The organism is Actinoallomurus sp. NPDC052274 (assembly GCF_040679475.1).
Taxonomy (GTDB): Bacteria; Actinomycetota; Actinomycetes; order Streptosporangiales; family Streptosporangiaceae; genus Actinoallomurus; species Actinoallomurus liliacearum.
Window position 1 is genome coordinate 1 of sequence record NZ_JBFAUT010000039.1, and the last position, 56,746, is coordinate 56,746.

The 56,746-nt window shown below is 72.7% G+C and carries 50 protein-coding genes (1 of these 50 cut by a window edge); 26 read left to right on the plus strand and 24 right to left on the minus strand.

Features of this window, described 5'->3' with window-relative positions; all coding sequences use genetic code 11:
* The first annotated feature begins 101 nt into the window (after window positions 1-101).
* Both AB0K82_RS28435 and AB0K82_RS28440 read left to right on the plus strand, forming a co-directional pair.
* The gene (locus tag AB0K82_RS28435) at window positions 102-683 is read left to right on the plus strand and encodes a hypothetical protein (protein WP_364402691.1); all 582 of its coding nucleotides are present in this window, start codon (window positions 102-104) and stop codon (window positions 681-683) included.
* The gene (locus AB0K82_RS28440) at window positions 680-1,846 is read left to right on the plus strand and encodes a hypothetical protein (RefSeq protein WP_364402694.1); all 1,167 of its coding nucleotides are present in this window, start codon (window positions 680-682) and stop codon (window positions 1,844-1,846) included. The genes AB0K82_RS28435 and AB0K82_RS28440 overlap by 4 nt, the downstream gene beginning before the upstream one ends.
* Before the next feature lies 1 nt (window position 1,847).
* Here AB0K82_RS28440 and AB0K82_RS28445 read toward each other — a convergent pair whose 3' ends face one another.
* Window positions 1,848-3,800 (minus strand): potassium transporter Kup, encoded by a 1,953-nt coding sequence (locus AB0K82_RS28445; RefSeq protein ID WP_364402697.1) that lies wholly within the window; start codon window positions 3,798-3,800, stop codon window positions 1,848-1,850.
* A 217-nt stretch (window positions 3,801-4,017) separates the two neighbouring features.
* Window positions 4,018-5,091 (minus strand): alkene reductase, encoded by a 1,074-nt coding sequence (locus AB0K82_RS28450; protein ID WP_364402699.1) that lies wholly within the window; start codon window positions 5,089-5,091, stop codon window positions 4,018-4,020.
* A gap of 117 nt (window positions 5,092-5,208) precedes the next feature.
* Here AB0K82_RS28450 and AB0K82_RS28455 point away from each other — a divergent pair, with 117 nt between their 5' ends.
* Complete coding sequence (locus AB0K82_RS28455; RefSeq protein ID WP_364402702.1) at window positions 5,209-5,640, plus strand: MerR family transcriptional regulator; 432 nt, start codon at window positions 5,209-5,211, stop codon at window positions 5,638-5,640.
* A gap of 100 nt (window positions 5,641-5,740) precedes the next feature.
* Here the strand turns inward: AB0K82_RS28455 and AB0K82_RS28460 are convergent, their stop codons facing one another.
* Together AB0K82_RS28460 and AB0K82_RS28465 are read right to left on the minus strand one after the other, a co-directional pair.
* The gene (locus AB0K82_RS28460; protein ID WP_364402703.1) at window positions 5,741-6,505 is read right to left on the minus strand and encodes an HAD family hydrolase; all 765 of its coding nucleotides are present in this window, start codon (window positions 6,503-6,505) and stop codon (window positions 5,741-5,743) included.
* Window positions 6,506-6,540: 35 nt separating this feature from the next.
* Window positions 6,541-7,188 carry a TetR/AcrR family transcriptional regulator gene (locus AB0K82_RS28465; protein WP_364402706.1) on the minus strand — a complete coding sequence of 216 codons (648 nt, stop codon included), beginning with the start codon at window positions 7,186-7,188 and terminating at the stop codon, window positions 6,541-6,543.
* Between the two features lie 62 nt (window positions 7,189-7,250).
* Between AB0K82_RS28465 and paaZ the strand changes: the two genes are divergently transcribed.
* Genes paaZ through paaE form a run of 6 tightly spaced genes read left to right on the plus strand, consistent with a single transcriptional unit; the run spans window position 7,251 to window position 12,972 of the window.
* Entirely contained in the window at window positions 7,251-9,302 is a 2,052-nt protein-coding gene (gene paaZ / locus AB0K82_RS28470) for a phenylacetic acid degradation bifunctional protein PaaZ (protein WP_364402708.1), read from the plus strand.
* Window positions 9,299-10,237 carry a 1,2-phenylacetyl-CoA epoxidase subunit PaaA gene (gene paaA, locus AB0K82_RS28475; protein WP_364402710.1) on the plus strand — a complete coding sequence of 313 codons (939 nt, stop codon included), beginning with the start codon at window positions 9,299-9,301 and terminating at the stop codon, window positions 10,235-10,237. Before paaZ ends, paaA begins: the two co-directional genes overlap by 4 nt.
* Window positions 10,234-10,509 (plus strand): 1,2-phenylacetyl-CoA epoxidase subunit PaaB, encoded by a 276-nt coding sequence (gene paaB / locus AB0K82_RS28480; protein WP_345439886.1) that lies wholly within the window; start codon window positions 10,234-10,236, stop codon window positions 10,507-10,509. Before paaA ends, paaB begins: the two co-directional genes overlap by 4 nt.
* A gap of 10 nt (window positions 10,510-10,519) precedes the next feature.
* Entirely contained in the window at window positions 10,520-11,386 is an 867-nt protein-coding gene (gene paaC / locus AB0K82_RS28485; protein ID WP_364402714.1) for a 1,2-phenylacetyl-CoA epoxidase subunit PaaC, read from the plus strand.
* Window positions 11,380-11,883: a 1,2-phenylacetyl-CoA epoxidase subunit PaaD gene (paaD, locus tag AB0K82_RS28490; protein ID WP_364402716.1), complete on the plus strand. Its 504-nt coding sequence runs from the start codon at window positions 11,380-11,382 to the stop codon at window positions 11,881-11,883. Before paaC ends, paaD begins: the two co-directional genes overlap by 7 nt.
* Window positions 11,884-12,972, plus strand: coding sequence for a 1,2-phenylacetyl-CoA epoxidase subunit PaaE (gene paaE / locus AB0K82_RS28495; RefSeq protein WP_364402719.1), 1,089 nt, complete (start codon window positions 11,884-11,886; stop codon window positions 12,970-12,972).
* A 43-nt stretch (window positions 12,973-13,015) separates the two neighbouring features.
* On the opposite strand, the gene AB0K82_RS28500 is transcribed toward paaE, so the two are convergent.
* From AB0K82_RS28500 to AB0K82_RS28525, 6 genes are all read right to left on the minus strand, one after another.
* A complete protein-coding gene (locus tag AB0K82_RS28500; protein ID WP_364402722.1) occupies window positions 13,016-14,620 on the minus strand; it encodes an FAD-dependent monooxygenase in 1,605 nt (534 codons plus the stop codon).
* Window positions 14,621-14,714: 94 nt separating this feature from the next.
* Window positions 14,715-15,731: a cation diffusion facilitator family transporter gene (locus AB0K82_RS28505; protein WP_364402723.1), complete on the minus strand. Its 1,017-nt coding sequence runs from the start codon at window positions 15,729-15,731 to the stop codon at window positions 14,715-14,717.
* Window positions 15,728-16,159 carry a metalloregulator ArsR/SmtB family transcription factor gene (locus tag AB0K82_RS28510; RefSeq protein ID WP_364402726.1) on the minus strand — a complete coding sequence of 144 codons (432 nt, stop codon included), beginning with the start codon at window positions 16,157-16,159 and terminating at the stop codon, window positions 15,728-15,730. The genes AB0K82_RS28505 and AB0K82_RS28510 overlap by 4 nt, the downstream gene beginning before the upstream one ends.
* A gap of 40 nt (window positions 16,160-16,199) precedes the next feature.
* Complete coding sequence (locus tag AB0K82_RS28515; protein ID WP_364402729.1) at window positions 16,200-17,249, minus strand: PP2C family protein-serine/threonine phosphatase; 1,050 nt, start codon at window positions 17,247-17,249, stop codon at window positions 16,200-16,202.
* Window positions 17,250-17,440: 191 nt separating this feature from the next.
* The gene (locus AB0K82_RS28520; RefSeq protein WP_364402731.1) at window positions 17,441-18,538 is read right to left on the minus strand and encodes a PP2C family protein-serine/threonine phosphatase; all 1,098 of its coding nucleotides are present in this window, start codon (window positions 18,536-18,538) and stop codon (window positions 17,441-17,443) included.
* A gap of 54 nt (window positions 18,539-18,592) precedes the next feature.
* On the minus strand, window positions 18,593-19,876 hold the full coding sequence (locus tag AB0K82_RS28525) for an FAD-dependent oxidoreductase (protein ID WP_364402733.1): 1,284 nt from the start codon (window positions 19,874-19,876) through the stop codon (window positions 18,593-18,595).
* A 276-nt stretch (window positions 19,877-20,152) separates the two neighbouring features.
* On the opposite strand from AB0K82_RS28525, the gene AB0K82_RS28530 reads away from it, so the two are divergent.
* Window positions 20,153-20,395 (plus strand): hypothetical protein, encoded by a 243-nt coding sequence (locus AB0K82_RS28530; RefSeq protein WP_364402736.1) that lies wholly within the window; start codon window positions 20,153-20,155, stop codon window positions 20,393-20,395.
* Between the two features lie 119 nt (window positions 20,396-20,514).
* Here AB0K82_RS28530 and AB0K82_RS28535 read toward each other — a convergent pair whose 3' ends face one another.
* A complete protein-coding gene (locus tag AB0K82_RS28535) occupies window positions 20,515-20,718 on the minus strand; it encodes a hypothetical protein (RefSeq protein WP_364402739.1) in 204 nt (67 codons plus the stop codon).
* Between the two features lie 111 nt (window positions 20,719-20,829).
* On the opposite strand from AB0K82_RS28535, the gene AB0K82_RS28540 reads away from it, so the two are divergent.
* Window positions 20,830-21,768 carry a LysR family transcriptional regulator gene (locus tag AB0K82_RS28540; RefSeq protein WP_364402741.1) on the plus strand — a complete coding sequence of 313 codons (939 nt, stop codon included), beginning with the start codon at window positions 20,830-20,832 and terminating at the stop codon, window positions 21,766-21,768.
* 118 nt (window positions 21,769-21,886) lie between these two features.
* Here AB0K82_RS28540 and AB0K82_RS28545 read toward each other — a convergent pair whose 3' ends face one another.
* Window positions 21,887-22,444 carry a hypothetical protein gene (locus AB0K82_RS28545; protein WP_364402744.1) on the minus strand — a complete coding sequence of 186 codons (558 nt, stop codon included), beginning with the start codon at window positions 22,442-22,444 and terminating at the stop codon, window positions 21,887-21,889.
* Between the two features lie 207 nt (window positions 22,445-22,651).
* Here AB0K82_RS28545 and AB0K82_RS28550 point away from each other — a divergent pair, with 207 nt between their 5' ends.
* A complete protein-coding gene (locus tag AB0K82_RS28550; protein ID WP_364402746.1) occupies window positions 22,652-23,893 on the plus strand; it encodes a serine hydrolase domain-containing protein in 1,242 nt (413 codons plus the stop codon).
* Between the two features lie 8 nt (window positions 23,894-23,901).
* Here AB0K82_RS28550 and AB0K82_RS28555 read toward each other — a convergent pair whose 3' ends face one another.
* From AB0K82_RS28555 to AB0K82_RS28565, 3 genes are all read right to left on the minus strand, one after another.
* Entirely contained in the window at window positions 23,902-25,758 is a 1,857-nt protein-coding gene (locus AB0K82_RS28555) for a DEAD/DEAH box helicase (protein ID WP_364402749.1), read from the minus strand.
* A 178-nt stretch (window positions 25,759-25,936) separates the two neighbouring features.
* Window positions 25,937-26,776: an SAM-dependent methyltransferase gene (locus AB0K82_RS28560; protein ID WP_364402751.1), complete on the minus strand. Its 840-nt coding sequence runs from the start codon at window positions 26,774-26,776 to the stop codon at window positions 25,937-25,939.
* Window positions 26,777-26,829: 53 nt separating this feature from the next.
* Window positions 26,830-29,553, minus strand: a complete 2,724-nt coding sequence (locus tag AB0K82_RS28565) for a right-handed parallel beta-helix repeat-containing protein (RefSeq protein WP_364402864.1) — start codon at window positions 29,551-29,553, stop codon at window positions 26,830-26,832.
* A gap of 135 nt (window positions 29,554-29,688) precedes the next feature.
* Here AB0K82_RS28565 and AB0K82_RS28570 point away from each other — a divergent pair, with 135 nt between their 5' ends.
* Window positions 29,689-30,678, plus strand: coding sequence for a TAXI family TRAP transporter solute-binding subunit (locus AB0K82_RS28570; protein ID WP_364402754.1), 990 nt, complete (start codon window positions 29,689-29,691; stop codon window positions 30,676-30,678).
* 75 nt (window positions 30,679-30,753) lie between these two features.
* Here AB0K82_RS28570 and AB0K82_RS28575 read toward each other — a convergent pair whose 3' ends face one another.
* The 3 genes from AB0K82_RS28575 to AB0K82_RS28585 form a co-directional block, all read right to left on the minus strand.
* The gene (locus tag AB0K82_RS28575; protein ID WP_364402755.1) at window positions 30,754-32,124 is read right to left on the minus strand and encodes a HAMP domain-containing sensor histidine kinase; all 1,371 of its coding nucleotides are present in this window, start codon (window positions 32,122-32,124) and stop codon (window positions 30,754-30,756) included.
* A gap of 7 nt (window positions 32,125-32,131) precedes the next feature.
* Window positions 32,132-32,860: a response regulator transcription factor gene (locus tag AB0K82_RS28580; protein WP_364402758.1), complete on the minus strand. Its 729-nt coding sequence runs from the start codon at window positions 32,858-32,860 to the stop codon at window positions 32,132-32,134.
* A gap of 135 nt (window positions 32,861-32,995) precedes the next feature.
* Window positions 32,996-34,630 (minus strand): APC family permease, encoded by a 1,635-nt coding sequence (locus AB0K82_RS28585; protein ID WP_364402760.1) that lies wholly within the window; start codon window positions 34,628-34,630, stop codon window positions 32,996-32,998.
* Between the two features lie 277 nt (window positions 34,631-34,907).
* Between AB0K82_RS28585 and AB0K82_RS28590 the strand changes: the two genes are divergently transcribed.
* From AB0K82_RS28590 to AB0K82_RS28600, 3 genes are all read left to right on the plus strand, one after another.
* Entirely contained in the window at window positions 34,908-35,531 is a 624-nt protein-coding gene (locus tag AB0K82_RS28590) for a TetR/AcrR family transcriptional regulator C-terminal domain-containing protein (RefSeq protein WP_364402763.1), read from the plus strand.
* Window positions 35,532-35,752: 221 nt separating this feature from the next.
* Window positions 35,753-36,193 carry a type II toxin-antitoxin system PemK/MazF family toxin gene (locus tag AB0K82_RS28595; protein ID WP_364402766.1) on the plus strand — a complete coding sequence of 147 codons (441 nt, stop codon included), beginning with the start codon at window positions 35,753-35,755 and terminating at the stop codon, window positions 36,191-36,193.
* A 118-nt stretch (window positions 36,194-36,311) separates the two neighbouring features.
* Window positions 36,312-37,520 (plus strand): cellulose-binding domain-containing protein, encoded by a 1,209-nt coding sequence (locus AB0K82_RS28600; protein ID WP_364402768.1) that lies wholly within the window; start codon window positions 36,312-36,314, stop codon window positions 37,518-37,520.
* A gap of 870 nt (window positions 37,521-38,390) precedes the next feature.
* On the opposite strand, the gene AB0K82_RS28605 is transcribed toward AB0K82_RS28600, so the two are convergent.
* Window positions 38,391-39,029 (minus strand): NAD(P)H-binding protein, encoded by a 639-nt coding sequence (locus AB0K82_RS28605; protein WP_364402770.1) that lies wholly within the window; start codon window positions 39,027-39,029, stop codon window positions 38,391-38,393.
* Window positions 39,030-39,210: 181 nt separating this feature from the next.
* Entirely contained in the window at window positions 39,211-40,227 is a 1,017-nt protein-coding gene (locus AB0K82_RS28610; RefSeq protein WP_364402772.1) for an EamA family transporter, read from the minus strand.
* Window positions 40,228-40,335: 108 nt separating this feature from the next.
* Between AB0K82_RS28610 and AB0K82_RS28615 the strand changes: the two genes are divergently transcribed.
* The 3 genes from AB0K82_RS28615 (at window position 40,336) to AB0K82_RS28625 (ending at window position 42,079) form a co-directional block, all read left to right on the plus strand.
* On the plus strand, window positions 40,336-40,836 hold the full coding sequence (locus tag AB0K82_RS28615; RefSeq protein WP_364402775.1) for a MarR family transcriptional regulator: 501 nt from the start codon (window positions 40,336-40,338) through the stop codon (window positions 40,834-40,836).
* 131 nt (window positions 40,837-40,967) lie between these two features.
* Window positions 40,968-41,531 carry a hypothetical protein gene (locus AB0K82_RS28620; RefSeq protein WP_364402778.1) on the plus strand — a complete coding sequence of 188 codons (564 nt, stop codon included), beginning with the start codon at window positions 40,968-40,970 and terminating at the stop codon, window positions 41,529-41,531.
* A gap of 5 nt (window positions 41,532-41,536) precedes the next feature.
* Window positions 41,537-42,079, plus strand: a complete 543-nt coding sequence (locus AB0K82_RS28625; RefSeq protein WP_364402866.1) for an OmpA family protein — start codon at window positions 41,537-41,539, stop codon at window positions 42,077-42,079.
* Window positions 42,080-42,225: 146 nt separating this feature from the next.
* Here the strand turns inward: AB0K82_RS28625 and AB0K82_RS28630 are convergent, their stop codons facing one another.
* The 3 genes from AB0K82_RS28630 to AB0K82_RS28640 form a co-directional block, all read right to left on the minus strand.
* On the minus strand, window positions 42,226-44,121 hold the full coding sequence (locus AB0K82_RS28630; RefSeq protein WP_364402780.1) for a hypothetical protein: 1,896 nt from the start codon (window positions 44,119-44,121) through the stop codon (window positions 42,226-42,228).
* Between the two features lie 165 nt (window positions 44,122-44,286).
* A complete protein-coding gene (locus tag AB0K82_RS28635; protein ID WP_364402782.1) occupies window positions 44,287-44,880 on the minus strand; it encodes a hypothetical protein in 594 nt (197 codons plus the stop codon).
* A gap of 123 nt (window positions 44,881-45,003) precedes the next feature.
* The gene (locus AB0K82_RS28640; RefSeq protein WP_364402785.1) at window positions 45,004-46,752 is read right to left on the minus strand and encodes a hypothetical protein; all 1,749 of its coding nucleotides are present in this window, start codon (window positions 46,750-46,752) and stop codon (window positions 45,004-45,006) included.
* 232 nt (window positions 46,753-46,984) lie between these two features.
* On the opposite strand from AB0K82_RS28640, the gene AB0K82_RS28645 reads away from it, so the two are divergent.
* A complete protein-coding gene (locus AB0K82_RS28645; protein ID WP_364402788.1) occupies window positions 46,985-47,659 on the plus strand; it encodes a TetR/AcrR family transcriptional regulator in 675 nt (224 codons plus the stop codon).
* Here AB0K82_RS28645 and AB0K82_RS28650 read toward each other — a convergent pair.
* Complete coding sequence (locus AB0K82_RS28650; protein WP_364402790.1) at window positions 47,608-48,279, minus strand: TetR/AcrR family transcriptional regulator; 672 nt, start codon at window positions 48,277-48,279, stop codon at window positions 47,608-47,610. The two genes, AB0K82_RS28645 and AB0K82_RS28650, sit on opposite strands and share 52 nt — an antisense overlap.
* A gap of 876 nt (window positions 48,280-49,155) precedes the next feature.
* Here AB0K82_RS28650 and AB0K82_RS28655 point away from each other — a divergent pair.
* The 6 genes from AB0K82_RS28655 to AB0K82_RS28680 all read left to right on the plus strand — a co-directional run.
* Window positions 49,156-50,667 carry an MFS transporter gene (locus AB0K82_RS28655; protein WP_364402792.1) on the plus strand — a complete coding sequence of 504 codons (1,512 nt, stop codon included), beginning with the start codon at window positions 49,156-49,158 and terminating at the stop codon, window positions 50,665-50,667.
* Between the two features lie 29 nt (window positions 50,668-50,696).
* The gene (locus AB0K82_RS28660) at window positions 50,697-51,188 is read left to right on the plus strand and encodes a 2Fe-2S iron-sulfur cluster-binding protein (RefSeq protein ID WP_364402794.1); all 492 of its coding nucleotides are present in this window, start codon (window positions 50,697-50,699) and stop codon (window positions 51,186-51,188) included.
* Window positions 51,185-52,156: a xanthine dehydrogenase family protein subunit M gene (locus tag AB0K82_RS28665; RefSeq protein WP_364402797.1), complete on the plus strand. Its 972-nt coding sequence runs from the start codon at window positions 51,185-51,187 to the stop codon at window positions 52,154-52,156. The genes AB0K82_RS28660 and AB0K82_RS28665 overlap by 4 nt, the downstream gene beginning before the upstream one ends.
* Window positions 52,153-54,318 (plus strand): xanthine dehydrogenase family protein molybdopterin-binding subunit, encoded by a 2,166-nt coding sequence (locus AB0K82_RS28670; protein ID WP_364402800.1) that lies wholly within the window; start codon window positions 52,153-52,155, stop codon window positions 54,316-54,318. The genes AB0K82_RS28665 and AB0K82_RS28670 overlap by 4 nt, the downstream gene beginning before the upstream one ends.
* 132 nt (window positions 54,319-54,450) lie before the next feature.
* Complete coding sequence (locus AB0K82_RS28675; protein WP_364402803.1) at window positions 54,451-54,714, plus strand: hypothetical protein; 264 nt, start codon at window positions 54,451-54,453, stop codon at window positions 54,712-54,714.
* A 103-nt stretch (window positions 54,715-54,817) separates the two neighbouring features.
* Window positions 54,818-56,746, plus strand: partial view of an ATP-dependent Clp protease ATP-binding subunit gene (locus AB0K82_RS28680; protein WP_364402805.1) — the 5' portion only. Its footprint extends 612 nt past the window's final position; the window shows 1,929 of its 2,541 coding nt (coding positions 1-1,929); it begins with the start codon at window positions 54,818-54,820; the stop codon falls past the right edge of the window.

Genomic DNA, 56,746 nt, shown 5'->3' on the forward strand with positions numbered 1-56,746 from the left:
GAAGTAGGAGTCGCGGGCGTCCAAGCCCGCCGAGGGGAACAGTTGAACGTTGCGGCCATACAGCCCACGGATCTGCTCACTCGCACGCCGGATGGGCCGCGGTGCTCGACGACAGCTTCTCGGCGTACGGCTCGGGGCAGAAGCGCCGCCGGCCGCTGGCCGTGGCGCTGGCCTGCCACTTCCTGCTGGAGGCGCTGGCGGCGGAGTACACCCCGCTGTGGCTGTCGGGTCGCACCGACGCGCTGTCGGTCCGGCCGTACGGGCCGACGCCGCTCGGCGAGCGGATCCTCGACGCGCTGGAGCTCGGCACGGATCGCCTCGTCATCGTGTCCGACGGATGGGACAACGCGCCGCCGGGGCTGGCCGGTGAGGTGCTGCGGATCTGGCGCACCCGGCTCGACCCCTCCCACGCCTGTGCCGTCGTCCACCTCAACCCGGTGTACGACGCCGCCGACTTCGACGTACGGCGCCTCGCGCCGACCGTCCCGACCGCCGGCATCCGCGACGCCGAGAACCTCGTCGCGCTGGTCGAGCTGGCGCGGTTCGCGGAGGGACGCACGGGACTCCCGGAGCTGCGCGCCCACCTGGCCCGGCGCGTCGCGGAGTTCCTGGGTGCGGAGCACGCCGACGACCGCGTGCGGGGCGGGCACGACACCTTGGTCATGGGGCCGACGGCCCCATGACCAGGCTGACGCTGAACGGTCTCGCCACCCGGCCGTCACAGGTGTGGGGCGGGGTGCGGCTCGTGCCGCTCGTCCGCGAGGAGCCGATCGAGGACCTGCGGCTCGACGCCCGGCTCTACGACGCCGACGCCGGAGTCGTCGCGGTCGACCCGCGGACCGTCTACTGCTCCTACATCCCGCACGGTTACGTGGCGACCTGGGCGGACGACGGCGCGCCGGCCGCGGCGTACGGCACCCAGCTCCGGGACTCCGCCGAGCGCGACCGCGCGCCCGACCGGATGCGGCTGCGGTTCCACCGCCGGATGGCCCGGCGGCTCGACAAGAACCGGCTGCGCTTCCTTCCCCTGCACCTGGCGCTGGAGGGCTACCTGGCGCTGCACTTCGGCGGCCCCGAGCTCGCGTGGGAGGAGTGGTCGCAGCGGGCGATCCGCCGCGGGCTCTCCCCGCGGGCCGAGGAGGCGTACGCGGGTGGCGCGGTCCGGGGCCTGGCCGACGCCCTGCGGGTGTTCGAGATCCATCCGGGGCAGTGCGGCGTCCTCGTCCACGTCGCGGACGCGCTCGCCGCCGCGTTCGTGGTGCCGCATCCCGCCGACTACCGCGCTCTGCACTCGACGCTGGTCCACGACCTGTACGGCGAGCTGATCTACCACTACGCGATGCTGGGCGGGCCGGTGCCCGCCTTCGGCGCCCGCATCGACGACACGGCGGTGCGTTCGCTCGCCGACCTGCGGACCGCCGTCCGGACGCAGCGGGACGAGTGGGCGGCCTTTCACGACGGCGTCATGGCGGGCGGGCTGCTGGGCGGCGACTACACCTACGAGCACGTCCAGCGGGTGGGGCCGTACCGCCTGTCCCGGCTGCTGCCGTCCTTCGAGCGGCAGCGGGAGAACCACCTCGGTGAGCTCATCGCCGACGACGCCGGGCGGCCGGCGTACCTCAAGACCTTCCGGCTGTCGGAGAACCAGGTCCGGCGCGGTCACCTGCTCACCCGGCTCGCCGCCGGCGACTGGCGGCTGTCCACCACGGCGGCCGCCATGGGCGTCACCGAGGCCGAGCTGGTCCGGCGGATCGAGGCGGCCGGCTTCGGATACCTGCTCCGCCAGGACGTCCGCGACCACTACCGCGCCCGGGCCCGCCGCGGCGCGCCCGGGCGGGAACGGTAGCTCAGACGTCCACCTGGGTGCCCATGACGACGGTGCGCCCCTCCGGCAGGCGGAAGTACTCGGCGGGGCTCGCGGCGTTGTTGGCCAGGGTGAGGAACAGCCGCTTGCGCCACCGGCTCATGCCGGGCTCCCGGGTGAGGCGCAGGGTGCCCCGCGACAGGAAGTACGAGGCGTGGTCGGGGTCGATGCCGAGCAGTTCGCCGTCCTCGCCCTTCGCCTGCGACGCGGCGAGCCGCAGGGCCGCCGGGAGGTCCTGGTCGTCCTGGAACCCGTACTTGATCGTGACGTGCACGATCCCGTCGTCCCGGTAGCCCAGGTCGTCGACGGCGATCCGCTTGTCCCGGGGAACGTGCGGGATGGTGTCGTACGTCACCGAGACGATCACGACGTGCTCGTGCAGGACGTGGTTGTGGTCCAGGTTGGCCCGCAGCGCCAGCGGGGTGGTCTCCTTCCCCGGGTGGGGGAACACCGCGGTGCCCGGCACGCGCGGCACCTTCATCGTGCGCAGCTTCCGCACGAGGTCGGCCAGCGCGCCCTCCTTCTCATTCCGGCGAACCGTGACGATCTCGCGGCCCCGCTCCCACGTCTTCATCACGGTGAACACGGAGACCGCGATCAGCAGGGGCAGCCAGCCGCCGTGCGTGACCTTCGTCAGGTTGGCCGCGAAGTAGGTGATCTCGGCGCCGCCGATCACGACGCCGATCAGCACGAGCCGCCACACCGGCCACCGCCACTGCGCCCGCGCGATCACCAGGAACAGGATCGTCGTGATGATGAGCGTCCCGGTGACCGCCACGCCGTACGCCGTCGCCAGGTGCTCGGAGGACTTGAAGCCGAACATCAGCGCCAGCACGCCGATGAACAGGATCCAGTTGACCGCGGGGACGTAAACCTGCCCGATCTCCCGCGGCGAGGTGTGCCGGATCCGCAGGTAGGGCAGGAAACCGAGCCGTACGGCCTGCCGGGAGACCGAGAAGGCCCCGGTGATCACCGCCTGGGAGGCGATCACCGTGGCCGCGGTCGCGAGGATCACCATGGGCAGCCGCGCCCACCCCGGCAGCAGCAGGAAGAACGGGTTGGCGACGCTCTTGGGGTCGCGCAGGATCAGCGCGCCCTGGCCCAGGTAGTTGAGCGTGAGGGCCGGGAACACCACGCCGAACCAGGCGCGCCGGATGGGCCGGCGGCCGAAGTGCCCCATGTCGGCGTACAGCGCCTCGGCGCCGGTGATCGCCAGGACGACCGCGCCCATCGCGATGAACGCGATGTAGGGGTGGTCCAGCACGAAGGCGCCGGCGTACGTCGGCGACAGGCCGAGCACGATGCGCGGCTTGCGCAGCACCTCCGCGAGACCCGCGAGGGCGATCGCCGCGAACCAGACCACCATGACCGGCCCGAACAGTTTGCCGACGCGGTGCGTGCCCCAGCGTTGCGCGAGGAAGAGCAGGGTGAGGATCGCCGCCGCGATCGGCAGGACGAGGTGGGCGACGGCGGGCGTGGAGACCTTGAGGCCCTCCACCGCCGACAACACCGAGACCGCCGGCGTGATCACGCTGTCGCCATAGAACAGCGAGGCGCCGAACACGCCGAGGGCCATCGCGACCACGGCCTTGCCGCGCACACCGCCCAACACCCGGCGCACCAGGGCGGCCAGCGCCATCACTCCGCCCTCACCCTCGTTGTCGGCGCGCAGGATGAAGATCACGTACTTCACCGACACGATCAGCGTGACCGACCAGAACACCATGGAGATCACGCCGTAGACGTCGCCGCTCGTCGGGCGGACCGCCCCGTTGTCGATGCGGAACACCGTCTGAAGGGAGTACAGCGGGCTGGTGCCGATGTCGCCGTAGACGACCCCGAGGGCACCCAGCATCAAGGCCAACAGCCCGGACCGGTGCTCGGACGCGCCCGGCCCGGACTTAGATGCGGTGTCCCGCACCACTGAATCGGTCATGGGGCCTCCTTCGTCGGCCTCATGACCAAGGTGCTCTGCTCATCGATTCCCTCGCTGCGCTCGGTCATGGGGCCTCCTCCGTCGGCCTCATGACCAAGGTGCTCTGCTCATCGATTCCCTCGCTGCGCTCGGTCATGTGCCCATACCTACCTGAAGGTGGTCCGGCCACACACGACCGGGTCGGCGATATGCCGGGCGTCCCTGACCGCGGAGGGCGTCAGGCCGTGTGCTGGTAGGCCGGATAGGTCAGGTAGCCGGCGTCGCCGCCCTGGTAGGCCGTGGCCTCGTCGACGGGGGCGATCGGCACTCCGAGGCGCAGCCGCTCGACCAGGTCGGGGTTGGCGATGAAGGCGCGGCCGAAGCTGATCAGCTCGGCGCCGAGCCCGAGCCAGTGGTCGGCGTCCGCCCGGCCGGTCTGCTTCGGTCCCAGCGGGAGCACCGGGTTCATGATCAGGGTGCCCGGCCACGCGCGGCGCAGGCCGACCAGCACGTCCTCGTCGGCGGTGGCCTCAAGGTGGACGTAGGCGATTTCGAAGCGGGCCAATTCGGTCAGCAGCGCGCTGTAGAGCTCGGGCACGTCGGTCTCCTCGATTCCCCAGAACGTCCCGCCCGGGGAGAGGCGGATGCCGGTTCTCGCCGCGCCGACGGCCTCGACGGTCGCGGCCACCGCCTCAACGGCGAACCGGATCCGATTGGCCACCGAGCCTCCGTAGCGGTCCGTGCGCAGGTTCGCGTTGGACGAGAGGAACTGCGAGATCAGGTACCCGTTGGCGCCGTGCAGTTCAACGCCGTCGAAGCCGGCGTCGACGGCCCGGCGGGCCGCCTCGGCGTACGACCGGGCGTGCTCGGGCACCTCGGCGGTCTCCAGGGCGCGCGGGACCGGCGCGGGCTGCGGCCCGGTCGGGGTGAACACGTCACCGGCGGCGGGGACGGCCGAGGGTCCCACCGGATGCAGGCCGGTGGTGTCGGGATGCGAGACCCGCCCGCCGTGCATGATCTGGGCGAAGATCCGCCCGCCGTTGGCGTGCACGGCACCGGTCACGGGTCGCCAGGACGCGACCTGCTCATCGGTGTGCAGCCCCGGTGTGCCGGGATTGGACTGCCCGATCAGGCTCGGCTGCACACCCTCGCTCACGATCAGCCCGGCCGTCGCCCGCTGGGCGTAGTACGTCGCCATCGACGGCGTCGCCAGACCGCCGGCGGCGGCCCGTACCCGCGTCATCGGCGCCATCACCACCCGGTTGGGCAGCGCCAGGTCGCCGAGCCGGTAAGGGTCGAAAAGGGTCGTCATCTCAGGTCTCCTCGCTGTGCGGTGCCCGGACCTCGAGCACCGCGGCTACGCTAAAACCTGACATTGACGTCAGAGGCAAGGGTTGTGCCGAGAGTCACAATCCGGAAGGACGACGACATGCGCATCGGGGATCTCGCCGCGCGGACCGGGGTCAGCGTCCGGTCGCTGCGCTACTACGAGGAGCAGGGCCTGCTCGCCAGCACCCGCAGCGCCAGCGGACAGCGGCATTACGCGGAGGACGACGTCGACCGGGTGAAGTTCCTCCAGCGGCTGTACGCCGCGGGCCTGTCCAGCCGCACCATCCTGGAGCTGCTGCCGTGCGTCGACTCGCCCAGCGAGAAGCACGCCGACCTCGCGCTGGAGCGGATGGCTCAGGAGCGCGACCGGCTCTCCCAGCACATCGCCGACCTCGTACGCACCCGGGAGTCCCTGGACGGACTGATGGCGACCGCACGAGCCCACCGCGAGCGCCTGGACGATCGCGGCCGACCGGTCACCCCGCCCTCGGGCGTTCCGGGCTCGGATGCGTGCCGAACGCCTACGGGGTGAAGGCGGCTGCCCGCCACCGGTCCCCGGGTCGGCGGGAAGCTCGGCGAACGCGGCTTGGTTCCGGTGGTCCGAGGTGATTCGTAGCTGTTCGCGACCGCGTTCACCGAGACTTCGGTACGTCCTGCGCCCTTCGGTCGACCAGCGTCAGCAGCTCGCGCAGTGACGCGACCTCATGGCCCGGAGACGGGTCGCCGGTCCGGCGTGTCAGACCGTTCCGATTGAGCCAGATGTCAGCGCCCAACCGCGCGTTCTGGGCGCCTAGGACATCGGTGGCGAGGCTGTCCCCGACGTGCCACACCGATTCCGGTTCGACGCCCAACCGGCGGATGGCCAGGTCGAAGATCGCCTTCTCCGGTTTGGCTACACCGACCTCGGCGGACACGACGATCTCGTCGAAGCGTCGGCCGAGTCCCGTCGCCGCCATCTTGTCCCGCTGCGCGTCACCGGGGCCGTTGGTGACGACGGCCAGGGCATCGACGCGCTCTCGGAGAGCGACGAGCACCTCCGTGACGTCGTCGAACAGCCGATAGCTGGCGTGTCGATCGCGCGTATAGAGGTCGAGCGCGCGGCCGGCGAGGCTCTCGCTCTCGTACCCGCACGCCGACAGCGCTCGCTGCCAGAGTTCTCCCCAGATGGCGCGGGCGTCTGGAGATCCGGCGGCCGAGCGCGCGATGACGCCCTCAGCCCCTCCCAGATGGGCGGCGTAGGCGCCGGTGTAAGCGTCGAACACGCGATCGGGGTGGATGTGCGGGGCATCCGCCGTCAGCGCCGCGCACACCCGGCGTACGGTCGCGTGCCACGCGGCCCGGTCGTAGTCGACGAGCGTCGCGTCGAGGTCGAAGAACACCGCCCGGATCGGCCGCATCCCGGCATCCTAGTGAGCCCGTCCGTGGGGATGCCTCAGGAGGCGCGGGTGCGGAGGCCGTCGAAGGCGACCTTCGCGACGGCCTCCGCGAGGTCGGGGCCGCCGATGTGGCCCTGGGGGCGGTACCACTCGATCAGCGAGTTGACCAGCCCGAAGAGCAGGCGGGCGGTGGTGGCCGGGTCGACGTCGCTCCGCAGGTCGCCGTCGGCGACGGCGTCGGCGACGAGCCCGGCGACGATGCGGTCGAACTCCCGCCGCCGCTCGAGCGCGTCCCGCTCGACCTGGGTGTTGCCGCGCACCCGCAGCAGCAGCGTGACGAACGGCAGCCGGTCGACCAGGACCGTCACACTGCCCCGGACGAGGTGCTCGAGGCGGTCGACGGCGCGCCCGGGCACGGAGTCGAGCTCCTCGACCAGCGCGAACAGCCCGTCGAGGGCGCGGCCCGTGGCCAGCCGCAGCAGCTCCTGCTTGCTCGACACGTGGTGGTAGATCGCGGCCTTGGTGACGCCGAGCTCGCGGGCGAGGTCGTCCATGCTCGTGCCGTCGAAACCGCGCTCGTTGAACAGGCCGACCGCGACCAGCAGCAGGGACTCCCGGTCGTAACCGGGCCGGCCGCGCCTGGTCTGCCGCGCTCCGGGCGACGTGGCCGCGCGGTCACCCGGTCGGCCCCTTCCCTCCGCCATGAGAGAACGGTAGCATGAATTACCTACCGTTCGGTCAGTAAATCGATCTGGAGGCCGGCTCCATGACCGCACTGCACAGTTACGTCGGCGGCCGGTGGCAGGCGCCGACGGGCGAGGGCATCCCGCTGCACGACGCGGCGACCGGCGAGGAGATCGCCCGCGTCTCCACGGCGGGGATCGACCTGGCCGCCGCCCTGGATCACGGCCGCCGCGTCGGCGGGCCGGCGCTGCGCGAGCTCACCTTCCACCAGCGCGCGGCCCTGCTGAAGGCGCTCGCATCGCACCTACGCGAGCACCGCGAGGAGCTCTACGCGCTGTCCGCCCGCACCGGCGCCACGCTGAACGACTCGCGCTTCGACGTGGACGGCGGCATCGGCGTGCTGTTCGCTTACGCGAGCCGGGGCCGCCGCGAGCTGCCGAACGACACGGTCTACGTCGACGGGCCCGTCGAGCCGCTGGGCAAGGGCGGCACGTTCGTCGGGCAGCACGTCTGCACCCCGCTGCGCGGCGTCGCCGTCCAGATCAACGCGTTCAACTTCCCCGTGTGGGGGCCGCTGGAGAAGCTCGCCCCGGCGTTCCTGGCCGGGATGCCGAGTCTGATCAAGCCGGCGGAGCAGACCGCCTACCTCACCGAGCGGCTGGTCCGGCTGATCGTCGACTCCGGCCTGCTGCCGGAGGGCGCCGTGCAGCTCGTCTGCGGCCCGCCCGGCGACCTGCTCGACCACGTGACCGGCCAGGACCTGGTCGCGTTCACCGGCTCGGCCGCCACCGCGCGCAAGCTCCGCGCGCACCCGGCGATCGTCGCCGAGGCGACGCGGTTCACCGCCGAGGCCGACTCGCTGAACTGCTCGATCCTCGGGCCGGACGCCCGGCCCGGCACGCCGGAGTTCGACCTGTACGTCAAGCAGCTCGTCACCGAGATGACGGTGAAGGCGGGGCAGAAGTGCACCGCGATCCGGCGGGCCCTCGTCCCGGCCGAGCTGATGGACGACGTCGCGGCGGCGGTGCGCGAGCGGCTGGCCAAGATCACCGTCGGTGACCCGTCCCGCGAGGACGTACGGATGGGGGCCCTCGCCAGCCTCGACCAGCGGGAGGAGGTCCGCCGGGCGGTCAAGGCGCTGCGCGGCGCCGCGCACCTGATCTTCGGCGACCCGGACCACGTCGACGTGGTCGGCGCCGACGCCGACCGGGGCGCCTTCGTCTCCCCCATGCTGCTGCGCTGCGACGACCCCGACCGCGCCGAGCCGCATGAGGTGGAGGCGTTCGGACCGGTGTCGACGCTGCTGCCGTACGACTCGGCCGAGCAGGCGATCGAGCTGGCCGCGCGCGGCCGGGGCAGTCTCGCCGGTTCCGTCGTCACCGCCGACACCGACTTCGCCCGGCGGATCGTGCTCGGCCTCGCGCCGTGGCACGGCCGGCTGCTCGTCCTCGACCGGGACGACGCGAAGGAGTCGACCGGGCACGGCTCGCCGCTGCCCGGTCTCGTGCACGGCGGGCCTGGCCGCGCGGGCGGCGGCGAGGAGATGGGCGGGCTGCGCGGCGTGCTGCACCACATGCAGCGCACCGCCGTCCAGGGCGACCCGAAGACGCTGAGCGCGGTGACCGGCCGCTGGGTCGCGGGCGCCCCGCGGCGTACGCACGTGTCCGGCACCGGCGAGGGCGTGCACCCGTTCCGCAAGTCCCTCGCGGAGCTGCGGGTCGGCGACGCGGTGACCGCCGGGCCCCGCACGGTCACGCTCGAGGACATCGACCACTTCGCCGAGTTCACCGGCGACACGTTCTACGCGCACACCGACGAGGAGGCGGCCCGGGCGAACCCGCTGTTCGGCGGGATCGTCGCCCACGGCTACCTGGTCGTGTCGCTGGCCGCCGGGCTGTTCGTCTCCCCGGAGCCCGGGCCCGTCCTGGCCAACTACGGCCTGGAGAACCTCCGGTTCCTCACGCCGGTGAAGCCCGGCGACGAGCTGACCGTGACTCTGACCGCCAAGCAGATCACCCCGCGCGCGAACGCCGACTACGGCGAGGTGCGCTGGGACGCCGACGTGACCAACCAGACCGGGGAGTCGGTGGCCAAGTACGACGTGCTGACCCTCGTCGCGAAGGAGAAGTCATGACGGCCGTCGCCGAGGAGAGCCTGGAGCGGCACTTCGAGCACACGATCGAGCGCGACCAGCGGATCGAGCCGCGCGACTGGATGCCGGACGCCTACCGCGCCACGATGATCCGCCAGATCGCGCAGCACGCGCACTCGGAGATCATCGGCATGCAGCCGGAGGGCGACTGGATCACCCGCGCGCCCTCGCTGCGGCGCAAGGCGATCCTCCTCGCCAAGGTGCAGGACGAGGCGGGCCACGGCCTGTACCTCTACTCCGCCGCCGAGACGCTGGGCGTCGACCGGGCCGACCTGACGACCCGGCTGATCGAGCGGCGGCAGAAGTACTCCTCGATCTTCAACTATCCGACGCTGACGTACGCCGACGTCGGGGTGATCGGCTGGCTCGTCGACGGGGCCGCGATCTGCAACCAGGTGCCGCTGTGCCGCAGCTCGTACGGTCCGTACGCCCGGGCGATGATCCGCATCTGCAAGGAGGAGTCGTTCCACCAGCGGCAGGGCTACGAGCTGCTGATGACGATGATGCGCGGCACCGACGCGCAGCGGGCCATGGTGCAGGACGCGGTGGACCGCTGGTGGTGGCCGAGCCTGATGATGTTCGGCCCGCCCGACGCGCACTCGCCGAACACCGCGCAGTCGATGGCCTGGAAGGTCAAGCGGCACACCAACGACGAGCTGCGCCAGCGGTTCGTCGACATGACGGTGCCGCAGGCCGACGCGCTGGGCGTCACGCTCCCCGATCCCGACCTGGCGTGGAACCTCGAGCGCGGCCACCACGACTTCGGCCCGATCGACTGGGACGAGTTCAAGCGGGTGCTGCGCGGCGACGGCCCGTGCAACGCCGAACGGCTGGACCGGCGCCGCCGCGCCCACGAGGACGGCGCGTGGGTGCGCGAGGCCGCCGCCGCCCACGCCGCGAAACGGAGGAGCTCATGAGCGATCTGTACGAGGTGTTCGTGCGGGGGAAGCGCGGGCTGAACCACGTGCACGTCGGCTCGCTGCACGCGCCCGACGACGAGATGGCGCTGCGCAACGCGCGGGACCTGTACACCCGTCGCAACGAGGGCGTGAGCATCTGGGTCGTGAAGGCGTCGCACATCGCGGCCTCCAGCCCGGACGAGAAGGACCCGTTCTTCGCGCCGTCGGCGGACAAGGTCTATCGGCACCCGACCTTCTACGACATCCCCGACGACGTGCCGCACATGTGATCGGAGCGCCATGTCCTTCGACAACGTCTACGAGGCCCTGACCGGGGACGGCGACGCCCGGTGGGCGTTCGGCACCGGCTTCGCCGACCCCCTGGCCGGGGTCGACACCACCGTCCCGCCGGACGTCGACCGCGCCGACCTGGCCGCCTACTGCCTGATGCTCGGCGACGACGCCCTGATCATGTCGCACCGGCTTCAGGAGTGGTGCACGAACGCGCCGGACCTCGAGGAGGAGGTCGCGCTGGCCAACATCGGGCTCGACCTGCTCGGCCAGACGCGCCTGCTCTACGCCCGCGCGGGCCACGCCGACGGCACCGGCCGCGGCGAGGACGACTACGCCTACTTCCGGGATCCGGAGGAGTTCGGCAACGTACGACTCGTCGAGCTCCCGCGCGGCGACTTCGGCGACCTGGTCGCCCGGCTGCTGGTGTTCGCCACCTGGCGGCTCGCCCTGCTGCAGCGCCTGATCCCCTCCCGCGACCCGGTCCTCGCCGCGATCGCCGCCAAGGGTGTCAAGGAGGTCGCCTACCACCGCGACCACGCCGCCCAGTGGGCGGTGCGGCTCGGCGACGGCACCGACGAGTCGCACCGCCGGACGCAGGCCGGGCTCGACCGGGTCTGGCCGCTGGTCGAGGAGCTCTTCGCACCGCACGAGGTCGAGGAGCGCCTGGCCGGCTCGGGCGTCGGAGTGGACCCGGCCACCCTGCGCGCGGAGTTCGACGCCGTCCTCGACCAGGTCCTCAAGGCGGCGACCCTGCGCCGCCCCGACGTGCCGCCGGCCCCGGGCGGACGGCGGGGTTCGCACACCGAGGCCCTCGCGCCGCTGCTCGCCGAGCTGCAGAGCGTGGCCCGCGCGCACCCGGAGGCGACATGGTGACAGCGACGACGGACGCGCGGTCGGTGGCCGAGACGGTCACCGACCCGGAGCTGCCCATGCTGACGCTCGCCGACCTCGGCGTGCTGCGCGACGTCGCCGAGGAGGACGGCCGGGTCGTCGTGACCATCACCCCGACCTACTCCGGCTGTCCCGCGATGGACGCCATGCGCGTCGACCTGATCCGCGCGCTGCGGGCGGCGGGCCACGAGGAGGTCGAGGTGCGCACCGTCCTGCACCCGCCGTGGAGCACCGACTGGATCAGCGCGGCGGGCCGCCGCAGGCTCGCCGAGGCCGGCATCGCGCCGCCCGGCGCCGCCCCGCGCCGCGCGGAGGGGCCGATTCCCCTCAGCCTCGGTCCGACCGTGCGCACCGTCCGGTGCCCGCGCTGCGGGTCCGGGGACACCGAGGAGACCTCGGCGTTCGGCGCGACCGCCTGCCGGGCGCTGCGCCGGTGCCGTGCCTGTCTCGAACCGTTCGAGCACGTCAAGGAGATCTAGGTGACCGTCAGCACACCGGCGCCCGCGCGGGCGCGCGGAGGGTTCCACCGCCTCCGGGTCGCCTCGGTGGAGCGGCTGTGCGCCGACGCGGTGGCGGTGACGTTCGACGTCCCGCCGGAGCTCGGCGACGGGTACGCCTTCCGCGCCGGCCAGTCGCTGACGCTGCGCCGCGAGGTCGGCGGCCGGCAGGAACGACGGTCGTACTCCATCTGCGCGGCCGAGGGCGCGCCCCTTCGCATCGGGGTCCGGGAGGTCCCGGACGGGCTGTTCTCCTCCTGGCTCGTACGGGAGGTCCGCCCCGGCGACGAGCTCGAGGTCGGGCCGCCCACCGGCGGGTTCACTCCCGGCGACGACACGGCGGGCCACCACGTCTTCGTCGCGGCGGGGTCCGGCGTCACGCCCATCCTGTCGATCGCCGCCACCGTCCTGCGCGACCCCGCGGCCACCGCGACCCTGCTGTACGCGAACCGGCGCGCGGACACCGTGATGTTCGCCGACGAGCTGGCCGACCTGAAGGACCGCCACCTCGACCGCCTCGAACTCGTCCACATCCTGTCCCGCGAGCCGCTGGAGACCGAGCTGTTCACCGGACGGCTGGACGCGGCCAAGTTCACCGCGCTGCGCGCGCTGCTCCCCCCGCTCGCGGACGTGGCGCACTGGTGGCTGTGCGGGCCGTACGCCATGGTCGAGGACCTGCGGGCCGTGCTCGACCGGGCGGGCGTCCCGGCGGGCCGGGTGCACCGGGAGCTGTTCTTCGTCGACGACGTGCCGCCCGCGCCGGTCCGCCACGAGGACGCCGCTCCCGACGGGGCCACCAGCGAGGTGACGATCCTCCTGGACGGCCGCACGACGACGGCCGCCGTGCCGCGTGACACTCCGCTGCTGGACGCGATGCAGCGGGTCCGGCCCGACCTGCCGTTCGCCTGCAAGGGCGGCGTCTGCGGCACCTGCCGGGCCAGGGTCACCGACGGCAAGGTCCACATGCGGCGCAACTTCGCCCTCGAGGAGGCGGAGGTCGACGCCGGGTTCGTGCTGACCTGCCAGTCGACGCCCCTGTCCGAGCGCGTCGGCCTGGACTATGACGCCTAGAGCGTGTCCGACCTCCTCCCTGTCTAGCGCCGCCGGTGCCCGATCACGCCGGCACGTGCCGGTGCCGGAGGGCCCGGCGCGTGGCCTCCGCCAAGGCCGCGGCGGGGTCCGGAGCGGCCTGGACGGCGCGCCAGGCGATCACGTGATCGGGGCGAACCAGCAGGGCGCCGTGGTCGCCGATGCCACAGGTTCCGGCCGGCCGTGCCGTTCCAGTACCCGCCTCGCGGGGCAGCAGTGCCGTGTCCAGAAAGGCGCCTGCGGGATCCAGCTCGCGCGCGGCCCGCATCCACGGACGTCCTTCGGGACCGGCCAGCAGCAGGTGGCGGCCGTCGCGGACGAGGTCCAGCGTGGACAGGCCGTCGTCTCGGCCGGTGAGGGGCACGTGCGGCAGCCGGGTGCCGGGCTCGCCATGCCAGCGGGCCGGCTCGTCGGCCTCCGGCAGGGCGGCGTCCCGGTCGTCACCGGGCACGCGGTAGCGGTAGCCGACCGCCACGGCGGCCTCGCTGAGCGGCGGACCGCTCGCGGCCGGCGCCGTCGCTCGGTCACGGACACGGAGCAGTGCCTGTTCCACGGTCAGGGCACCCACGGCTCGGCGCTCGGGGTCGTAGTCGTCCAGCAGGCGCGGATCGGCGTCACCGCGCAGGACGGAGACCAGTTTGGCGGTGAGATTCCAGGCGTCCTGAATCCCGGCGTTGGCCCCGAATCCCCCGGTCGGCGGGGTGACGTGCGCGGCGTCTCCGAGCAGGAAGACCCGGTGCGCGCGGTAGGAGTCGGCCACCCAGGCGCCCATGTGCCACGGCCGGGCGCCCGTGGTCGTGAAGCTCGCCGCGGGCAGCCCGAGCGCGCGCGAGACGATGTCACGGCACCGCTCGGTGCCGAACGCGGTCGCCGGCTCGGTGATCGCGGGATCGTAGGGCACCGAGATCGTCCCGCGGTCGTGAGCCGTGTTCCAGGAGATGAAGGCCCGCTCGGGCGAGTCGGTCCAGGCCAGGGCGAGCCGGCGGCCGTCGAGGACCTGGCGTAGGTCGGCCGTGAAGCCGATCTCCATGACGTGGGAGACCGCCTCGCTGCCGCTGCGGCCGATGCCGAGCTCCTGGCGGATGGCGCTGCCGTTCCCGTCCGCGGCCAGCAGGTAGTCGGCCTCTACGGTGTACGACCCGCCCTCGGCGTCCAGGACGCGCGCGACAACGTGGTCGTCGTGCTGGCGCAGACCGAGGAACCGATGACCGAAACGCAGGTCGGCGCCGGCGGCGCGGGCGTGCTCGCGGACGACCTCCTCCAGGTCGGACTGCTTGACAAAGGCGCTGGGACACGGGGAGACGTCGCTGAAGTCCTCCGCGGCCGGCAGACGCCAGCGCCGCAGCTCCGGCCCGGCGAGGGAGGTGACCACCGCGGCGTGATCCGCCGGTGGGAGACCGTGCTGGACGGCGTAGATCTCCTGGTCGGCTCCGACGGAGCGGTACGCCTCCATGGTGCGCGGGTAGAACAGCTTGGCTCGCAGCCTGGTCGACACCGCGACGTGCTTCTCGACGAGGACGGGGACGATGCCGCGGGCCGCGAGGAACAGCGCGGCCGAGGCCCCCACGACACTGCCGCCCACGATCAGGACGGCGGCGCGCTCCGCCGGTGCCTGGTGATCAAGGTTCATGACCCCATCGTGGTCGCCGTGCGGAAAAAGATCCGCTCGCCGGCCGCCGACTGCGCGAATCCGACACGCTCCGCGAAGTTCTGACGAGATCCGACTAAGAGATGTGGTCGGGGCCGGGCCGGTGGACCGGGCCGTGGGAGTCGCCGCAGTGCTCCTCCGGCCGCGGGCCGATCGACAGCAGCGGATCGGGGTTGTGGTCGACCTGAAGCGTCGTGTGGGTGATCCCGTACGACTCCGCCAGCACCGCCTCGAGATCGGCGCGTACCGCGTGGCAGTCCTCCCCCGGGGCGACGAGGACGTGCGCGGACGCCGCGGTCATCCCCGCCGTGATCTGCCAGATGTGCAGGTCGTGCACCTCGGTGACGTAGGGACGCGCGGCGAGGGCCCTGCCGACCTGCTCCGGGGAGACGCCGGCGGGGGCCGCCTCGAGGAAGATCCGTCCCGACTCGCGCACCAGCCCCAGCCCCGCCTTGACCATCAGCACCACCACGACGAGCGAGGCGATCGCGTCCGCGCGGGCGAACCCGGTCACCATCATGACCAGGCCGGCGACCGCCGTGGCGATGAAGGCGTACGCGTCGGTGAGGATGTGCCGGAAGGCGCCCTCGACGTTGAGGCTGGTGCGGTCGGCCCGGGAGATCAGCCAGGTGGCGCCGACGTTGACGACGATGCCGACCAGCGCGGTGGCCAGCACGAGGCCGCCGGTCACCTGCGGCGGGCTGATCAGCCGCCGGATCGCCTCATAGGTGAGCCACGCCGACAACAGCAGCAGGGAGAGCCCGTTGGCCTGCGCGGACAGGATCTCGGCGCGCTTCAGGCCGTACGTGTAACCGCCCCGTGGCGGCTTGGCCGCCAGCCGCATCGCCACCAGCGCCAGGACGATGGACGCGGCGTCGGTCAGCATGTGCGCCGCGTCGGAGATCAGTGCCAGGGAGCCCGCCACCACACCGACGGCGACCTCCCCGGCCATGAACGCGACGATCAGGCCGAGCGCCCCGCTCAGCAGGCGCGAGTCGGCGTTCTCGCTGACGCCGTGGGTGTGGTGGCCCGCGTGGCCGTCGGCGGGCCGGGAGTGGTCGTGACCGTCGGGGTGCGCGTCGTGGGCCCTCATGTCACGTCTCCCTGGCTCTCCTGGCGTTCGGGGTGGGCGGCGGCCGGGGCGTGGCCGATGTGGGTGAGCGCGACGTCCAGCAGCATGCGCACGTGCGCGTCGGCGAGCCGGTAGTACGCCATCCGCCCGGACCGGCGCGCCTGGACGACCCGGTGGGCGCGGAGCAACCGCAGGTGGTGGGAGACGGCCGACTCGCTGGCGCCGGCGACCGCGGCCAGGTCGCAGACGCACATCTCGCCCTCCAGCAGCGCGACCAGGACCTTCAGCCGGCCCGGATCGGCGAGCAGCCCGAACACGTCGGCGACCTCGGCGACGTTGTTCGCCGGCGGCATCGACGCGCACACGGTCGCGACGCGGCCGGGGTCGACCACGCGTACCGCGCACGACTCGAGACCGACGACCACCTGATCATCTGAACGATTGCTCATATGTCGTTACCTTAATGACGGACTCCGGTGCCGCCAACCCCTATCCGAGCATCCGCTTGACGGCGATCACGGCGACGTCGTCATCCAGGCTGTCCCCCGCGTACGCGCACAGGTCCTCGTGCAGGCGCTCGACGAGCCGCACCGGATCGTCCTCCTCCCACGCGAGCAGGCGCTCCCGGAGGGGGTAGAACGCGCCACCTGCGTCGCGGCTCTCGATCACACCGTCGGTGTACAGGAACAGCAGGTCGCCGCGCCGGAAGGGGAACGTGTCGACGTGGGCGTCGGCCACGGCCAGCTCTCCCAGGCCGAGCGGCGGAGCGGGGCTGGTCGCCCCGAGCTCCCTGACCTGACCGCCCGCCAGCAGCAGGGGCGGCGGATGCCCGCGGTTCACGACGTGCACGCACGGCTCCTCGTCGGGGATGTCCAGCACAGCGGCGGTCACGAAGTTCTCCCCCGACCACTGCTCGCCGTCGCGCAGCGCGGTGAGCTCGACGGACGCGGCGCCGTCCAGGAAGGTGAGCAGATCACGGAGGGGCGACCGTTGGTGGGCGGCCGCGCAGAACGCCCCGATGACCAGGGCGGCGGTGTCGACGGCGGTCAGGCCCTTGCCCCGGACGTCACCGATGATCAATCGGGTGCCCCCGACGATGCGCGCCGCCCCGAAGAGGTCGCCACCGATCCTGGCCTCCTGCTCGGCGGTCAGGTACAGCGACGCGATGCGCAGCGGACCGACCCGCTCGGGCAGGGGGCGCATCAGCGCCCGCTGGGCCGTCTCGGCGACCGAGCGCACGATCGCCAGCTCCCGCTGATGTCGCTGCCGGGCGGCGGAGAAGAACACGATCAGGACCGAGACGAAGACGAGCGAGAACAGGTGGCTCTCGTACTCCAGGATTCCGCGCCAGCGATCGATCGTTCCGATGATCAGCTCGGCGCCGATGGCCACCACTCCGATCAGCGCGACCTCCACCGGACCGGCGAAGGACGCCGTGAGCGCCGGCGCCACGATGAGCAACGGGCCCAGGCGGATCTGCGGTCCGCTCGCGATGTCGGCCACCATGATCAGCGCGACCAGCGTCAGCGGCAGCAGCACCAGCGCATGGCCCTGCCACCATGTCCGCGGACGGACCGAACGGCCTTTCCTGAACCGTCGCACCATTCCTGCGTACCCCCTGGTAGGCGCCGACACCGGGACGGACGCCCCGTCCGGGCGGCGCTGCCGGCGGGCGCTCGTGGTCCGGCGCAGGACGTAAGCCGTGATCCGACGGGTGCGGCGCTGGTCGCCTACGCGGGTGCCCGCCTGACCGCGATGATGGCGACGTCGTCGTCCAGGCGTTCGTCGGTGTACGCGCACAGGTCCTCGTGCAGGCGCTCGACGAGCCGTTCGGGATCGTCCTCGCGCCAGCGCCGCAGCCGCTCCTGGAGCGGGTAGAACTCGCCGCCGGCGTCGCGGGCCTCGATCACGCCGTCGGTGTAGAGGAACAGGACGTCGCCGGGGCCGAAAGGGAAGGTGTCGACCTCCGCCTCGATCGGGGCCAGGTCCCCCAGGCCGAGCGGCGGCGCGGGCCGGCCGGCGGCCAGTTCCGTGATCTTTCCCCGGGTCAGGAGCAGGGGCGGCGGATGCCCGCGGTTCACGACGTGCACGCACGGCGCCTCGTCGGGGATGTCCAGCACGGCGGCGGTGACGAACCGTTCCGCCCGGCCGGGGTCATCACGCGAGGTCGACTCGACGGCGGCGGCGCCGTCCAGGAAGGTGAGCAGCTCGCAGAGCGACGGCCGCTGGTGGGCGGCCGCCCAGAACGCCCCGACCACCAGGGCGGCGGTGTCGACGGCTGCCAGGCCCTTGCCCCGGACGTCCCCGATGATCAACCGGGTTCCCCCGACGATGCGCGCCGCCCCGAAGAGGTCGCCGCCGATCCTCGACTCCTGCTCGGCGGTCAGGTACAGCGACGCGATGCGCAACGGACCGACCCGTACGGGCAGGGGGCGCATCAGCACCCGCTGGGCCGTCTCGGCGACCGAGCGCACGATCGTCAGCTCTCGCCGGTTCCGCTGCCGCAGCGCGGACACGAACATCATCACGCCCGTGATCATGACCAGGCAGGACAGCTGCATCTCGTACTCCGCGACCCCGCGCCATGTCTCCGAGACGCCCACGACCACGTACGACGTGATCGCCACCGTGCCGATGATCGCGACCTCACCCGGGCCGGCGAAGCAGGCCGTCGTCGCCGTCGCCACGCTGAACAGCGGGCCCAGGTGGACCAGAGGTCCGTTGAGGACGTCGGCCACTCCGATCACCAGGATCAGCGCGAACGCCGGCAGCAGCGGTGCGTGGCCCCGCCACCACGACCGTGAGCGGACCGGACCGTCAGCCCTCAACCGTCGCACCCTCCCTGCTTACCCCCTGGTCAGAGGCCAATCGCAGGGCTCCCCCTAGCGCCGGAGAGCGGTGCCGTCGACCGGTCTCCCCGGCCGCCGCTCAGGGGTGCGGACGTGCTCCGGCAGCAGACCGTAGACCATGATCCGGGCCATCACCTGAGACAGCAGCCGCCTGCCGTTCGGAGTCTCGAGGATCGCGGGCAGGCGCGGTTCCCCGTCGCCCAGGGCCTGGTCGACGACGCGCCGCTGGATGATCCGCTGCACGGTCTGCGTGCCGATCGTGGGAACGGACCGGCGGCGCTGGACGCGACGCACCAGGCCGGGGTTGAGCGTGCGGTCGAACCGCGCCGGGTCGGCCTGCGCGCGGTACAGCGGGTCGGCCAGCAGGTTGGCGGTCGCGACCGCGTCCTGGACGGCGAGGTTGATGCCGACGCCGCCGATCGGCGACATCGTGTGGGCGGCGTCACCGATGGCGAGCAGGCCCGGCCGGTCCCAGCGCGAGAGCCGGTCCAGGCCGACTTCGAGGAAGGCGACCTTGTCCCAGTCGTCGACCTCCCCCACCCGGTCGGCCAGGAACGGAACCAGCGCGGCCAGCCGGTTCCGCAGCGCCTCGAGCCCTTGGGCGCGGACCCGCCCGTACGACCCTTTGGGGATGAGGAAGGCGATCTGCCAGTAATCCCCGCGGTCGATCGTCGCGGCCATCTGGCCCCGGCCGATGTGGCCGCCGAGGCCCGTCGGGTCGCCCGGTCGCCGGGAGACCCGCAGCCACAGGACGTCCATCGGCGCGCCGAGTTCGGTGGGGACCATGCCGGCGGCGCCGCGCAGATCGGACCGGCGGCCGTCCGCGGCCACGGTGAGCACCGCCCGTAGCTCGTGTTCGCCGGAGGCGTCCCGGTAGCGCAGTCCGCGCACCCCGCCGTCCTGTTCGAGCGGGCCGAGGACCTCGGCCTCCATGCGCAGCCGGAAGGTCGGGTACCGCTGCGCGTGCTCGGCCAGCAGGGTCAGGAAGTCCCACTGCGGGATCATCGCGATGTGGCGGTACCGCCACCGGGTGAACCGCGTGAGGTCCGCGTCGATCAGCGGCCGGGTGTCCGTCCCGATCCGCAGCGTCGTCAGTTTCCGGTGCGGAAGGCCCTCCAACTCGTCCAGCAGTCCGAGCTCGTCGATCACTCGCAGCGTGGACGGGTGGACCGTGTCGCCGCGGAAGTCGCGAAGGAAGTCGCCGTGCTTCTCCAGCACCGTGGTCCGCACCCCGGCGCGGGCCAGGAGCAGGCCGAGCATGATCCCGGCGGGGCCGCCGCCCGAGATCGCACACGTCGTGGTCCGATCCTCCGGCATCACCGACCCCCGCCCTCGATCGCGGCTGTTCGCGTACGGAGACGCGTCTGGCCCATACCCCGAGCCGTGCGCTCGGAATCCGGCGATCACCGACCGGAGAGGCCGTCTGGAAGCAGGACGAACGCGGGCCCAGGACGGTTGCCGCGAACGCTTCGACCCCCCGCGGCGGGCGATGTCCGTTTCCGGCCACGCACGACACGCGCCGGACGGGGACGACCTGACGAAACGCCCTCTGGCCGCGAGTCCGGCGCGGTCCTCCTCGACGGCGGAAGACCGATGTACGGCCGGCTCACGGCCTTCAACGCGCGGACCGGTGACCACCTCGGCCGGTATCGGGTCGCCGACGGCTCCTACTCGGCCTCGCCGCTCGTCGGCCGGCAGGTCAAGCTGCGCGTCGTCCCCGACGACGGCGGCGCGTTCCGGTACCGGAACGCGACCATGTTCACCGACGGCGACCCCGTCACCGTCCGATCGGACGGAGGCACCCACCTGGACTTCACCGCCCCGGCCCAGCGCTGAAGACCTCCCGGGTCAGTGCCGAGGGTTTTCGTCGTCAGAGCGACGGAGACCCTCGGCGTAGCGGGCGCGTCTTCGCCGCGCGGAGGGCGCGGCGGGCGCCGACGATCAGGGGGCCGGCGTCAGCGGGCGGCGGGGACGGTGCGGTGCTCGCGAACGCGCGGGTGGCTCGTGGGCTCCGGGGTGCGAACGGCGACCGCCTTGAGGGCCGGGCGGCGCCGCATCCAGAAGTTGTTCCGGGCCCAGTCGAGGCCGTCGCGGCTGTCCGCGCCCACGAGGGGGCCGAGCACGGCCAGGGCGATGAACATCGCGAACACGATCCACATGGGGGTTCTCCTCCGTCATCAGTCTTCTTCGCTGTTGGTACTTACATTGTCGGCTCCGCAACTATGAAGGTCCAGCGAGCATTACTGCATGGAATCTGTAAGCTCTCCTGAATGATCGACTTGACCCGGTTGCGGGTGCTTCGCGAGCTTCAGCTGCGTGGCACGGTCGGCGCGGTCGCCGACGCGCTCGGCTACAGCCCCTCCGCGGTCTCCCAGCAGCTCGCCCAACTCCAGAAGGACGTCGGGGTGCGGCTCACCGAACGGGTGGGACGCCGCCTGCGGCTGACCGAGGCCGGGGAGACCCTGGCCCGCGCCGCCGACGGCCTGCTCTCCCAGGCGCGGCAGGCCGAGGAGGCCGCGCGGGCCGCGTCCGGGGTCGTGGCCGGGACCGTCCGGGTCGTCGCCTTCCAGACCGCGCTGCTCAACGTGGTCGCGCCCGCGCTGGACGCCCTGTCCAGCCGCTACCCGGACCTCGTCGTCGAGGTGCTCGACGACGAGTTCGAGCGCGCCCTGCAGGCCCTCGTCCTGCAGGAGGTCGATCTGGTGATCAGCAACCAGTACGACGCCGTCCGGCGCCCGCGTACGGCCGGGCTGGCCGACGAGCTGCTGCTCACCGAGCCGATCCGGCTGATCCTGCCGGCCCGGCACCGCCTGGCCGCCTCGGAGTCGGCGGTGCGGGTGGCCGACCTGGCGGGTGAGGTCTGGGCGTCCGGGTACCCGGGGACCGCGCACGCGGAGCTCATCGAGCGGATCTGCGTGGAGCACGGCGATTTCCGGCCCGAGATCCGGTACCGCTCCAACGACCTCCTCGTGACCCTCGCGCTCGCCGCGCACGGCCAGGCGGTCGTGCTGCTCCCCGAGCTGGTCCGGTTCACCGACCAGTCCGGGATCGCGGTGCGCGACCTGGCCGACGCCGACGTACGACGCCGCGTGATCGTCTGGACCCGCCGGGACGGCGACGTACGGCCGTCGGTGCGCGCGGTGCTCGACGCGCTGCGCGCCGCCGCCGACGGGCTGGCCGCCGTACGCCCAGGCGTGACCCGCGGCTGACCTCGCTCGACGGCATGTGTCGCGGTGAACGCCGGGATCGCATGAGCGGCCTTCGACGTAGGGGCGGCACCACGGCCGTCCCGGCCGCCCGCGGCTCCGAGCCGGCGCACCGCCTGGTTCAGGCTCCCCGGTCCGGCCAGATCCGGATCACGTATCGTTCTCGCCCCTCCAGTTCCTCGCACGCCGCCTCGAAGGCAGGGTCGGAGACGTCCTCGAATCGCGCGAACAGCTCCGCGACCGCCTGCTCCGTGCGGGCGCGACCATAAGCGTCGACGCGGACTCGATACGTGCCGGGCTCAGGCAACTCGAGGACATCGCTCTGCCAGCCGCCGGTGATCTCGTTCACGCTGATCCGCCCGCTGGGCATACGAAGCCGAGCGCTCCCGCTCGACTCGGCCGGGTCCAGATCATCAGGCGGCTCAGCGGCCCAGGACTCCATCCGGACGGCGACTTCGACGATGTCCTGCCCCGTTCCGACGAGAACCTCCGAGTCTCCGATTCCGAGCCAGCCCCCGGCGCTCGACGGGACCGGCGTGGACACATCGCTTCCCACGGCGCTGTCGGCGATCCCGAACATCTTCCGATCGGGACTGACCGACAGATCGACCGCGAAGATCGGTGCTGCCATCTGTTCCTCACCCTCAGCCGCAACGGCCGTCGTGGCCGCCGCGGCCACCGTAGCGCTCGACCACGGGCGACATGGCGCGTGATCCGCTCGGTAGGAGGTGTCCGCGTCCCCCGACCGCGAACCTCCACGAAGACGTGGGCTGGTCCGAAGGCTCGTCCTGGTGCCCGCTCCAGGGGAAGGGTGTATTCAGCGTTACCCCGGAGACGGAAGACCGCACCATGGGCGTCGCGTCGGCCCGTCGGTTGAATCGAGCCCATGAACAACGCACGCACACGAAGATCACTGGTGCTCGTCGGGGCCGTGCTGGCCGCCTCCATGGCGGGCGGCGCCGCGACCGCCTCGGCCGCTCCCCCGGCCACGGGCACGCTGCCGCCGCTGGACCCCACGGCGCTGCGCGCCGCGATCGCCGGGCTGCCGAACGCGACGGTGACGGGCGCGATGGTGAAGGTCACCGGGCCCGCCGGTCAGTGGAGCGGCACCTCCGGCGTCGGGGACGTCCGGACCGGGACGCCCGTTCCCGCGAACGGCCGGTTCCGGGCCGGCAGCATCTCCAAGGTGTTCACCGCCGTGATCGTCCTTCAGCTCGCCGCCGAGCACAAGGTCGACCTCGACCAGTCCGTCCAGCACTACCTGCCGGGCCTGCTACCCGCCGCGTACCCGAAGGTCACCGTCCGGCAGCTCCTCGACCACACCAGCGGACTGCCGACCGGCGGCGGCCTCGGCGAGTCGCAGGGCGACCCGAACCAGTGGTTCGTGGACCACCGCTTCGACAGCTGGACGCCCCAGGAGATCGTCGCCGACGGGATGCGGTACCCGATGGACTTCCCGCCCGGCACCCGGCAGCGCTACAACGGGATCAACTACTTCGTCGCCGGACTGCTCATCGAGAAGGTGACCGGCCGGTCCTACGCCCAGGAGGTGCAGCGGCGGATCCTGCGGCCGCTGCACCTGAACGCCACGTACGTCCTGGACCGGCGGGACCCGCGCCTGCCCGGCCCGCACTCCCACGGCTACGTCGCGGTGACCACGAACGGCACCACCGTGCTGCACGACGTGTCCGAACAGAGCCCCTACCCGTGGGCCGAGGGCGGAGTGATCTCCAGCGCGGACGACCTCACCCGCTTCATCCGCGCCATCTTCCAGGGCCGTTTGGTGCCCCGGTCCGTGCTCGGCGCGATGTTCACCGTGCCGGACGTGGAGTACGCCGACCAGAACAACTGCAACATCGGGCCGGGCGCCGGCCGTGCCTGTTACAGCGCGGGCCTGATGCGGACGACGCTGCCGAACGGCCTGACCGGCTGGGGCAAGACCGGCTCCCGCCCCGGCTACACCAGCGGCGTGTTCGCCACCCGCGACCTCCGCCGCGTCCTCGTCTACTCGATCAACCCGACGGGCAACAAGGACGGCTCGGAGCAGCCCTACGTCATGAAGATCGCCGCCGCGACCTTCGACCCGTCACTCGGCGCTCCCCAGAAGTCCGCGCCCGGCCCGCGCTGACGCCGTCCTCAGCGGGGACGGCGCGAGCCGGCGTCGCGCTCGCGGCGGACGGTCGGCTTACGGCCCTTGATCGTGGTCCTGCGGAGGGCCTTGATCACGTCGTCGGCCGCACCCTCGGGGATCTCGACCAGGGAGAACCGGTCGGCGATCTCGATCGTGCCGATGTCGCGTCCGGCCAGGCGGGACTCGCCGGCGATCGCGCCGACCAGGTCCTGCGGCCGGATGCCCGCGCTGCGGCCGGCGCCGACGAACAACCGGGTCATGCCCTCCGCGGGGCCGCGGTCCCGGCGATCGCGGCGGCCGCCGTCCCGGCGATCGCGGCCGTCCCGCCGGTCGCGACCGTCCCGGCCGGGCTTGTAGGTGACCTCCGGGATCTCCTCCTCGTCGACCGTCGCCCCACTGGAGTCGTAGGCGAGCTTGACCGCGGCGAGGGCGACCTCCATGACGTCGAACTCCTCGGCGAGCGGCTCGACGACGGCGAGGAACTGCTGCAGGTCGTCCTCGAGCAGGCTCTCCTGCAGCGCCGCGCGGGTCAGCTCCATGCGCCGGGCCCGCAGGTCGGCGACGGTGGGGACCTTCTGCACGGCGATCCGCTGCTTCGTCTGGCGTTCGATCGCCTTGAGCATCCGGTGCTCGCGCGGCTCGGCGAGGGTGATCGCGACGCCCTCGCGGCCCGCGCGGCCGACCCGGCCGATGCGGTGCACGTACGTCTCGGGCGCGGAGGGCACGTTGTAGTTGACGACGTGGGTGAGCAGCTCGATGTCGAGCCCGCGCGCGGCCACGTCGGTGGCGATGAGCAGCTCAGCGGTCCCGTTGCGCAGCCGGCCCATGACCCGGTCCCGCTGCTCCTGGCTCATTCCGCCGTGCAGCGCCTCGGCGCGGTAGCCGGAGCCGTTCAGGCTCTCGGTGAGCTGGTCGACCTCCTCGCGCGTACGGCAGAAGACGATCGCGGCGGTGGGCGACTCGACGTCGAGGAGCCGGCCGAGCGCCGCCGGCTTGTGGGCCCGGCCGACGACGTACGCGTCCTGCCGCACCTTCGGCGCCTCGCCCGGGGCGGGGGCCTCGCGGCCCATCTGGATCCGGACGGGCTCACGCAGGTAGCGCCCGGTGATGTTCTCGATGCGCGGTGGCAGCGTCGCCGAGAACAGCACGGTCTGGCGTTCTTCCGGCGTCTCCTGGAGGATCGCCTCGATGTCCTCGGCGAAGCCCATGTCGAGCATCTCGTCGGCCTCGTCGAGCACGACGGCGCGGACGGTGTCCAGCTTCAGGGTGCCGCGGCCGATGTGGTCGAGGGCCCGGCCCGGCGTGGCCACCACGACGTCGACCCCGCGCTCGATCGACTTGATCTGCCATCCGATCGGCTGGCCGCCGTAGATCGGCAGCGCCCGCACGCCCATCTCCCGGCCGTACCGGTGGAACGCCTGGGAGACCTGGACGGCCAGCTCCCGGGTCGGCACGAGGACGAGGGCGACCGGTCCGCCGCCCCGGCGGTCCTCGGCGGACGTCCGCTGCAAAATCGGCAGCGCGAACGCGGCGGTCTTGCCCGTCCCCGTCGCGGCCTGGCCGACGAGGTCGCTGCCATCGATCAGCGGCGGGATCGCCTCCCGCTGGATGGGCGTGGGCTCCTCGTAGCCCAGCCCGGTCAGCGCGTTCAGCAACTCCGGCCGGAGCCGCAGATCCGCGAAGCTGGTCACGCCGTCTTCCGCACCTTCGGCCACGCCATCGCCCAGGCCTTCGGCCGCGCGGGCTTCCGTGCCTTCGGCCGCACGGGCGTCCGTGCCTTCGGCCGCGCAGGCGTCCGTACCGCCGGTCGGGGCGGCGGCCGTGCCTTCCGTTACGCCGTCGGACTCGTTCGGGGTCATCATTGACTGGTCCTTCCCAAAGCTCACCTCTACGCCTACACCGTCCCGATCGGCGCCGTTCGACCGCACCCCAGGTTGGAGCGTTCCCCATGGGCGGGACCGATGGGACGGGCGCGCGGGAGGGCACGGCCGGAGGGGGCCGGAACGCTCGAGGTGGGTGGGTGCCGGGACGACGCGCCGATCAGGGCTTGCGCCCCACGCCCGCGATCGCCCAGAAGGTCTCAGGGTCGACGGCGGGTACGCCGGAGTCCGGACGCCAGGCCGGGACCTTGACGATACCGGGCTCGGCGATCTGAAGTCCCTCGAAGTAGGGCTCGACCTCCGCCAGGGTGCGGACGTTGCGCCGCCGGCTGCCGCGGACGATCAGTTCGTCCTGGTAGAGCGCGGCGAGCTTCTCGGTGACCTCGGGCCGGGTGTCGGAGATGGGGTGGGTGATGGCCATGTGACTGCCGGAGGCGATCGCCCGGCGGAACCCCTCGACCACGCGCAGCGCGACATCGTCCTCCGGGATGACGGTGAGCACGCCGATGAGCAGGATCCCGACCGGCCGCGTCAGGTCGACCAGCTCCGTCAGCCGCGGATGGGCGAGCAGGTCGTCGGGGTCGCGCATGTCGGCGCGGATGACGGCGGTACGGGAGGAGTCGGGGAGCAGCGCCTGAGCGTGGTTGACGACGAGCGGGTCGTGGTCTACGTACACGACCCGCGCGTCGGGAGCCGTGGCGCGCGCGGCCTCGTGCACGCTTCCCCGGGTCGGCAGCCCGCAGCCGACGTCGACGAACTGCCGGATTCCGGCCTCCGCCATGAAGCGCACCGCGCGCTTCAGAAAGCCCCGGGACTCCCGTGCCATCATCGGCAGTTCGGGCGCCAGAGTGAGGGCACGTTCGGCGGCCGCCCGGTCGGCGGCGAAATTGTCCTTGCCGCCGAGCATGTAATCCATTATCCGGGCCTCGTTGGGCATGGTCGGGTCGAAGCCGGATGACCTCGCACCAGACTGCACCTTCGCCCCCTCACCGACCACCACGGGTCGAATGATCCCAGAAACCGACGCCTACCGCTGAACTACGCGGCAACGCCTCAAAGCGGCGCATCCGGGAGATCTTCCGGCCGTACGATCGTCAGGTCCTCCTTCATCGGCGTGCGCAGCTCGGCGACCCGCTGCGCGTGGTGCTCGGTGATCCGCTGGAACACCTGCCGGGCCGCGCGGCCGTTGCCGAACCGCGCCCCGCGCGGGTAGCGCTCGAAGAACTCCAGCAGCCGGGCGAGGGTCTCGTCCGGCAGGTGGTAGTCGTGCTGCCGGGCCTGGTGCTGCACGATCCGGACGAGCTCGTCGGAGGAGTAGTCCTCGAAGGTCAGCGTGCGGGTGAACCGCGACGCCAGCCCCGGGTTCGAGTCGATGAACCGCTCCATGTCGCCGGGATAGCCGGCGGCGATCACCACGACCTCGTCGCGGTGGTCCTCCATCAGCTTGACCAGCGTGGCGACGGCCTCCTGCCCGAAGTCGTTGCTCTGCCCGTACGGCACCAGGGCGTACGCCTCGTCGACGAACAGCACGCCGCCCAGCGCCCGCTTGAAGACCGCCTGCGTCTTCGGCGCGGTGTGGCCGACGTACTCGCCGACCAGGTCACCGCGGTCGGTCTCGACCAGGTGACCGCTGGACAGCAGCCCGAGCGCGGCGAGGATCCGCCCGTAGAGCCGGGCGACCGTGGTCTTGCCGGTACCGGGGTTGCCCGCGAAGACCAGGTGCCGCGACAGCGGCGGCGGCGAGAGCCCCACCTCCTCCCGGCGCTTGACCATCTGCATCAGCTTGGCCAGCGAGGCGACCTCCTGCTTGACGCGGCTCAGGCCGACCAGCCGGTCGAGCTCGGCGAGCAGGTCGGCCAGGTCCTCCTTGCCGTCGCCCTCGGCGAAGGCGCCACGAGCGGCGCCGGCGGGTGACGCCCCGGGCCGCAGCACGGCGGGCCGGCTGCGCTCGGCGGACGGAATGGCGCTGGTCGCGACGTTGCCGGTCCGGCAGTCCTGGAAGACCGGCTCGGCGCCGTCCGCGACGGTGAGGTCCTCCTTGGTGTCGTGAACCAGGCAGCGGCGCACGGTCGGCGTGGCGTGCGGGCCGACGTACAGCGCGGGAAAGCCCGTCTCGGAGATGTCGCAGTCCTCGAGCACCCCGGCGGCGCCCTCGTTGAGGTACACGCCGTTCTTCCCGGACCGGGCGATCGTCACCGACCGGACGCGCGGGCGCGCGCCCGTCCAGATCACCAGCGCGCTGCCCTCGGTGTCGCAGATCTCGGCGTCCTCGATCCAGGCATCGCTGCCCTCGTCGAGGAAGATCCCGGCCGAGCCGGTCCCCGAGACCTTGCCGCCGCGAATCAGCACGCCCGTGTCGGGCCCGACCTCGATCCCGGTACGCGCCACGTCGGAGACCTCGCAGTCGTCCAGGAGAGGCCGGTGCCGGGTGGTGATCTGGGCGCCCATCTCGACGTCGCTGATCCGGCACTCGCGCAGCACGGCGTCGGCCCCCTCGACCGACACCCCGGCCAGCCGGGCGCGTTCGATCCGGGTCCGCTCGGCGAACAGGTCGGCGCGCTCGTCGACCCGGACGCCGTGCTCGGGCGTCTCGCGGACGTGACAGTCCTGCAGCGTGGCCCGCGCGCCGCCGCCCAGGTGGACGGCGGTGAACGCCGTCCTGGCGATCTCGCACTCCCGCAGCGAGACGACCGCGTCGCCCTTGCAGTGCACCCCGTTGGCCCCCGACCGGGCGAACACCGACCGGCGGGCGCGCACGGCGGCCGCGCCGGTGACGACCAGCGCCGTTCCGGAGACGTCGACCGCCCGCACGTCCTCCAGGTCCAGCCGGCACGACCCCGTCGCGACGATCGCCACGGCGTCCGTCTCGCGGACCTGGCAGTCCTTCAGGCGGGCGGCGGCCTCACCGCGGACGAGCACGCCCTCCGCCTTGGTGCGCACGATCTCGCAGCCCTCGAGCCGGACCCGGCGGTCCTCCAGCCCTGCGGAGGCGCCCTCGGCCTCGTCCCCCCGGTGCGCCGCGGCCGGCGCCTGCTCCGCCGCCCCCGCGGAGTCCTCCAGGCGCACGCCCTGCGCCGCGGAGTCGTGCAGCTCGCACCCACGGAGGGAGGCGTACGCCGCCGCGCTGATGACCAGCGCCGCGTCCCCCGACCCGCCGATCTGGCAGTCGGTGAAGATGCCGTGGGCGGCGCCGCTCAGCTGCAGGCCGGGACCGCGCGCCCGGTCGACGACGGTGCGGACGCACTCGACCTGGACGGAGCCGTCGAGCCGCACGCCCGCGCCGGCCACGGACCGTACGGTGCAGTCCGCGATGATCCCCTTGCTGGTGCCCGTCACCCGCACGCCCGCCTGCCCGGCGTCGCGCACGCCGCAGCCGCGCAGCGTGAAGGTGGCGTCGGTGAAGGTGATGCCGCCACCGCTGATCTCACAGCGTTCGAGGACCGGCGCTCCGTCGCGGCCGAGCACGGCCACGTCCGCCGACCCGGCCGCCTCCAGCGTCAGGTCGCGCACGGTCGCCGAGCAGCCGTGCAGGCTCAGCGCGGGCCCGTGCGGCGAGACGACGCGCACCGTGCCCGCTCCCTTGGCGGCGACGATCGTGACGTTCCGGTCGACGATCAGCGCCTCGTTGTAGACGCCGGGCTGGACGGAGACCACCGCGCCGTCGGCCGCGGCCCGCACGGCGGCGCCGATCGTACGATGCCCGCCCCAGGCGCCGGGCGCGACGCGCTGCCAGCCCGCCTTGACACGGAACTCCTCACGATCCGTGTTCCCTGGCATACCCACGCGATCAAGCTTGCCAGGCTCACCTGCCGCACGCGAGTGCCCGGCCCCACCATTCCCGCCGGCCCGCATCGCTTGGATCACGATGCGCCAACCGTTACCACACGGAACCGGCGAGTGAGATCATGACGCATGCCCTACCGTGCGCGACCGTTCGGCTACCCGAGCCGGACGAGCATGCCGGACCGGAGGACCGCCCTACTGGCGGCCCTGGGACTGGCCGCCACGGCGGTCGGCGGCTGCGCCCTGACCGCCTCCGCGAACGACTACCGGAAGGGGACCCTGCCGATCGCGACCGGGCTCGCGGACGGGGTCTACTACCAGTACGGACGCCGGCTCGCCCGGCTCATCGGCGACCGTCTCCCGGGCGTGCGCGCCTCGGCGGAGGTCACGAGCGGATCCCTGGACAACCTCCGGTGGCTCCGATGGGGCGGCGACCGGCTCGCGTTCACGGCGGCCGACGCCGCCGGCACGGCCGTGACCGCGCCCGGCGAACCGATCCGGGCGCTGGCCCGCCTGTACGACGACTACCTCCACCTGGTGGTCCTGGAGTCGTCGAACTTCCGCACGATCGACGACCTGCGCGGGCACCCCGTCGGGGTCGGCGCGAAAGGTTCGGGCGTGGAGCTCGTGGCCCGGAGGGTGCTGGCCGCCGCCGGTCTGACGGAGCTCGTCACCCCGATGCGGATCGGCCTGGACTACTCGGCCGCCGCGCTGCGGTCGGGCCTGGTCGACGCGTTCTTCTGGTCCGGTGGCCTGCCGACCGCCGGGATCGCCGAGCTGGCCGGGCGGGTGCCGCTCCGCCTGATCCCGTTGGGCGGGCTGGCGCCGGAGGTCCGCCGGCACTACGGGCCGTACTACCGCACCGCGACGATCCCGAGCGGCACGTACGTGAACGTCGACGAGACCCAGACGATCGCCCTCGCCAACTTCCTGGTCGCGCCCGCCTCACTGGACGACGGGCTCGCCTACCGCGTCACCGAGATCCTGTTCCGGAACCGGGACGCCCTCGCGGCGGCCGTGCCCTCGGCGGAGCTGCTGGACGTGGGCAGCGCCGTCCAGACCGATCCGGTGCCGCTGCACCCGGGGGCGCTGCGGTACTACCGGTCCGTCAAACGCTGACGGCGGCACCGCCGTCGTGGGGCACCGGCCCGTCGAACGCCGACGGCGGCACCGCCGTCGTGGGGCACCGGCCGGTCAGGCGCCGACGGCGGGCACCGCCATCGTCACGCGCAGGCCCGCGCCGTCGGCGGCGGCGATCTCCAGCCGGCCGCCGCTCGCCTCGAGGAGCGTACGGGCGACCGACAGGCCGAGCCCGGAGCCGTCGACGTTCTGGTGACCCGGACTGCGCCAGAACCGGTCGCCGATGCGGGCGAGCTCCTCGGGCGGCAGGCCGGAGCCCTCGTCGGTGACGCTGATCTCGACGTCGTCCCCGACCTCGGCGAGCTCGACGGTGACGGCCGATCCCTCGGGGGAGAACTTCAGCGCGTTGTCGATCACCGCGTCGAAGGCGCTGCCGAGGCCGGTGGGGTCGGCGGCGCCGAGCACCGGCCCCGCCCACCTCCGGCGCACCTCGATGGCCCGCGCGTCCGCGACGACCTGCCAGGCCGTGACGCGTTCGTCGACCAGGACGGCCAGGTCGATGGTCTCCACCGTGGCGCCGCCCTCCTCGGCGAGGGCGAGCTCCAGCAGGTCATCCAGGACCCGTGTGAGACGCTCGGCCTCGTGCCGGAGGTCCTTGATCTCCTCCTCCGACCCGGGCGGCAGGGACAGCGCCAGGCCCTCCAGCCGCAGCATGACGGCCGACAGCGGGTTGCGCAGCTGGTGCGACGCGTCGGCCACGAAGGCGCGCTGGCGTTCCATCGTGGCCTCCACCTTCTGCACCATCTCGTTGAACGACGTCGTGAGGCGGCGCAGCTCCGGCGGGCCGCTGGCGCCCGCCACCCGCGCGTCGAGGCGTCCCGTGGCGATCGTGTGGGTCACCGCGTCGAGCGCGCGGACCGGGCGCAGGATCCAGGTGGCCAGCAGGTGGGCGAGCGCGAGGAAGAGCAGCACCGCGACGGCCTCCACGGCGGCGAGCACCGACCAGTCCCCGGTGACGGCGGCCCGCATCCGGCCCGTCGGCGAGACCGTGACCACGGCGCCGACGACGTCGCCGTTCCGCGTGACCGGCACGGTCACGACGAGCGGGCCGTGCTCCCACGGCCAGATGGTGTCGCTGTTGGCGCTGTGCCGGCCGGCGAACGCCTGGCGCAGCCCGGCGCGGACGTCGTCCGCGTCGTCGCCGGGATAGCCGGCCGTGGCGACCAGCGTCGAATGCTGGCGGTCGACGACCGCCGCGGCCACCCCGTAGACGTCGTGGTAGCGGGTGAGCTCGGCGCCGATGTCAGAGGACGCGCCGAGGGGCGCCCCGGCCGCGATGGACGCGAACCGCGTCGTGTCGTCGAGCCGGTCCTGGAACAGGGCGTCCTGGTGCTGCCGGACGATGCTCGTGGCCAGCGGGACGCCGAGCGCGAGCAGGCTGCAGATGACCAGGGTGTTGAGGACGAGGATCAGGCGGGCGCGCACGGTCGGGTCAGGGGTGCGGGGGCGCGGGCCGGGGGCTCGCGGCCGGGGGGCGGACGTCCGCGGTGACGCGATAGCCCACGCCCCGTACGGTCTGGATGGCGCCGGGCACCTTCAGCTTGGCGCGCAGCGAGGCGACGTGGACCTCCAGCGTCCGCTGGTTGCCCTGCCAGTTCGTCTGCCACACCTCGCTGATCAGCTGGTCGCGCGGGCAGACCACGCCGGGCCGGCGGGCGAGGACCGCCAGCAGGTCGAACTCCTTGCGGGTCAGGCTCACCGGCACCCCGTCGACGCTGACCACCCGGCGCAGCCGGTCGAGATCGATCCGCCCGGCGATCAGCGCCTCGTCCTCGGGCGGGTCGGCGGGCCGGGCGCCGTCGTGCCGCGCGGTGCGGCGGCTGACGACGTGGATCCGCGCGATCAGCTCGCCGACGTCGTACGGCTTCACCACGTAGTCGTCGGCGCCGAGGTGGAGACCGTGGATCCGGGAGCGCACGTCCGCCCGCGCGGTCACCATGATGATCGGCACGTCGCGGACCGCGCGGATGCGGCCGCACAGCTCGAACCCGTCGCGGTCGGGCAGGCCGAGGTCCAGCAGGATGACGTCCGGCTCGCTCGCGAGGCGTTCGAGCGCCTCGGCCGCGGTGCGCGCCGGTTCGACCTCGAAGCCGTGCCTGCGGAGCACCGAGCACAGCGCCGCGGCGACGCGCACATCATCCTCGACGACGAGTAGCCGCACCACCGCTCCTTCCATCGGACGACACAGGTGATCTTTCGTTTCATCGCACAACGTACCGGGCCGATCACGCGAACGGGACCGGGCCCTCCCCGGCGCCGGAAGGGGGAGGGCCCGGAGCCGATGCTCCCGGCGGTGTCAGCCCACCGGGGCGAGGTCCGGTTCTTCGCCCACCGAGGCCTCGCCGGCGACCTCACGCGACGGGCCGGCCCAGCCGCTGCGGACGCCCCAGAAGTAGAAGGCCAGCGAGGTGACCGCGACGACCGCCATGTCCACGCCGTACGGGAGGACGCCGTGGCCGCCGAACTTCGCGCTGCCGAGCGCGGACAGCATCGCCATCCACGCGAGGTAGACGACGAGCCAGATCCCGGCCCGCAGGTGCGGGGCCCACCCGGCGAAGCGCGCCCGCCAGCCGTAGTAGACGTAGATCGGCAGGCCGAGCGCCATGATCCCGATCACCTCGCCGGTCAGCGGCCACTTCGACCAGAACAGCAGCAGGGAGGCGAACATGAACCCGGCCGGGGCGACGATCTTCAGCGCGGGCGCCGGGGCGGGCCTCGGCAGGTCCGGGCAGGTGCGCCGCAGGACCGTGGCCGACACCGGCCCGGTCACGTACGAGATGACGGTGGCGACCGAGATGACGTCGGCCAGCGAGCCCCAGCCCCGGAAGGTGAACAGGAAGACGAAGGAGACGGCGAGGTTCAGCCACATCGCCGGCTGCGGAATGCCGTACTTCGGGTGGACGCGACCGAAGATCTTCGGGAAGGTGCCGTTCTCCTTCATGCCCTGGATCATCCGCGCCGTGGACGCGGTGTAGGTCATGCCCGTGCCGGACGGGGAGACGAACGCGTCGGCGTACAGCGTGATGGCGAGCCAGTTGAGGTTCCAGGCGATCGCGAGGTCGGCGAACGGGGAGTTGAAGTCGATGCCGGACCAGCCGTGGCCGAGCAGGTGGCCGGGGACCGCGCCGACGAACGCCGTCTGCAGCCCCACGTACACCAGCGCCGCGACGACCAGCGCGCCGATCAGCGCGAGCGGCACCGAGCGGCCGGGGTTGCGCGCCTCACCGGCCAGGTTGATCGGGCTCTGGAAGCCGTTGTAGGCGAACACCACGCCCGAGGTCGCGATCGCGCTGAGCACCGCCGCCCAGCCGTACGGGGCGAAGCCGCCGTGGTGGGAGAAGTTCCCGCCGTGGAAGCCGGAGGCGATCAGGCCGATGATCGTCAGCGCCGGGACGGTGAACTTCACGATCATGATGAAGTTGTTCGCCATCGCGTACAGCCGGACGGTCCAGTAGTTCAGCAGGAAGTAGACGACGACGAGGACCCCGGCGAGGGCCAGGCCCAGGGGATGGAGTTCCTTGCCGTCGTACAGTCCCTTGGCCCAGTGCCACTTCCAGGAGCTCATGTACTGGATCGAGGCCTCGGCCTCGATGGGGATGACCGAGACGATGGCCACCCAGTTCGACCAGCCGCCCATGAAGCCGACCATCGAGCCGTGGGAGTACTGCGCGTAGCGCACCATGCCGCCGGACTTGGGGAAGGTGGAGCCGAGCTCCATGTACGACAGCCCGATGAGGATCATGATGCCCGCGCCGAGGACCCACGCGAGGATGGCCGCGGGGCCGGCGACCTTCGCCGCCTTCCACGCGCCGAACAGCCAGCCGGAACCGATGATCGAGCTGAGCCCGACCATGAGAAGCGAGAACGTTCCGAGTCGCCGCCGGTAGTCACCGGTCGACGCCGACCCGGATACGGGTGACGCGGTCGCCATGGATCACTCCATCTCAGTGCGCGAGGTCGCGGGGAGGGGGGATGTCTCGCGAGATTTGGTCGAGGATCCCCCCACGCGGCGACGCGGCCCAAGACGTTTGAGGGAAACCTGAGGTTCCAGGCATCGGCGGATATCCCGGTCATCCTCGGTGCGGTCCGCCGTCGCGCCCGCCGGGGTCGTGTCAGCCCGGCGCCACCGGACGCGCTGCACCATCGGCTACTGGTCTTTGGAGCGTTCTCGTTGACGGGGCCGGTCTCCCGCAAGATCCTTGATCGCCATGGGAACCGATGATCAGTCGGCGTGGTCCTCGTCGGCGAGCGGACACGGCGACGCCGTACGACATCAGGTGCTCGGGGCGGCCGCCGACATCCTGCGGCCGGCCCCCGCCCCGGCCGACGGGGCCGGCGGCCGGCCGGTCGTGGACGGATCCGCCCCGTCCGCGGTGACGCTCTACCTCGCCCTTCTGCAGGACCGCCTTCCCGTCTTCGCGCGCGTCATGAAGGACCTGTCCACGCGGGTGGGCCGGGGCGAGGTCGCCGACAACCTGTTCCTCGCCGCGCAGGCGACCATCGGCTTCTACCGGGAGATCCTGGCGGCGAAGGTGTCGATCCTCGCCAGCTCCGACCAGATCGTGCGGCTCCGGCAGGTGTTCCAGAGCCACGACCTGGGCCCTCAGGCGGCGTACGCCGAAGTCGCGGGCTACCTCGCCGGCGAACGCGACCTCGGGCGGATCGCCGCGGACGTGGACTGCGTGGCGGCCGCCCGGCTCCTCATCGGTGCCTGCTTCAACCACGCGTTCATGAAGATGCTGCTCGGCGACGGCCCCGCGGACGACGAGTTCGTCTCCCAGATGATCGGCGGCCTCCGACCCGGCCACCATCCGGCCCCCGCCGCCGACTGAGCCCCTTCTGACCGAGCCCCCACCCGACCGAGCCACTGTCGACCCGCCGCCGACTGAGCCGCTGCCGACCCGACGCCAACCGGCCCGACACCGACCGAGCCGCCGACCGACTGAGCCGCTGTCGACCCGCCGTCGACCGGCCGTCGACCGGCCCGCCGTCGACCGAGCCGTCGCCGGCTGAGCGGCACGGAGTCGGCCGGATGGCCGGATAGGCTGCCCGGATGTTCGATCAAGGCGAAGACCCGCGGCCCGCGCGCGGCGCGGTGCGCGAGATCTACACCCCCGAGCGGGCGGCGACCCTCGAGTACTCCCCGGACCTCGACGGCCTCGCGGATCCCGGCGAGATCGTGTGGGCGTGGGTGCCCTACGAGGAGGACCCGGCGCGCGGGAAGGACCGGCCGCTGCTGGTCGTCGGCCGGGACCGCCGCCAGTTGCTCGCGCTGATGCTGTCCAGCCACGACCACGGCGACGACCGGGACTGGCTGGAGCTCGGCTCGGGCGCCTGGGACCACGACGGCCGCGCGTCGTACGTGCGCCTGGACCGCGTGTTCGCGCTCGACGAGGACGACATCCGCCGGGAGGGCGCGATCCTCGACGGCGAGCGGTTCGCCCGCGTCGCCGCCGTCCTGATGCGCCTGCACGGCTGGACGCCCACGCGCTGACCGGCCGCCGCCCCGGGCGTGAAAGGAAAATGGAAGATCCTTGCCGGGTGGGTGGGCCCGACTCACTCTGGTGCGTACGCGCTCCGGCGCGTACGCGCCGTCCCGGTGAGGAGCAGTCATGCCCGGCCCAGCGAAGACCCGACCCGTGATCTCCCGGCCGCGCACGTGGCCGTACGGGGCCGCCTCGGCGGTGGTGGGAGCGATCACCCTGGTGGTCTCGCTCGTGCTGCCCGGCGCCGGGCCGGCGTCGGCCACGCCGCCCTGCGCGGTCACGTACACCGTCAACCAGTGGACCGGCGGCTTCACCGCCCAGGTCACCGTCACCAACAACGCGGCCCCGGTCACGAGCTGGACGCTGACCTGGACGTTCGCCGGCGACCAGAAGGTCACCTCCGCGTGGAACGCCCAGGTCACCCAGTCCGGCCAGGCCGTCGCCGCCCGCGACAGCGGGTACAACGGCGCGCTGGCGACCGGAGCCTCGACGAGCTTCGGGTTCCAGGGAACGTTCAGCGGCCAGAACACGGTCCCGGCCGACTTCGCGGTGAACGGCGCGAGCTGTGCGGGAGACGGCAGCCCCACTCCGACGCCGACTCCGACGCCGACCCCCACGCCGACGCCGACGCCGACGCCGCCGACGTCGTGCGGCCAGGCGGCCTTCTGTGACGGGTTCGAGAACCAGACCGGCTCGACGCCGTCCGGCGCCTGGCAGCCGTCCTACCCCGACTGCCAGGGCACCGGAACGGTCGCCGTCGACCACACCCAGGCGCACGGCGGCACGATGTCGCTCCGGGTGGACGGCGGCGCGACCTACTGCGACCACGCCTTCGCGGTCAACACGACGGGAGTGGCCGCGGCCGGCTCGGTGATCTACGTGCGCTACTACGTCCGGCACGCCCAGGCGCTGCCCGTCGACCACGTCGCCTTCACCACGCTGACCGACGCGGCCGACGGCAACCGGCACCTGCGGCTCGGCGGCCAGAACCAGGCGCTGCAGTGGAACCGCGAGTCCGACGACGCGACCCTGCCCGAGCAGAGCCCGACCGGCGTCGCGATGAGCGTGCCGCTCCCCGTGAACCGGTGGTCCTGCGTGGAGTTCGCGATCAACGGGACGGACGGCACCATGAGCACCTGGCTGGACGGGACCGAGGTGGCCGGCCTGCACCTGGACGGCACCCCGACACCGAACGTCGACCGCCAGTGGCTGAGCCGGGCGAACTGGCGGCCGCACCCCATCGACCTGCGGCTCGGCTGGGAAAGCTACGGCGGCGCGCGGGACACCCTCTGGTTCGACGACGTCGCCATCGGGCCGTCCCGCATCGGCTGCTGACCGCCGAACGGCCCACCCGACCGACCTACGAGCCCCCGGGCCCCAAGGCCCGACATACGAACCACCGGCCACCGGGGTCCGGGGTCCGGGGTCCGGGCACCAGGGGTCCGGGGTCCGGGGTCGGGGCACCAGGGGTCCGGCGTACGGCGTACGCGCCACCCGGGTCCGGGATTCGGAGCCCGCCGTACGCGCCACCGGGCACCAGGCACTGGCGTCCGGGATCCGGGATCCGGGATCCGGGATCCGGGATCCGGGCACCAGGGCTCCGGGGTCCGGGCACCAGGGGTCTGGCGTACGGCGTACGCGCCACCGGGGTCCGGGGCCCGGGCTACGAGCCACCGGCACCGAGGTCCGGCATACGAACCGCCGGACACCGGCGTACGAACCGTCGGGCACCGAGGTCCGGTATGCGAACCGCCGGACACCGGCGTACGAACCGTCGGGCACCGAGGTCCGGTATGCGAACCGCCGGACACCGGCGTACGAACCGTCGGGCAGCGCCGGGCGGGCGGGACGGCCCGCGCAGACGACGGCGGATCTGCCGAGTTTGTCCAGACTCGGCTCAGCATCGTCGTGGGGGGCCGGACGTACCGGATGCTCGGAAAAAGCCCCGCCGCGCTGCCAATATGCGGCCTTTGCTCCCCTGCTGGACCACGGTCGCCGAGCATTCGGTACGCCTTGGCCAGCGGCCCGGGGGTCAGTGGGCGACAGTGAAACGTCTCCGGTGGCACCGGAGCCGCTCGATGTCGGCGTGCGGAGGCGTACCGAATGCTCGGAAAAAGCCCCGCCGCGCTGCCAATATGCGGCCTTTGCCCCCCTCCTGGGCCGCGATCGCCGAGCATTCGGTACGCCTTGAGCAGCGGCACCGGGTCAGTGGGCGACGGTGAAACGCCTCCGGTGGTGCCGGGGCCGCTCGGCCTCGTCCAGCAGGGCGACGGCGAGGTCCTCCATCGAGATCCAGGATCGTCCCTCGGCGTCGGTCAACAGCTCGTCGGTTCCCAGGCGGTACGCGCCGGTGCGTTCGCCTGGTTCCAGGAGTGCCGGCGGGCTCAGGTAGGTCCAGTCGACGCCCGTCTCGGCCTGGCAGGCCGCGAGCTGGTCGGCGCACGCCAGCGCGATGTCCCGCCAGGCGGCGGGGAACCCCGGCTCATCGACCACGGCCAGGCCTCCGGTGCCGGGCACGGTCAGCGTGGCGGCGCCCCCGACGACGAGCAGCCGGACCCCTGTCCCCGCGAGGCCGGCCAGCAGCGCCTTCACCGCCGTGACGAGCTCGTGCTCGCTGCCGGGCGCCGGACGGGTCGCCGTGATCACGACATCCTGTCCGGCGGCGAGGCGGGCCACGTCCTCAGGGTTCCGAGCGTCCGCCGTACGAACGCGGGCGCCGGCGGGCGGCTCCGCGAACCGGGCCGGGTCGCGGACGACGGCGGTGACCTCGTGGCCCCGGGACAGCGCCTCGGCGACCACACGGCGCCCGACTCCGCCCGCCGCTCCGAACACGGTGATACGCATGATCATGAACTCCTTCTCGCGATGGCGGCGGACGGTGCCGCCGGGCTTGTCGGCGCGCTCGCCGGACTGCACAGCACTGCCGGGCCTGTCGGCGTGCCCTCCTGCCGAGGCGACGCGGCCCCTGGCCGGCCGGCGCCGCCGCCGGGACTGTCGGTGCCGCCGCCGAACGGGTCGGCGCGGCCTACTGGCCGATCGGTGCCGCCGGGACTGTCGGCGCGCTCGCCGAACTCCTCGGCACTGCCGGGCCTGTCGGCGCGCCCTCCTGCCGAGCCGATGCGGCCGCCTGGCCGGTCGGTGTGGTCGCGGGGCGTGGTGCGCCGGGGCGCTGGCCGACCAGTGTGCCGCCGAAGGCCAGCGCCATGCCGAGCAGTTGCAGCGGGGTCAGCGCCTGGCCGAGCGCGGCCCAGCCGATGACCGCTGCGGACAGCGGGCTGAGCAGCGCGAGGAAGGCCACCGAGGTCGCGGGCAGGCGGGAGATGCCGCGGAACCATACCCAGTACGCGGCGGCCGTGCCGACCGCTCCGAGGTAGAGGTAGCCGCCTACGGCGCGCCCGTCGAGGGCCGGCGGCGGGCCCTCGATCAGCAGGGTGACCGGCACGAGCAGCAGGCCGCCCACGGTGAGCTGCCAGGCGGTGAGGCCGAGCGGGCCGACGCCCTCGGGGCGCCCCCAGCGCTTGGTGAGCACCGTGCCCGCCGACATCGACGCGGCCCCGGCGAGTCCGGCGAGCACTCCGAGGACGTCCATCCGGGCGTCGGCGCGCAGGACGACGAGCCCGACGCCGACGAGTCCCGTCAGGGCGGCCAGCAGCTTGCGGGCGGTGGGCCGTTCGGCCAGCAGCAGGGCCGCGAACGCGAGGGCGAACAGCGGGCCCACCGCGCCGAGCACCGCCGCGACGCCTCCGGGCAGCCGGTAGGCGGCCAGGAACAGCAGCGGGAAGAACGCTCCGATGTTGAGCAGGCCGAGGATCGCCGCCCGCCACACCCAGACGCCGCGCGGCAGGACGCGGGTGGCGGCGAGGAGGACCAGGCCGGCGGGCAGCGCCCGCATCGTCGCGGTGAACAGCGGCCGGCCGGGCGGCAGGTACTCGGTCGTCACGGCGTAGGTCGACCCCCATACGAGGGGGGTGAGCGCGGTGAGGGCCAGATCGCGGACGTTCGGTGCGGAGGAGACGTCCCGCCGGGCGGTGAGGACGGTCATCGAAAATCCCTCCAGATTGATAATCTCAACGTTGAGATAACAGCACGCGCAGCCGTTCAACGTCAAGTAGATGAACGTTGAGATGGTTTGCGTTGAGAGGAGTCCCAGGTGAGCGACGCGGTGGACCAGATCCTCGGCCAGTGGGCCCGCGAACGACCGGACGTCGACGCGTGGCCGATGGGGATCGTCGGCCGGATCACCCGGCTGTCGCGGCTCCTGGACCGCGAGCTGAAGGACTTCTTCGCCGGTTACGGCCTCGAGCACTGGGAGTTCGACGTGCTCGCCACCCTGCGCCGGTCCGGCCCGCCGTACGAGCTGACCGCGGGCGCCCTCAACCGCGCCGCGATGGTGACCTCCGGGGCGATCACCAACCGGATCGACCGGCTGGCGGCGAAGGGCCTCGTGGAGCGGGTGCCCGACGAGGAGGACCGGCGGTCCGTCCGGGTCCGCCTGACCGAACGAGGCCGGACGACGGTCGACGAGATCGTCGGACCGCACGTGGCGAACGAGGTGCGGCTGCTCGCGTCGCTGGGTCCGGACGAGCGGGAGGGGCTGGCGGTCCTGCTCCGCGGCCTGCTCAAGTCCCTCGGCGACACGTCCATCCGGTGAACGCGAGCGTTTGTCGATCTTGCTCCCGGCCGAGCTGGTACGTTCAAGCGAGAGTAAAGCCTCCCGCCGCCGCGAGCCGATCGAGTGCCGCGGGCCGGACGGGCGACGTCTCCGTCTTCCCTGGGGGATCGGTGAGAGCTGTTCGGCGGACCGCGCCGGCCGTCGCGGCGACGGCGCTGATCGTCGCCGGACTGTCCGGCTGTCTCGGCAAGGACGACTCCGGGAGCAAAGGCGGCGCGGCGACCGGCGGCGGCGCCGTCCGGGGCGGTGTGACGGTCGCGTCCGGGGACAAGCCCGTCGCGAAGGCGACGTTCCCCTCCCCGATCGCCGCCGGCGCGACCGTGGACATCGCCATCCTCGAGCTCAAGGCCGGTGGCCGGCTCGCCGACCTCACGGTCAGCATGACCCCGCACGTGCCGGCGAACGGCGCCACGCAGCGGATCACGCCCTACCGTCTCAACGGCGAGACCACGCTCGGCGTCTTCCTGATCGACACCGTGAACCTCAAGCGCTACCTGGTGGTCAAGGACAGCTCCGGGCACGAGCTGCAGACCGACTACGTCACGACGAACATCGCGAACGACCAGCCCGGCCAGCTGTCGTTCACGTTCGCGGCGCCGCCGAAGGGCGTCGACCGGATCGACGTGCAGATCGGCAACTGGCCGATCTTCCGCGACGTTCCGATCGCGCGGTGACCGGGATGCGGCGCGGCTCTCTCCTGATGGGCGCGGCGCTCGTGCCCGCCCTGCTGTTCCTCCCCGGCGCGGCGACCGCCGGCGACGTCCCGGACGCGAACCTCCAGGAGGCCGTCCGCACCATCGACGTGGCGGGCGGCGTACGCGACATCGACCTCGGCAACGCGGTGATCCCGCTCGAAGAGGACAAGACGGTCGGCGACGAGGTCACCGTACGGATCGCCGCGGACGTCCTGTTCGACTTCGGCAAGGCCACGCTCACCGGCGTCGCCCGGCGTCGGATCGCCGAAATCGCCGAGCGGATCCACGGCCCGGTGCGGGTCGCGGGGTTCACCGACGCCATCGGCTCCCCCGCCGCCAACCTCACGCTGTCGAGGCAGCGGGCGGAGGCGGTGCGGGCCGAGCTCGCCCGGCAGGTGCACATGACGATCACCGCGACCGGGTACGGCGAGGCCCGGCCGGTGGCGCCGAACCGGACGCCGGACGGCAAGGACGACCCCGTCGGCCGGGCCAAGAACCGCCGGGTCGAGATCTCGTACCAGAAGTGACCGGGCGTCGGGGTCCGGGCGAGGCGGCCGTCGAACTCGCCCAGCGGATCAGCCGATGCGCCGGAACCGGTGAGGTGCCCGAACCGGCGAGGCGCCGGAAAGAGTGAGGCGCCGGTCCGGTGACCGGCGCCCCACACGAGAACCCGTCAGTGCCGGGCCATCAGCTTGACCGTCACCTTCTTCGGCGCCTTGACGCGCTTCGCGGCGGCCTTCTTGGCCTTCGGCTGCGGGCGCAGTCCCGCGACGAGCTTCGACAGCACCGATGGCGACGCGGTGGACCGCACCGCCGGGGTGTCCGCCGGGTTGATGCCGACGCCCAGGCTCATGACGCCGGTCAGGTTCATGGAGTTGTTCGCCGAGCTCGACGGCAGGCCCATCATCTGGTTGATCACGCCGTCGAGGATCGAGGCGGGGCCGCACCCCTTGGCGGCGGGTACCGCGATCTTGTTGTTGATCTGCACGGGGTAGGGCGTCCAGCCCAGCTCCGGGTCGCCGGCCCCGCCCGGGACGAGGATCGTCGGGGTCAGGCTCGCGGTGATCGGGCCGATGACGCAGTTGGAGCCGAGCAACTGGTTGTTGAGGTGGACGTTCAGCTTCGCGGTCGCCTCGATGCCGCCCGGACCGAGCTGGACGGTGATCGGCGCGGCCAGCGTCTGCGTCACGGTCAGCCGGTTGACCGGCAGCAGCGCCGCCGGGGTCTTGCCCAGCACCGTTCCGACCAGCGGTAGCTGTCCGATCAGGCCGCCGGGCACCTCGACCGGCTGCGACACGAGCTGGTCTCCCATGACCGGTGGGTTGAGGACGCTGCCCGGGCCGAGGGAGGAGATGTAGCCGGTGACGCGGATCGCGTTCGGCGGCAGGGTCAGGGCGAAGCTGCCGATCTTCACGCTGCCGCCGGAGGTGACCTGGGTCTGGCAGGCGTGGTTCTGCGGGCACTGGGCCTGGAACTTCGCGGCGACCTGGGGCATGCTGCCGTGCGCCACCGCCGGGACGGCGGGGTGCGGCGATCCGGCCGGCGGCGCGGCCGGGTCGAGGCTGCCGACGGCGCCCTTGCCGGCCTCGGTGAACCAGAGCCGCTTGCCCGGACCGGACGCGATCCGCATCGGCGCGGACAGCGTGGCGGGCAGCGGGTACTCGGTGACGGCGCCGGAGCCGGGGTCGACGCTGCCGATGTTGCTGGCGGCGGCCTCGGTGAACCAGATCTGCCTGTCCGGGCCCACGGTGATGCCGATGGGCGCCGAGTCGGCGGTGTTCACCGGGTACTCGTCGATGCCGCCGGTCGCCGGGTCGAGCCGGCCGATCATCCCGACGCCGGGCTCGGTGAACCACAGGGCGCCGTCGGGGCCCGTGACGATCCCGCCGAGTGACGGCGAGCCGCTGCCGGCGGACGGCGGGTCATAGGTGGTGACCGCGCCGGTCGCCGGGTCGAGCCGGCCGATGGATCCGTCGGTGCCGGTGTACCAGACCGCGCCGTCCGGGCCCGCCGCGAGGCCGTACACGGCCGCGCCGGCGGTGGCGTACACGGTGACGGTGCCCGAGGAGGTGATCCGGCCGATGGCCGGCGCCGCGCCCCCGCCGAACCACATCGCGCCGCCGGGACCGGCGACGATGTCGGTCAGTCTGCCGCCCGCGAAGTTGACGTCGCCGGTGGTGGGCACCTCGAACAGGGTCGTCTTCCCGGTCGCCGGATCGACGTAGCCGACCCGGGGGACGTCGACGGAGGAGTCGGTGAACCACAGCCGGCCGCCCGGCCCGGCGGTCATCCCGTCGGCCGCGCCCCGCGTCTTCTGCGAGTTCGCGGGCAGGGCGTACTCCGTGACCTTGCCGGCCGAGTCGACCTTTCCGACGCCACCGGCGTTCTCGGCGAACCAGACGCTGCCGTTCGGGCCCGCGGCCAGGCCCGCCGGGGCGACGTCGGGCACGGGCAGTCCGACCTCGGTCACGCCGGCGGCGGCATCGGCGGGCGAGGCCGGGCTGAGGCCGACCGCGCCGAGCAGGGCCGCCGACGCGAGGACCCCCGCGCGCACACCACGATGGCGCATGCCATCGCCTCCTAGGATCTTCATAGTGGGCCACTAGAAACCCACGGGTGTTTCACGTCAAGCCGATCAGTGCCGCCCGTCCGGTTCCGGTCACCGGGCGGTACGGGAGTAACAGGGGCCGCCCGGAGGCGGCCCCTGCTCGTGCTGGTCCCTCGGTCGCGTACGTCAGGTGATCGTGACCGTCGGGCTCGTGGTGAAGACGCCGGTCGCGGTGCCGGTCGGGCTGATCGTGCCGCAGGCGGCGTTCCCGGAGAACGGCACGCTCGCGTTGGTGAACGTCGCCTTGCCGGTCGTGTTGTTGTAGCTCGCCGTGATCGGCGCCGCGGCGGTCGGGGCGCCCGTCACGACGCAGCCGGGCAGCGTCGTCGTCGAAACCGTCACGCCCGCCTTGGGGATCGTGATCTTGACCGACGTCGGGCTGGCGATGGCCAGCAGCGTCCAGCTGCCGTTCGTGTGGTTCGCGGTGATCGTGGCCGTGCCGCCGAAGTTGTCGGTGCAGCCGGTGAAGGTCGGGTCCGGGCTGATGTTGACCGGGCCGTAGCCCGACGCAGGGGTCGTGAACTTGATGGTCGAGCCGGTGCAGGTCACCGAGAAGGACAGGCCGGACAGGGTGCCGGCGAACTTCACGCTGCTGCTGGTGGCGGTGATCGCGGTGCTGGTCGGGCTGACGCCCGCCGCGTAGGCGACGCCGCCCATCATGGCGACCAGGGCGCCCGCCCCGGTGACGGTCGCGGCGAGCTTCGCCGTTCTGGAGATCATGTGCGTACCTCTCGTGAGGGGGCCGGGACCGGCGTCACCGGTCTCGGGTGTTGCGGGTGGTGGCGAGTTGTCGGGACAGTGGGACGGTGCGGTGCCAGGGGGGTGACGGCCTCCTTCCGTGGATCAGGAATGCGCCCCCGCGCCGACGCTGAGAATCGCGGGCAGGTCGAGGCTGTTTCCGGAGGCCGACGGCAGGCCCATGGTCGAGTTGATGACCCCGTCGAGGATTCCGCCGAGGCCGCAGCCGTGGGCCTTGGGCACGGACAGGGTGTCGTCCTTGATCTCGACGTTCAGGGGCTGCCAGCCGAGCTGCGGGTCGTGCGCCGAGCCACCGGACTGGTCGGCCGGCGCCAGGCTCGCGGTGATCGGCCCGATGACGCAGCTCGTGCCGAGCAACTGGTTGTTGAGCTGGATGTTCAGCGTCGCGGTGGCCTGCAGGCCGCTGGGGCCGAATCCGACGGTCACCGGCCCGGCCAGCGACTGGGTGATCGTGAGCTTGTTGAACGGCAGCATCGCCGCCGGGGTCATCCCGAGGACCGGGCCGATGAGCGGCAGGGTGCCGATGATGCCTCCCGGCACGTCGACCGGGACGGACTCCAGCTCCGACCCGGTCAGCGGCGGTTGCAGGGTCGCCGCGCCGGAGCCCAGCGAGGTGACGTAGCCGGTGACGCGCAGCGCGCCGGGCGGCATCGTCTGGCTGAAGCCACCGATCTTCACGCTGCCGCCCGTCGTGATCTGGGTCTGGCAGATGATCGCCGAGGTGGGGCAGCGCCCCTGGAAGGACGCGGCGACGCGCGGGGTTACGCCGTCGACGAGCGGCGGGGCGGCGGCGTGCGGCGAGCCGGACGGTGGCGCGGAGGGGTTCAACCGGCCGACGGCACCCTTGCCCGCCTCGGTGAACCACAGCGTGCTTCCGGGCCCCTTGACGATGCGCATGGGCGCCGCCAGGGCGTCCGGCAGCGGATACTCGGAGATCTTCTTGGACGCGGGCACGATCTTGCCGACGTTGCCGGCCGCGGCCTCGGTGAACCACAGGTTGCCGTCCGGACCGGCGGTGATTCCCTCAGGAGCGGAGTTCGCGGTCGGCACCGCGTACTCGGTGATGGCACCGGTCCCGGGGACGATCCGGCCGATCTTGCCGACGCCGGGCTCGGTGAACCAGACCGCCCCGTCCGGGCCGGCCGCGATGCCGCCCGCCGCCGGGTTGCCCGACCCCGCCGAGTCGGGCGAGTAGGTGGTGACGTTCCCCGTCGCCGGGTCCAGGCGGCCGATCGACCCGCCGTTCGTGTCGGTGAACCACAGCGCCTTGTCGGGGCCCGTGGTGATCGCGTACGGCGACAGGCCGACGGTGGCGTAGGCGGTGACGGCGCCGGAGGAGGTGATCCGGCCGACGGCGCTGGACGGACCGCCGGCGAACCACATGGCGCCGTCCGGGCCGGCCGTGATGTCGGTGAGCTGGCCGCCCGCGAAGCTCACGTCTCCGGTGGTCGGCACCTCGTACGCGGTCACCGCGCCGGTCGTGGGGTTGACCTTCCCGACCCGCGGCACGGCGGTGGACGCGTCGGTGACCCACACCGTGCCGTCCGACGCGGTCGCGGCGCCCTCCGGTACGGCCACGTGGTGCTGCGAGTTCGCCGGGACGGGGAACTCCTTCACCGCGCCGAGGGCGTCGACGCGGCCGAGCCCCCGCGCGTGCTCGGTGAACCACACGCTGCCGGCCGGCCCGGCCGTCAGGCCCAGCGGGGTGCTGTCGGGGATGCTCGCCGAGAACTCGGTGACCGTTCCCGTGGCGGCCTCAGCGGGAACGTACGGGAGTGTCACGGCGAGTGCGGCCAACAGGACCGCTCCCGTTCTGGATCCACGATGGCGCATGCCACCGCCTCCTTGGGACTCATCCCCCGAGGACGATTTTCGGTACGAAACTTGTCGGTAACAAACGAGCTTCCTGCAAATAGAAACCGTACGGTGTCTCATGTCAACCACGGCCGGGCCAACGGCCGGATCCGGCCGCCGCCGCACCGAATCGGGGGCCCGGCCGCCATTTACGCGTGCACCGGCAGGCGGTAGACAGCCTGATGACGGGGCCACCGACGGGAGGTCACCCATGCGCGACGGAGCCTCGGAACGCGGGCGCTCGGGCGGACCGGATGCGGACACCGCCGCGGCGCGCCGGACACGGCCGACGGATGCGGACGCGGCCGCGGCGCGGCGGGCACGGTTGATGGACGCGCTCGTCGCCGTGGTGGCCGAGCGCGGATTCCCCCGGACGACGGTCGGCGAGGTGACGGCCGCGGCCGGGCTGCCCGCCAGTGCCTTCCACGCCCACTTCGCCGACCTCGAGGAGTGCTTCCTGGCGGCGTACGAGCGCGGCACGCACGTCCTCCTGGCCCGGACCGAGGCCGCCTACCAGGCGGAGTCGTCCTGGCCCACGGCGGTCCGCGCCGGGTTACGGGCGGCCCTCGAACTGGCGGCCGCCGACCCGGCGTTCGCCCGGATGTGCGTCATCGACGCGAGCACGGCGGGCCCGCGCGTGCGCCGGGCGAGGCTGGCGTTCCTGGCGAGGTTCCGGTCGTTCCTCGGCGGACCCGGCATCCCGCGGATCCCCGACGAGATCCGGAACGCGATCATCGGCGGGGTCTACACGATGGTCTACAACCACGTGGAGGGCGACCGGACCGCCGAGCTCCCCGACCTGGCGGACCCGCTCACCGACTTCCTGCTGGCGTTCTACCGCGAGGGTCGATCGCCCGCGTCCAGCTGGGCCGCCGCCTCCTCGTGACCGAGGGGCAGCGACGCGAAGTAGACCAGAGACGGCAGCATCGCCGGTAGGCGGTCGCCCTCCCCCGCCTCCACCGCCGCGTAGACCGCTCCGTAGATCCCGCCGATGATGGCGTCGATGACGACCGTGGGCAGGGACGGAAGGTCGTACGCCGGGTCGGTGAAGAACTTACGGAAACGCGCGAGGTGCTCGATCCGCGCCTTGCGCAGCCGGGGCCCGGCCGCGTTGACCTCGACCAGGGCGAACCGGGCGAACCGGGGCTCGGCGGCCAGCAGTTCCAGCATGGCCCGCAATCCGCCCCGGATGCCCTCCGGCCAGGAGGGCGCGGCGTGGTACGCGTGCGCCATCCGGTCGAGGAGGATGCCGGTGCCTCGCTGGTACGCCGCGAGGAAGCAGTCGTCCATCTCGGTGAAGTGGACGTAGAACGTCTTCTTCGTCACCCCGGCGGCTTCGGTGATCTTGCTGATCGTCGTACGCGGGTAGCCGTGTTCGGCGACCACCTGGACGAAACCGTCGATGAGCCGGTCCCGCTGGATGTCGGCGACGGTCTCCGGCGGCAGCCCGTGCCGCCCCGGCTTGATGGCCCGGCCGGGCTCCAGGGCGGAGCGTGATCCGGGCATGACCGGCTCCCCGCCGGTCACCGCCGGGAGGGCCGGAGCCGGACCGGTCGCCGCCGGAAGGGGCGGCGCTTGACCGGTCGCCGCCGGCCGTTCGGACTGCCTCGCCATGAAATCCGCGCGTTTCTCCGTGAACCGTGAACCGGGAAGCCGGTCGTCACCTACCGTCCGGCTCACACTACTTGGGGGCCTCGAAGCCGAAAGGCTACCTTCCGCACCTCGGGAACGCACGAGGTCTCGGCCCGGCCCGGCCGGGACACGCGGTTTCGTTCATTCTCGCGCGGACCGCACACCATCGCGCGGCCGGAGCGCCCCTGTCGCGGTCGGGACGTCACCGGCGGCCTTCACACCCATGCGACCAGTCCCCGGAACGAAGCCGCCATCCAATAAGTCGAAACAGTCCGATAACACACTTGTAGAACAGCCATTGCACGGCCGCGATCCGGCTTCTATGGTGAGGGCACCACGCGGTTTCCTCTTTCCTATTCCCATCGAATCAACATCAACGCGCTCCGGCGTACGAGTCGGCCTACGACGCCTGGTGGTGATGTTCTTAGCCGCATAAGTGCTCCAGCAAGCCCTGCTCTTGAGCGGGCGTAGGCGCAAGCCGGAACCGCATGCCCGCACCCTAACCACCACCACCACCGACAATCCAACTGGATCCGAAGCGCCGGATGATTCGGCGACATCACCGTCGGAAACGTGCAGTTCGGGTTCGAGATAACGTTCTCGAGCGGCGGCCTGAATTTCACAACCAACAGTTACTCGGTCTCATTCGGCTGACGAAAGGCGGACGGTTGAGGGCCGGTTCTCCGCCCGGCCCTCGCCCGGCGACCATGCGGGTGGTTTGGACGGATCTGTCCGGAGCACAGCAGCCTCATGCGGACGGAAGCCTCCCCCGACCATCCCGGGCGCCCTGACGACACCGAGCGTCCCGTGCGGCACCGCTGGCAGGCGCTGTCGATCTGCCTCGTCGCGGCCTTCATGACCCTCCTCGACGTCAGCATCGTCAACGTCGCGCTGCCGTCCATCCGCACCGGCCTGCACGCGTCGCCGGACGGGCTGCAGTGGATCCTCAGCGGGTACGCCCTGACGTTCGGCCTCGTCCTGGTCCCCTCCGGGCGGCTCGGCGACGCGCGCAGCCGCCGGGCGGTCTTCATGGCCGGCCTGGTCGTGTTCACCCTGGCCAGCGCCGCCGCCGGCATCGCGCAGAACATCGCCTGGCTGGTCGCCGCCCGGCTCGTTCAGGGTGTGGCGGGCGGCATGCTGAACCCGCAGATCGCGGGCCTGATCCAGGTGATGTTCCGGGGGTCGGACCGGGGCCGGGCGTTCGGGGCCCTCGGGGCCACGATCGGCATCGCCACCGCGGCGGGCCCCATCCTCGGCGGCGCGATCATCGCCCTCGCCGGGGCGCAGGAGGGCTGGCGGTGGGTGTTCTACGTCAACGTCCCGGTCGGGCTGATCGCGCTGCCGCTGGCCTGGCGGCTGCTGCCGGCGCCGAGCCGGGCGAGCCGTCCGCAGAGCCTGGACCCGATCGGCGTCCTGATCCTCGGCGTCGGCGTGGTGGCCCTGCTGCTCCCGTTCGTCCAGGAGGAGCAGTGGCACGGCAGCGCCAAATGGCTGCTGGTGCCCGCCGCCGCCGTACTGCTGGCGGCCTTCCTGTGGTGGGAGCGGCGGCACCGCGAGCCGATGATCGACCTCAGCCTGTTCCACCACCGCTCGTACGCGCTGGGCTCCACGATCGCGCTGCTGTACTTCGCGGGGTTCACCGCCGTCTTCTTCATCTTCACGCTGTACCTGCAGAACGGCCTGCGCTACAGCGCGCTCGAGGCCGGGCTGGCGATCACGCCGTTCGCGGTCGGGTCCGGCGCCGCGGCCGCCGTCGGCGGCCGGATCGTCTCGCGGTTCGGCCGGCCGCTCGTGGCGGTCGGTCTCGTGCTCGTCGGAGTGGGGCTCGCGGGCGTACTCCTCGCCGTGCACTTCGACTCCGGCCGGCAGGTGGCCCTGGCCACCGCGGCGCCGTTCCTCCTGGCGGGAGTCGGCAGCGGCCTGGTGATCGCCCCCAACCAGACGATCACTCTCTCGGAGGTGCCGCCCGAGGGCGGCGGCAGCGCCGCCGGCGTGCTCCAGACCGGCCAGCGGATCGGCACGGCGGTCGGCATCGCGGCGGTCGGGGCGGTGTTCTTCGCGGCGGTGCGCGGCACGCGCGGCGGCTGGGCGGTGGCGTTCCAGCACGGGCTGTTCGTCATCCTCGCCTTCGTGGTCGCCGCGCTGCTCGCCGCGTTCGCCGACCTGTTCATGGGGCGGCGTTCGGTGCGCCATCCGGGCCGCCACGCACGTCACCACGCGAACCGCGGCCACGCGCACGGCCACCCGGTCACGCGCGGTTAGCGAGGAAAGTCCCGGGTAGGGCAGCGCGCATGACGGAGATCTACCTCCGAGTGAACGGCGAAAAGCGCTCCGTGGTCGTCGACAACCGCGTCTCGCTGCTGGATCTGCTGCGCGAACACCTCGGCCTGACCGGGACGAAGAAGGGCTGTGATCACGGGCAGTGCGGCGCCTGCACGGTGCTGATCGACGGGCGGCGGGCCAACGCCTGCCTCGCGCTGGCCGTCGCGCAGGACGGCGCCGAGATCACGACGGTCGAGGGGCTGGCCGACGGGACCGGCCTGCACCCGCTGCAGGCCGCGTTCCTCGCCCGGGACGCGTTCCAGTGCGGCTACTGCACGCCCGGCCAGCTCTGCTCCGCGGCCGGGCTGCCCGCCGAGGCGGGGCCGAGCGCGGTCACCGCGGACCTCACCGCCGATCCCCCGCTCACCCCCGAGGAGATCCGCGAGCGCATGAGCGGCAACCTGTGCCGGTGCGGCGCCTACGTCAACATCGTCGCCGCGATCCAGGACGTGGCCGGGTGAAGCCGTTCGAGTACGCGCTGGCCCATGACGCGGCCGAGGCGGTCGGCGCCTACCGGCCGGGCACCATGTACCTCGGCGGCGGCACCAACCTCGTCGACCTGATGCGACTCGGCGTCGCCCGGCCGGACCGGCTCGTCGACGTCAGCCGCCTCCCGTACGACCGGATCGAGGAGACCGACGGCGGCCTGCGTGTGGGCGGCGCGGTACGCAACACCGACCTCGCGCTGCACCCCGCCGTCCGCGCGCGCTACCCGATGGTGACGCGGGCCGTGCTGTCCGGGGCGTCCGGTCAGGTCCGCAACATGGCCACCGCCGCCGGCAACCTGCTGCAGCGGACCCGGTGCCCGTACTTCCAGGACGTCTCCAAGCCGTGCAACAAACGCGACCCGGGCTCGGGCTGCCCGGCGATCGACGGCGACCACCGCAACCTGGCCATCCTCGGGTACTCGGACCAGTGCGTGGCCACCCACCCGTCGGACCTGGCGGTGGCCCTCACGGCCCTCGACGCGCGCGTCCTCGTCACGGGGCCGGGCGGCGACCGGACCATCCCCATGCCGGGGCTGCACCGGCTGCCCGGCGACGAGCCGCACCGCGACACCGTGCTGGAGGCCGGCGACCTGATCACGGCGGTGGAGCTGCCGCCGCCCCCGCCCGGGGCCTCCCGCTTCCACAAGGTGCGCGAGCGCGCGTCGTTCGCCTTCGCGCTGGTCTCCATCGCCGCGGTGCTCGACATGGCCGAGGATGGAACCGTACGCGACTGCCGGATCGCGCTCGGCGGCGTCGCCCACGTGCCCTGGCGGGCCCGCCGCGCCGAGCGGGCGCTGCGCGGCGCGCCGGCCCGCGAGGAGGAGTTCGTCCGGGCCGCCGACGCGGAGCTCGACCAGGCCCGGCCGTTGCCGCACAACGGCTACAAGGTGCCGCTGGCCCGCAACCTCATCGTCCGCACACTCGTGGAGCTCGTGAGATGAATCGCGTCGAGGGCCTGGAGAAGGTGACCGGACGGGCGACGTACGCGTACGAGTACACCGCCCCGAACGTCGCGTACGCCCATCTGGTCCAGTCGACCGTCGCGCGGGGACGGATCCGCTCGATCGACGCCGCGGCGGCGCTGGCGACGCCCGGCGTGCTGGCCGTGCTGTCCAGCGACGATCCCCCGGCTCTCGCCGAGGACGCCGAGCCGCAGCTGCGGTTGCTCCAGGACCGTACGGTCGCCTACCACGGGCAGATCGTCGCCCTGGTGGTCGCCGAGACGCTGGAGATCGCCCGCGCCGCCGGGGAGGCGCTGCGGATCGAGTACGACGCCGAGCCGCACGACGTGCGGCTGCGCCCGGACCACCCGGCCGGGTACCGCCCGGAGAAGGTCAACCCGGCGCTCCCCACCGACACCGAGTACGGCGACGTGGCCGCCGGGCTGGCGGGCGCGGCGGCCACGGTCGACGCGACGTACACGACACCCGTCCAGCACAACAACCCGATCGAGCCGCACGCCGCCCTCGCCGTCTGGGACGACGACGGCGGGCTGACGGTGTACGACTCCACCCAGGGCGCGTCCGCCGACCGGGACACGATCGCGGCGGTCCTCGGCCTGCCCGCCGAGCGGGTCCGGGTGGTCGCCCCGCACGTCGGCGGCGGGTTCGGCAGCAAGGGGACCACCCGGCCGCCCGCGATCCTGGCCGCGCTCGCCGCCCGGGCCGTACGCCGGCCCGTCAAGATCGCCGTGACGCGCCAGCAGATGTTCGACGTCACCGGGTACCGCACGCCGACCATCCAGCGGCTGCGGCTGGGCGCCGACGACAGGGGGCGGCTCACCGCCGTGGCGCACGACGTGATCGAGCAGACCTCCACGGTCACCGAGTTCGCCGAGCAGACCGCGACGCCGACGAGGGTCATGTACGCGACGCCCGCGATGCGCACGACGCACCGGCTGGTCCGGCTCGACGTGCCGACCCCGTCCTGGATGCGCGCGCCCGGGGAGTGCCCCGGCATGTACGCGCTCGAGTCGGCCATGGACGAGCTCGCGCACGCCGCTGGGATGGACCCCATCGAGCTGCGCGTCGTCAACGAGCCGGACACCGAGCCCGAGAGCGGATTGCCGTTCAGCTCCCGGAACCTGGTCGCGTGCCTACGGGAGGGCGCCCGCCGCTTCGGCTGGGATCCCGAGGACCGGGAACCGGGCGTCCGCAGGGACGGCCGGTGGCTCGTCGGCACCGGCGTCGCCGCCTCCACCTACCCTTCCAAGCGCCGCCCGGCACAGGCGAGCGTCACCGTCGAGGACGACGGGTTCGCGGTCCGGATCGCCGCCGCCGACATCGGCACCGGCGCCCGTACCGCCCTGACCCGCATCGCGGCGAACACCCTCGGCGTGTCCCCGGACCGGGTGCGCGTCGAGGTCGGCGACAGCGCCCTGCCGCGGGCCCCGCTGGCGGGCGGGTCGATGGGCACCGCCTCCTGGGGCTCGGCCGTCGTCAGGGCCTGCGAGGCGCTGCTGAAGAACGGCGAGCACGGGACCGCCGACACCACCGAGGACGTCGAGGGCGACTCGGAGCTGGCCCGGCACGCGTTCGGCGCGCAGTTCGCCGAGGTCCGGGTCGACACGGACACCGGCGAGGTACGCGTCCCGCGCCTGCTCGGCGTCTTCGCCGCCGGGCGGATCATCGACCCGGACCTCGCCCGCTCGCAGTTGATCGGCGGCATGACCATGGGCCTCGGCATGGCGCTGCTGGAGGAGACCTTCGTCGACGAGCGGTTCGGCGACTTCCTCACCGACGACCTCGCGCAGTACCACGTCGCCGCCTGCGCCGACGTGCCCGACATCGAGGCCGCCTGGATCGACGAGGACGACCCGTACCTCAATCCGATGGGCGCGAAGGGCGTCGGGGAGATCGGCATCGTCGGCACCGCCGCGGCCATCGCCAACGCCGTCTTCCACGCCACGGGCCGGCGCGTCCGCGACCTGCCCATCACTCCCGCCAAGCTCGTGAGGAGCCGCCATGACCGAGCGAAGCGAGGGAATCGACAAACACAGCCCCCTGGTCACTCCACCGACGAAGGAGGCCCCATGACCGAGCGAAGCGAGGGAGTCGACAAACACAGCCCCCTGGTCACTCCACCGACGAAGGAGGCCCCATGACCGAGCGAAGCGAGGGAATCGACAAACACAGCCCCCTGGTCACTCCACCGACGAAGGAGGCCCCATGACCGAGCGAAGCGAGGGAATCGACGAACACAGCCCCCTGGTCACTCCGCCGACGAAGGAGGCCACATGACCGAACGTGATCTTCCGGACCGGGGCCAGCCGGCGAACCCGGAAGAGGTCGTCCACGCCGATCCGATACCGGACGAGACACCGGGCATCGAGGAGCCGGAGGCCGACTTCATCGAGCAGCGCCTCGATACCGCCGGGGAAGAGGAGGAGGGCTCCACGGAGCCGCCGCCCGGCGAGGAGCTTCCGCTCGACGCCAACGAGGCCGACGTCCTCGAGCAGCAGGCCACCGCCCGCGCCGACGTCGACGAGGACTACCGCTGACCGTCGGCCGCCGCCGGGCGCACGTTTTGGATCCCCGCCTCGGGTAGGGGTCGCGCGAGCAGGGGAAAGCGCACGCCGGGGTACGCCTGGTGAGGAGGGTGAGATGTCCGAAGGACGGAACGAGAACGGAGAGTCAGACCAGTTCGAGGAGTTCCTGGCCCGATTCTTCGGGGCGGGTGCGCCCCGGCGGCCCACGAACCGCGTCAACATCGCGCGGTTCATGACCGAAGGCGCCCGGGAGCTCGTCCGCGACGCCGCCGTCAAGGCGGCCGAGTGGGGCGGCCCCGATCTGGACACCGACCACCTGCTGTGGGCGACGACCCGTCAGGACGTGACCCGGCACCTGCTGGACCGTGCCGGCGCCGACCCGGAGACGCTCGCCCGGCAGGCCGCGGAGCACGTCCGGCGCGGCCCGGCCCGCGAGGACATCTCCGCGCGGCTCACGCCCTCCGCCAAGCGGGCGCTGCTGGACGCCCACCAGATCTCCCGTGCCCTGGAGTCCTCCTACATCGGCCCGGAGCACATCCTGTTCGCGCTCGCGGCCAATCCCGAGTCGGCGGCCGGTCGCCTGCTCCTGGCCGCGCGGATCACGCCGGAGTCCCTGCGGTCGGCGATCGGGAGCGCGCCCGGCGGCCCCGCCGCGCATCCGCCGTCCGACACGCCCACCCTGGACCAGTACGGGCGCGACCTCAGCGCGATGGCCGCCGAGGGCAAGGTCGACCCCGTCGTCGGCCGCGACGAGGAGATCGAGCAGACCATCGAGGTGCTGTCCCGGCGCACGAAGAACAACCCGGTCCTGATCGGCGATCCCGGGGTGGGCAAGACCGCGATCGTCGAGGGCATCGCCGAGCGCGTCGTCGAGGGCGAGGTGCCGGAGACGCTGCGCGGCAAGCGCCTGATCCAGCTCGACCTGGCCGGGCTGGTCGCCGGGACCCGCTTCCGCGGCGACTTCGAGGAGCGGCTGAAGAAGGTCGTCGAGGAGATCAGCACGCACGCCGGCGAGATCCTCGTGTTCATCGACGAGATCCACACGATGGTGACGGCCGGCGGCGCCGAGGGCGGCATGAGCGCCGGGAACATGCTCAAGCCCGCCCTGGCGCGCGGCGAGCTGCACGTCATCGGCGCGACGACCGTGGACGAGTACCGCAAGAACATCGAGAAGGACGCCGCGCTCGAACGCCGCTTCCAGCCGATCCTCGTGCCCGAGCCGAGTCCCGAGGACTCCGTCGAGATCCTCTGCGGGCTGCGGGACCGCTACGAGGCCCACCACCAGGTGCGGTTCACCGACGAGGCGCTGACCGCCGCGGTCGACCTGGCCGGCCGGTACCTCACCGACCGGTTTCTGCCGGACAAGGCGATCGACCTCATCGACCAGGCCGGCGCCCGCGTCCGGCTGCGCACGACGACCCCGGGCCGCGACGTACGGCGCCTCGAGGAGGAGCTGGACCATCGCCGCCGGGAGAAGGACCAGGCCGTCGCGGACGAGAAGTACGAGAAGGCCGCCGCCCTCCGCGACCAGATCGTCGAGCTCGAGGAGCGGGTCGCCGCCACGACCGGTGAGGACGACGAGGCCGCGACGGTGCCCGAGGTCACCGCCGAGGACATCGCCGAGGTCGTCTCGCGGATCACCGGCATCCCGGTCGCCCAGCTCACCGTGGAGGAACGCGAACGTCTGCTCCGCCTCGAGGAGCACCTGCACCAGCGGGTCGTCGGCCAGGACGAGGCGGTCGCCGCGGTCGCCGAGGCGGTCCGCCGCTCCCGCGCGGGTCTCGGCGACCCGAATCGGCCCATCGGCAGCTTCCTGTTCCTGGGGCCGACCGGCGTCGGCAAGACGGAGCTGGCCCGCGCGCTGGCCGAGGCCCTGTTCGGCAGCCAGGACCGGATGGTGCGCTTCGACATGAGCGAGTTCCAGGAGCGCCACATGGTCAGCCGGCTCACTGGCGCGCCGCCCGGCTACGTCGGCTACGAGGAGGCCGGGCAGCTCACCGAGGCCGTACGCCGCCGCCCGTACTCGGTGGTGCTGCTGGACGAG

Bases quoted from the DNA above. Each gene is read 5' to 3' on its own strand.
- AB0K82_RS28440 (WP_364402694.1), top strand. From the start codon at position 680: ATGACCAGGCTGACGCTGAACGGTCTCGCCACCCGGCCGTCACAGGTG.
- AB0K82_RS28445 (WP_364402697.1), bottom strand. From the start codon at position 3,800: ATGACCGATTCAGTGGTGCGGGACACCGCATCTAAGTCCGGGCCGGGC.
- AB0K82_RS28450 (WP_364402699.1), bottom strand. From the start codon at position 5,091: ATGACGACCCTTTTCGACCCTTACCGGCTCGGCGACCTGGCGCTGCCC.
- AB0K82_RS28455 (WP_364402702.1), top strand. From the start codon at position 5,209: ATGCGCATCGGGGATCTCGCCGCGCGGACCGGGGTCAGCGTCCGGTCG.
- AB0K82_RS28460 (WP_364402703.1), bottom strand. From the start codon at position 6,505: ATGCGGCCGATCCGGGCGGTGTTCTTCGACCTCGACGCGACGCTCGTC.
- AB0K82_RS28465 (WP_364402706.1), bottom strand. From the start codon at position 7,188: ATGGCGGAGGGAAGGGGCCGACCGGGTGACCGCGCGGCCACGTCGCCC.
- paaZ (WP_364402708.1), top strand. From the start codon at position 7,251: ATGACCGCACTGCACAGTTACGTCGGCGGCCGGTGGCAGGCGCCGACG.
- paaA (WP_364402710.1), top strand. From the start codon at position 9,299: ATGACGGCCGTCGCCGAGGAGAGCCTGGAGCGGCACTTCGAGCACACG.
- paaB (WP_345439886.1), top strand. From the start codon at position 10,234: ATGAGCGATCTGTACGAGGTGTTCGTGCGGGGGAAGCGCGGGCTGAAC.
- paaC (WP_364402714.1), top strand. From the start codon at position 10,520: ATGTCCTTCGACAACGTCTACGAGGCCCTGACCGGGGACGGCGACGCC.
- paaD (WP_364402716.1), top strand. From the start codon at position 11,380: ATGGTGACAGCGACGACGGACGCGCGGTCGGTGGCCGAGACGGTCACC.
- AB0K82_RS28500 (WP_364402722.1), bottom strand. From the start codon at position 14,620: ATGAACCTTGATCACCAGGCACCGGCGGAGCGCGCCGCCGTCCTGATC.
- AB0K82_RS28505 (WP_364402723.1), bottom strand. From the start codon at position 15,731: ATGAGGGCCCACGACGCGCACCCCGACGGTCACGACCACTCCCGGCCC.
- AB0K82_RS28510 (WP_364402726.1), bottom strand. From the start codon at position 16,159: ATGAGCAATCGTTCAGATGATCAGGTGGTCGTCGGTCTCGAGTCGTGC.
- AB0K82_RS28525 (WP_364402733.1), bottom strand. From the start codon at position 19,876: ATGCCGGAGGATCGGACCACGACGTGTGCGATCTCGGGCGGCGGCCCC.
- AB0K82_RS28530 (WP_364402736.1), top strand. From the start codon at position 20,153: ATGTACGGCCGGCTCACGGCCTTCAACGCGCGGACCGGTGACCACCTC.
- AB0K82_RS28535 (WP_364402739.1), bottom strand. From the start codon at position 20,718: ATGTGGATCGTGTTCGCGATGTTCATCGCCCTGGCCGTGCTCGGCCCC.
- AB0K82_RS28540 (WP_364402741.1), top strand. From the start codon at position 20,830: ATGATCGACTTGACCCGGTTGCGGGTGCTTCGCGAGCTTCAGCTGCGT.
- AB0K82_RS28550 (WP_364402746.1), top strand. From the start codon at position 22,652: ATGAACAACGCACGCACACGAAGATCACTGGTGCTCGTCGGGGCCGTG.
- AB0K82_RS28555 (WP_364402749.1), bottom strand. From the start codon at position 25,758: ATGATGACCCCGAACGAGTCCGACGGCGTAACGGAAGGCACGGCCGCC.
- AB0K82_RS28565 (WP_364402864.1), bottom strand. From the start codon at position 29,553: ATGCCAGGGAACACGGATCGTGAGGAGTTCCGTGTCAAGGCGGGCTGG.
- AB0K82_RS28570 (WP_364402754.1), top strand. From the start codon at position 29,689: ATGCCCTACCGTGCGCGACCGTTCGGCTACCCGAGCCGGACGAGCATG.
- AB0K82_RS28585 (WP_364402760.1), bottom strand. From the start codon at position 34,630: ATGGCGACCGCGTCACCCGTATCCGGGTCGGCGTCGACCGGTGACTAC.
- AB0K82_RS28590 (WP_364402763.1), top strand. From the start codon at position 34,908: ATGGGAACCGATGATCAGTCGGCGTGGTCCTCGTCGGCGAGCGGACAC.
- AB0K82_RS28595 (WP_364402766.1), top strand. From the start codon at position 35,753: ATGTTCGATCAAGGCGAAGACCCGCGGCCCGCGCGCGGCGCGGTGCGC.
- AB0K82_RS28600 (WP_364402768.1), top strand. From the start codon at position 36,312: ATGCCCGGCCCAGCGAAGACCCGACCCGTGATCTCCCGGCCGCGCACG.
- AB0K82_RS28605 (WP_364402770.1), bottom strand. From the start codon at position 39,029: ATGCGTATCACCGTGTTCGGAGCGGCGGGCGGAGTCGGGCGCCGTGTG.
- AB0K82_RS28610 (WP_364402772.1), bottom strand. From the start codon at position 40,227: ATGACCGTCCTCACCGCCCGGCGGGACGTCTCCTCCGCACCGAACGTC.
- AB0K82_RS28625 (WP_364402866.1), top strand. From the start codon at position 41,537: ATGCGGCGCGGCTCTCTCCTGATGGGCGCGGCGCTCGTGCCCGCCCTG.
- AB0K82_RS28630 (WP_364402780.1), bottom strand. From the start codon at position 44,121: ATGCGCCATCGTGGTGTGCGCGCGGGGGTCCTCGCGTCGGCGGCCCTG.
- AB0K82_RS28635 (WP_364402782.1), bottom strand. From the start codon at position 44,880: ATGATCTCCAGAACGGCGAAGCTCGCCGCGACCGTCACCGGGGCGGGC.
- AB0K82_RS28640 (WP_364402785.1), bottom strand. From the start codon at position 46,752: ATGCGCCATCGTGGATCCAGAACGGGAGCGGTCCTGTTGGCCGCACTC.
- AB0K82_RS28645 (WP_364402788.1), top strand. From the start codon at position 46,985: ATGCGCGACGGAGCCTCGGAACGCGGGCGCTCGGGCGGACCGGATGCG.
- AB0K82_RS28650 (WP_364402790.1), bottom strand. From the start codon at position 48,279: ATGCCCGGATCACGCTCCGCCCTGGAGCCCGGCCGGGCCATCAAGCCG.
- AB0K82_RS28655 (WP_364402792.1), top strand. From the start codon at position 49,156: ATGCGGACGGAAGCCTCCCCCGACCATCCCGGGCGCCCTGACGACACC.
- AB0K82_RS28660 (WP_364402794.1), top strand. From the start codon at position 50,697: ATGACGGAGATCTACCTCCGAGTGAACGGCGAAAAGCGCTCCGTGGTC.
- AB0K82_RS28670 (WP_364402800.1), top strand. From the start codon at position 52,153: ATGAATCGCGTCGAGGGCCTGGAGAAGGTGACCGGACGGGCGACGTAC.
- AB0K82_RS28675 (WP_364402803.1), top strand. From the start codon at position 54,451: ATGACCGAACGTGATCTTCCGGACCGGGGCCAGCCGGCGAACCCGGAA.